51 protein-coding genes (2 of these 51 running past the window's edge) are annotated in these 57187 nt (G+C 71.7%); 33 read left to right on the forward strand and 18 right to left on the reverse strand.

What is annotated here, in order from left to right:
• Positions 1 to 628, reverse strand: partial view of an ABC transporter substrate-binding protein gene (locus tag OG927_RS19010; RefSeq protein ID WP_330320511.1) — the start only. Its footprint begins 641 nt before the window's first position; 628 of the gene's 1269 nt are visible here — the first part of the coding sequence; the start codon lies at positions 626 to 628; the stop codon falls past the left edge of the window.
• Between the two features lie 174 nt (positions 629 to 802).
• On the opposite strand from OG927_RS19010, the gene OG927_RS19015 reads away from it, so the two are divergent.
• Both OG927_RS19015 and purU read left to right on the forward strand, forming a co-directional pair.
• Positions 803 to 1249 carry an SCO4402 family protein gene (locus OG927_RS19015; RefSeq protein ID WP_056796911.1) on the forward strand — a complete coding sequence of 149 codons (447 nt, stop codon included), beginning with the start codon at positions 803 to 805 and terminating at the stop codon, positions 1247 to 1249.
• Between the two features lie 85 nt (positions 1250 to 1334).
• On the forward strand, positions 1335 to 2237 hold the full coding sequence (gene purU, locus OG927_RS19020) for a formyltetrahydrofolate deformylase (RefSeq protein WP_056796909.1): 903 nt from the start codon (positions 1335 to 1337) through the stop codon (positions 2235 to 2237).
• Positions 2238 to 2243: 6 nt separating this feature from the next.
• Here purU and OG927_RS19025 read toward each other — a convergent pair whose 3' ends face one another.
• Complete coding sequence (locus OG927_RS19025) at positions 2244 to 3464, reverse strand: zf-HC2 domain-containing protein (RefSeq protein WP_209469946.1); 1221 nt, start codon at positions 3462 to 3464, stop codon at positions 2244 to 2246.
• Positions 3461 to 4159: a sigma-70 family RNA polymerase sigma factor gene (locus OG927_RS19030; RefSeq protein WP_056796902.1), complete on the reverse strand. Its 699-nt coding sequence runs from the start codon at positions 4157 to 4159 to the stop codon at positions 3461 to 3463. The genes OG927_RS19025 and OG927_RS19030 overlap by 4 nt, the downstream gene beginning before the upstream one ends.
• A gap of 291 nt (positions 4160 to 4450) precedes the next feature.
• On the opposite strand from OG927_RS19030, the gene OG927_RS19035 reads away from it, so the two are divergent.
• From OG927_RS19035 to OG927_RS19045, 3 genes are all read left to right on the forward strand, one after another.
• Positions 4451 to 4825, forward strand: coding sequence for an STAS domain-containing protein (locus OG927_RS19035; RefSeq protein WP_056796899.1), 375 nt, complete (start codon positions 4451 to 4453; stop codon positions 4823 to 4825).
• 83 nt (positions 4826 to 4908) lie between these two features.
• Positions 4909 to 5439, forward strand: a complete 531-nt coding sequence (locus tag OG927_RS19040; protein ID WP_124281431.1) for an EF-hand domain-containing protein — start codon at positions 4909 to 4911, stop codon at positions 5437 to 5439.
• A 561-nt stretch (positions 5440 to 6000) separates the two neighbouring features.
• Entirely contained in the window at positions 6001 to 6480 is a 480-nt protein-coding gene (locus OG927_RS19045; protein WP_056796893.1) for an ATP-binding protein, read from the forward strand.
• A 108-nt stretch (positions 6481 to 6588) separates the two neighbouring features.
• Here OG927_RS19045 and OG927_RS19050 read toward each other — a convergent pair whose 3' ends face one another.
• Together OG927_RS19050 and OG927_RS19055 are read right to left on the reverse strand one after the other, a co-directional pair.
• Entirely contained in the window at positions 6589 to 7461 is an 873-nt protein-coding gene (locus OG927_RS19050; protein ID WP_056796890.1) for an oxygenase MpaB family protein, read from the reverse strand.
• Positions 7462 to 7476: 15 nt separating this feature from the next.
• Positions 7477 to 8496 carry a GlxA family transcriptional regulator gene (locus tag OG927_RS19055; protein WP_209469945.1) on the reverse strand — a complete coding sequence of 340 codons (1020 nt, stop codon included), beginning with the start codon at positions 8494 to 8496 and terminating at the stop codon, positions 7477 to 7479.
• A gap of 61 nt (positions 8497 to 8557) precedes the next feature.
• On the opposite strand from OG927_RS19055, the gene OG927_RS19060 reads away from it, so the two are divergent.
• The 3 genes from OG927_RS19060 (at position 8558) to OG927_RS19070 (ending at position 11343) form a co-directional block, all read left to right on the forward strand.
• Positions 8558 to 8974 (forward strand): ribosomal maturation YjgA family protein, encoded by a 417-nt coding sequence (locus OG927_RS19060; protein ID WP_330320512.1) that lies wholly within the window; start codon positions 8558 to 8560, stop codon positions 8972 to 8974.
• 66 nt (positions 8975 to 9040) lie between these two features.
• The gene (locus OG927_RS19065) at positions 9041 to 10387 is read left to right on the forward strand and encodes an MFS transporter (RefSeq protein ID WP_330320513.1); all 1347 of its coding nucleotides are present in this window, start codon (positions 9041 to 9043) and stop codon (positions 10385 to 10387) included.
• A 53-nt stretch (positions 10388 to 10440) separates the two neighbouring features.
• Positions 10441 to 11343, forward strand: a complete 903-nt coding sequence (locus OG927_RS19070) for a hypothetical protein (protein WP_330320514.1) — start codon at positions 10441 to 10443, stop codon at positions 11341 to 11343.
• 18 nt (positions 11344 to 11361) lie between these two features.
• Here the strand turns inward: OG927_RS19070 and OG927_RS19075 are convergent, their stop codons facing one another.
• The 5 genes from OG927_RS19075 to OG927_RS19095 all read right to left on the reverse strand — a co-directional run bounded on the left by OG927_RS19075 (position 11362) and on the right by OG927_RS19095 (position 15729).
• Positions 11362 to 12546: a flavin-containing monooxygenase gene (locus OG927_RS19075; RefSeq protein WP_056796881.1), complete on the reverse strand. Its 1185-nt coding sequence runs from the start codon at positions 12544 to 12546 to the stop codon at positions 11362 to 11364.
• A gap of 129 nt (positions 12547 to 12675) precedes the next feature.
• Positions 12676 to 13260: a PspA-associated protein PspAB gene (pspAB, locus tag OG927_RS19080; protein WP_056796878.1), complete on the reverse strand. Its 585-nt coding sequence runs from the start codon at positions 13258 to 13260 to the stop codon at positions 12676 to 12678.
• 9 nt (positions 13261 to 13269) lie between these two features.
• Entirely contained in the window at positions 13270 to 14181 is a 912-nt protein-coding gene (htpX, locus tag OG927_RS19085; RefSeq protein WP_056796875.1) for a zinc metalloprotease HtpX, read from the reverse strand.
• 76 nt (positions 14182 to 14257) lie between these two features.
• Positions 14258 to 14926 (reverse strand): pyridoxine/pyridoxamine 5'-phosphate oxidase, encoded by a 669-nt coding sequence (locus OG927_RS19090; RefSeq protein WP_056796872.1) that lies wholly within the window; start codon positions 14924 to 14926, stop codon positions 14258 to 14260.
• Between the two features lie 155 nt (positions 14927 to 15081).
• Positions 15082 to 15729, reverse strand: a complete 648-nt coding sequence (locus OG927_RS19095) for a TetR family transcriptional regulator (protein ID WP_056796868.1) — start codon at positions 15727 to 15729, stop codon at positions 15082 to 15084.
• 380 nt (positions 15730 to 16109) lie between these two features.
• On the opposite strand from OG927_RS19095, the gene OG927_RS19100 reads away from it, so the two are divergent.
• A complete protein-coding gene (locus OG927_RS19100) occupies positions 16110 to 16925 on the forward strand; it encodes a VOC family protein (protein WP_056796863.1) in 816 nt (271 codons plus the stop codon).
• Between the two features lie 214 nt (positions 16926 to 17139).
• Positions 17140 to 19494: an outer membrane protein assembly factor BamB family protein gene (locus tag OG927_RS19105; protein WP_056796860.1), complete on the forward strand. Its 2355-nt coding sequence runs from the start codon at positions 17140 to 17142 to the stop codon at positions 19492 to 19494.
• Between the two features lie 28 nt (positions 19495 to 19522).
• Here the strand turns inward: OG927_RS19105 and OG927_RS19110 are convergent, their stop codons facing one another.
• Positions 19523 to 20176, reverse strand: coding sequence for a hypothetical protein (locus OG927_RS19110; RefSeq protein WP_330320515.1), 654 nt, complete (start codon positions 20174 to 20176; stop codon positions 19523 to 19525).
• 218 nt (positions 20177 to 20394) lie between these two features.
• On the opposite strand from OG927_RS19110, the gene OG927_RS19115 reads away from it, so the two are divergent.
• Positions 20395 to 20925, forward strand: coding sequence for a hypothetical protein (locus OG927_RS19115; RefSeq protein WP_330320516.1), 531 nt, complete (start codon positions 20395 to 20397; stop codon positions 20923 to 20925).
• Positions 20926 to 21225: 300 nt separating this feature from the next.
• Here OG927_RS19115 and OG927_RS19120 read toward each other — a convergent pair whose 3' ends face one another.
• The 3 genes from OG927_RS19120 to OG927_RS19130 form a co-directional block, all read right to left on the reverse strand.
• Positions 21226 to 21390 (reverse strand): hypothetical protein, encoded by a 165-nt coding sequence (locus tag OG927_RS19120; protein ID WP_164494136.1) that lies wholly within the window; start codon positions 21388 to 21390, stop codon positions 21226 to 21228.
• A 196-nt stretch (positions 21391 to 21586) separates the two neighbouring features.
• Positions 21587 to 24553, reverse strand: a complete 2967-nt coding sequence (locus tag OG927_RS19125) for an AfsR/SARP family transcriptional regulator (RefSeq protein ID WP_330320517.1) — start codon at positions 24551 to 24553, stop codon at positions 21587 to 21589.
• Between the two features lie 403 nt (positions 24554 to 24956).
• Positions 24957 to 25160 carry a cold-shock protein gene (locus tag OG927_RS19130; protein WP_003967102.1) on the reverse strand — a complete coding sequence of 68 codons (204 nt, stop codon included), beginning with the start codon at positions 25158 to 25160 and terminating at the stop codon, positions 24957 to 24959.
• Positions 25161 to 25446: 286 nt separating this feature from the next.
• Here OG927_RS19130 and OG927_RS19135 point away from each other — a divergent pair, with 286 nt between their 5' ends.
• The 4 genes from OG927_RS19135 (at position 25447) to OG927_RS19150 (ending at position 30463) form a co-directional block, all read left to right on the forward strand.
• The gene (locus tag OG927_RS19135; protein WP_056796848.1) at positions 25447 to 26325 is read left to right on the forward strand and encodes a menaquinone biosynthetic enzyme MqnA/MqnD family protein; all 879 of its coding nucleotides are present in this window, start codon (positions 25447 to 25449) and stop codon (positions 26323 to 26325) included.
• 525 nt (positions 26326 to 26850) lie between these two features.
• Positions 26851 to 28545: a serine/threonine-protein kinase gene (locus OG927_RS19140; protein WP_056796846.1), complete on the forward strand. Its 1695-nt coding sequence runs from the start codon at positions 26851 to 26853 to the stop codon at positions 28543 to 28545.
• Between the two features lie 72 nt (positions 28546 to 28617).
• Positions 28618 to 29817 (forward strand): cyclic dehypoxanthinyl futalosine synthase, encoded by a 1200-nt coding sequence (gene mqnC, locus OG927_RS19145; protein ID WP_056796844.1) that lies wholly within the window; start codon positions 28618 to 28620, stop codon positions 29815 to 29817.
• A gap of 7 nt (positions 29818 to 29824) precedes the next feature.
• A complete protein-coding gene (locus OG927_RS19150; protein ID WP_330320518.1) occupies positions 29825 to 30463 on the forward strand; it encodes a hypothetical protein in 639 nt (212 codons plus the stop codon).
• Between the two features lie 14 nt (positions 30464 to 30477).
• Here OG927_RS19150 and OG927_RS19155 read toward each other — a convergent pair whose 3' ends face one another.
• Positions 30478 to 31416, reverse strand: a complete 939-nt coding sequence (locus tag OG927_RS19155) for a DUF3152 domain-containing protein (RefSeq protein ID WP_124281420.1) — start codon at positions 31414 to 31416, stop codon at positions 30478 to 30480.
• Between the two features lie 316 nt (positions 31417 to 31732).
• On the opposite strand from OG927_RS19155, the gene OG927_RS19160 reads away from it, so the two are divergent.
• A complete protein-coding gene (locus OG927_RS19160; RefSeq protein WP_056796837.1) occupies positions 31733 to 32425 on the forward strand; it encodes a demethylmenaquinone methyltransferase in 693 nt (230 codons plus the stop codon).
• Positions 32426 to 32437: 12 nt separating this feature from the next.
• Here the strand turns inward: OG927_RS19160 and OG927_RS19165 are convergent, their stop codons facing one another.
• The gene (locus OG927_RS19165; RefSeq protein ID WP_056797761.1) at positions 32438 to 32956 is read right to left on the reverse strand and encodes a GNAT family N-acetyltransferase; all 519 of its coding nucleotides are present in this window, start codon (positions 32954 to 32956) and stop codon (positions 32438 to 32440) included.
• A 97-nt stretch (positions 32957 to 33053) separates the two neighbouring features.
• Here OG927_RS19165 and OG927_RS19170 point away from each other — a divergent pair, with 97 nt between their 5' ends.
• Both OG927_RS19170 and mptB read left to right on the forward strand, forming a co-directional pair.
• Positions 33054 to 34337: a geranylgeranyl reductase family protein gene (locus tag OG927_RS19170; RefSeq protein WP_056796835.1), complete on the forward strand. Its 1284-nt coding sequence runs from the start codon at positions 33054 to 33056 to the stop codon at positions 34335 to 34337.
• Positions 34338 to 34392: 55 nt separating this feature from the next.
• Positions 34393 to 35931, forward strand: a complete 1539-nt coding sequence (gene mptB / locus OG927_RS19175; RefSeq protein ID WP_330320520.1) for a polyprenol phosphomannose-dependent alpha 1,6 mannosyltransferase MptB — start codon at positions 34393 to 34395, stop codon at positions 35929 to 35931.
• A gap of 93 nt (positions 35932 to 36024) precedes the next feature.
• Here the strand turns inward: mptB and OG927_RS19180 are convergent, their stop codons facing one another.
• Positions 36025 to 36858: a C40 family peptidase gene (locus tag OG927_RS19180; RefSeq protein ID WP_056796830.1), complete on the reverse strand. Its 834-nt coding sequence runs from the start codon at positions 36856 to 36858 to the stop codon at positions 36025 to 36027.
• Between the two features lie 1081 nt (positions 36859 to 37939).
• Here OG927_RS19180 and OG927_RS19185 point away from each other — a divergent pair.
• The 15 genes from OG927_RS19185 (at position 37940) to recQ (ending at position 56180) form a co-directional block, all read left to right on the forward strand.
• The gene (locus OG927_RS19185) at positions 37940 to 38299 is read left to right on the forward strand and encodes an NADH-quinone oxidoreductase subunit A (protein WP_003992243.1); all 360 of its coding nucleotides are present in this window, start codon (positions 37940 to 37942) and stop codon (positions 38297 to 38299) included.
• Between the two features lie 18 nt (positions 38300 to 38317).
• On the forward strand, positions 38318 to 38872 hold the full coding sequence (locus OG927_RS19190; protein ID WP_014154689.1) for a NuoB/complex I 20 kDa subunit family protein: 555 nt from the start codon (positions 38318 to 38320) through the stop codon (positions 38870 to 38872).
• A complete protein-coding gene (locus OG927_RS19195) occupies positions 38869 to 39585 on the forward strand; it encodes an NADH-quinone oxidoreductase subunit C (RefSeq protein WP_330320521.1) in 717 nt (238 codons plus the stop codon). Before OG927_RS19190 ends, OG927_RS19195 begins: the two co-directional genes overlap by 4 nt.
• Entirely contained in the window at positions 39585 to 40961 is a 1377-nt protein-coding gene (locus tag OG927_RS19200; RefSeq protein ID WP_330320522.1) for an NADH-quinone oxidoreductase subunit D, read from the forward strand. Before OG927_RS19195 ends, OG927_RS19200 begins: the two co-directional genes overlap by 1 nt.
• Before the next feature lie 29 nt (positions 40962 to 40990).
• Positions 40991 to 41806: an NADH-quinone oxidoreductase subunit NuoE gene (gene nuoE, locus OG927_RS19205; protein ID WP_056796823.1), complete on the forward strand. Its 816-nt coding sequence runs from the start codon at positions 40991 to 40993 to the stop codon at positions 41804 to 41806.
• The gene (nuoF, locus tag OG927_RS19210; RefSeq protein ID WP_056796820.1) at positions 41806 to 43170 is read left to right on the forward strand and encodes an NADH-quinone oxidoreductase subunit NuoF; all 1365 of its coding nucleotides are present in this window, start codon (positions 41806 to 41808) and stop codon (positions 43168 to 43170) included. The genes nuoE and nuoF overlap by 1 nt, the downstream gene beginning before the upstream one ends.
• Complete coding sequence (locus OG927_RS19215) at positions 43167 to 45674, forward strand: NADH-quinone oxidoreductase subunit G (RefSeq protein ID WP_056796818.1); 2508 nt, start codon at positions 43167 to 43169, stop codon at positions 45672 to 45674. Before nuoF ends, OG927_RS19215 begins: the two co-directional genes overlap by 4 nt.
• Positions 45671 to 47089 (forward strand): NADH-quinone oxidoreductase subunit NuoH, encoded by a 1419-nt coding sequence (nuoH, locus tag OG927_RS19220; RefSeq protein WP_056796815.1) that lies wholly within the window; start codon positions 45671 to 45673, stop codon positions 47087 to 47089. Before OG927_RS19215 ends, nuoH begins: the two co-directional genes overlap by 4 nt.
• Positions 47082 to 47687, forward strand: a complete 606-nt coding sequence (nuoI, locus tag OG927_RS19225; protein WP_209469933.1) for an NADH-quinone oxidoreductase subunit NuoI — start codon at positions 47082 to 47084, stop codon at positions 47685 to 47687. The genes nuoH and nuoI overlap by 8 nt, the downstream gene beginning before the upstream one ends.
• A complete protein-coding gene (locus OG927_RS19230; protein WP_056796807.1) occupies positions 47684 to 48565 on the forward strand; it encodes an NADH-quinone oxidoreductase subunit J in 882 nt (293 codons plus the stop codon). The genes nuoI and OG927_RS19230 overlap by 4 nt, the downstream gene beginning before the upstream one ends.
• Positions 48562 to 48861: an NADH-quinone oxidoreductase subunit NuoK gene (gene nuoK / locus OG927_RS19235; RefSeq protein WP_056796805.1), complete on the forward strand. Its 300-nt coding sequence runs from the start codon at positions 48562 to 48564 to the stop codon at positions 48859 to 48861. Before OG927_RS19230 ends, nuoK begins: the two co-directional genes overlap by 4 nt.
• 12 nt (positions 48862 to 48873) lie before the next feature.
• Positions 48874 to 50769, forward strand: a complete 1896-nt coding sequence (gene nuoL, locus OG927_RS19240; RefSeq protein WP_330320523.1) for an NADH-quinone oxidoreductase subunit L — start codon at positions 48874 to 48876, stop codon at positions 50767 to 50769.
• A gap of 4 nt (positions 50770 to 50773) precedes the next feature.
• Positions 50774 to 52345 (forward strand): NADH-quinone oxidoreductase subunit M, encoded by a 1572-nt coding sequence (locus OG927_RS19245; RefSeq protein WP_330320524.1) that lies wholly within the window; start codon positions 50774 to 50776, stop codon positions 52343 to 52345.
• Positions 52342 to 54006: an NADH-quinone oxidoreductase subunit NuoN gene (gene nuoN, locus OG927_RS19250; RefSeq protein WP_209469930.1), complete on the forward strand. Its 1665-nt coding sequence runs from the start codon at positions 52342 to 52344 to the stop codon at positions 54004 to 54006. The genes OG927_RS19245 and nuoN overlap by 4 nt, the downstream gene beginning before the upstream one ends.
• 134 nt (positions 54007 to 54140) lie before the next feature.
• The gene (gene recQ / locus OG927_RS19255) at positions 54141 to 56180 is read left to right on the forward strand and encodes a DNA helicase RecQ (protein WP_056797754.1); all 2040 of its coding nucleotides are present in this window, start codon (positions 54141 to 54143) and stop codon (positions 56178 to 56180) included.
• Between the two features lie 249 nt (positions 56181 to 56429).
• Here recQ and fahA read toward each other — a convergent pair whose 3' ends face one another.
• Positions 56430 to 57187: the 3' portion of a fumarylacetoacetase gene (fahA, locus tag OG927_RS19260; protein WP_056796792.1), read on the reverse strand. The gene runs 472 nt beyond the window's last position; the window shows 758 of its 1230 coding nt (coding positions 473–1230); its start codon lies off the right edge, out of view — the gene reads right to left on this strand; it ends in the stop codon at positions 56430 to 56432.

Here is a 57187-nt window from a genome sequence, read left to right on the forward strand (position 1 = left end):
CGATGTCGAAGGACGCCGGGCGGTCGGCCCGGGTGAGGCTCATGTTCACGAGGCCCGGCATGCCGTCGCCGACGAGCGAGTCCGGCCGCACGAGCGAGACCCGGTCGCAATCGGCCGCCAGCTGCTCGCCGTTCCCCGCGAGGAGGGCCGACTGGCCGCCGTTGACGGGATAGGACAGGTAGCTGGTGAACTCGTCGGCCGAGGCGCCGTAGCCGCCGATGTACGGGATCCCGGCGGCCTCCAGCGGCGCCAGGACGGCCCGCCCGTGCCTGCTGTACGAGCCGACGACCGCGACGACGTCCTCGGCGACCGCCTGCCGCGCGCACTTCGACGCCCCCATCGGGCTGTCGGCCTCGTTGCAGGTGAGCACACGCAGCTCGTGCCCGTCGATCCCGCCCCGGTCGTTGATCCAGCGGGCGTAGGTCCGCGCCATGGCCGGCATGCCCGCCATGTTCACGGCGGCCCCGGGCGTGTCCGGCGCCCAGGTCATCACGGTGACGGTGTCCCCGGAGCCTCCCGGGAGACCGGGTACGACACCACAGCCGGTGGTCAGCAGCGCGCCGGCCGCCACCGTGCTCGTGAGGAGTCTGCAGGGGCGGGGAGTGATGAGGCGTCGCCATCCGGTCATGGGCATGAACTTTTCCGCGTCACGGGTAACGCCGCAGTGTGCCGTGTTCAACGCTCGGTGACGTGAAGGTGAATTACGGGGGGCCGTGCGCACACCGGGACGAGGAACGTACGATCGACAACCGTGCAGCAAGGTTCGGAGAACTCTTCCCGTCGCGGCCGTCGCTCCTCCACCATGGGCGGCATGCCGCTCAACGACATGCCGTGGTGGCGCTGGCGCAGCAACGTGCGCTCGGCGCTGCACATGCTCTCCGACCCCGTCTTCCACCACGAGTGCTGGCTCCCCGGCCGCGCCGGCTACGGCGACGTCACCGACGCCGTGTACCGCCTGGTCGAGGACACCTGGCTGGACAACTGGTCCGCCGAGAAATACGTGGGGACGATCTTCCGCGACTCGGCCGAGGCGGCCCTCGTGGACGTGGCGGCGCTGCGCGTGCTGCGCATCATGCACCAGGTCGGCGCGGACGCCCCCGTCTCCGCCTATCTGGAGCACCACGGCTGGGCGGAGGCCGTGCAGGCGGCCCGCGAGGCCCATGTGATGCTCGCCACCAACGACGCCGAGGACCCGGACGTCCCGCCGCGCTCCCTCGACGTGCTCCGCATCATGACCGGATCCGCCTGACCCGGGGCACCGCGTCCGGACCGGCTCGCGGGGTCCGGCCCGATCCGGACGGAGGACGCCAGCCGACCTGTGGCACCCTACGGGGATGACCGCGCCGCAGCCTGCCGAATCCCTTACCGCCGCTGCCTCGGACGCCACCGCCGAGCAGTACGTCCTCACACTCTCGTGCCCCGACAAACAGGGCATCGTGCACGCCGTGTCGAGCTATCTCTTCACGACCGGCTGCAACATCGAGGACAGCCAGCAGTTCGGCGACCACGACACCGGGCTCTTCTTCATGCGCGTCCACTTCTCGGCGGACGTCACGGTGGACGTGGACAAGCTGCGCGCCGGCTTCGCCGCGATCGGGGACGCCTTCGGGATGGAGTGGCAGATACACCGCTCGTCCGACCGGATGCGCGTCGTCCTGATGGTCAGCAAGTTCGGCCACTGCCTGAACGACCTGCTCTTCCGGTCCGGCATCGGTGCGCTGCCGGTCGAGATCGTGGCCGTCGTCTCCAACCACACGGATTTCGCCGAGCTCGTCGCCTCGTACGGCATCCCCTTCCGGCACATCCCGGTGAACAGGGAGAACAAGGCGGAGGCGGAGGCACAGCTGCTGGAGCTGGTGCGCGGGGAGAACGTGGAGCTGGTCGTCCTGGCCCGCTACATGCAGGTGCTCTCGGACGATCTCTGCAAGCAGCTGAGCGGCCGGATCATCAACATCCACCACTCCTTCCTGCCGAGCTTCAAGGGCGCGAAGCCGTACCACCAGGCCCATGCGCGCGGCGTGAAGCTGATCGGTGCGACGGCGCACTACGTGACCGCCGACCTCGACGAGGGGCCGATCATCGAGCAGGAGGTGGAGCGGGTCGGGCACGGCGTCACGCCGGACCAGCTCGTCGCCGTGGGGCGGGACGTGGAGTGCCAGGCGCTGGCCCGCGCGGTCAAGTGGCACGCCGAGCGGCGCATCCTGCTCAACGGCCGCCGCACGGTGGTCTTCGCGTAGCCGGGATCACAGCCTGCTGAGGGAGGCCGCGGCGAACAGCACGTCGCTGATCGCCTCGCGGTCGCCCTCCTGCCCCGCGGCGGCCTCCACCGGCGGGACGTGCCCGGCGACCAGCCGGCAGAACTCCACACCGTCGAGCGCGACCTGCGCCACCGTGTGACCGGGCGAGCCGACCGCGGCGGGCGAGTCCAGCGCGATGTACCAGTCGCCGCCGCCCCGGCCCTCGACCTCCAGGTGCAGGGAACGGCCCGGGGACCCGGCCGTGACCAGGTGGCGGGCCGCACCCGCCAGCCCCGCACGCCGGCGCCCGGCCAGGGTGGCCGGCAGCAGCCGGACCGCGAGGTCGATCATCCGGTGGAGATGGGCTGCGGCGGGAGGCTCGTACGGATAGTCCACCGCGTCAGCGATGTCCCCGGCGTGTACCCAGCACTCGAAGGCCCGTTCCAGCAGGGAGTCCGTCAGGGGGAGGGCGAAGTCCCCGTACGGGACGGAGAGCTCCGAGACGCTCCGGCCGGCGAACGACACCGTGCGCACCAGGGTGTGGCTCTGGTCGCGCCACGGTTCCCGGACGGCCCGGGTGGGCGGCCGGTAAGCGGCCGACCAATACGTTTCGGTGCGCTCGGTCGGTGACAGGGGCTTGTCCCCGCAACCGAGCGGGTCGTCCAGGCCGAGAGCGGTGGAGACCAGGCCGTCGACGGCCGTCAGATGGCCGATCACCCCGGCGACCGTCGTCTTCCGGCCGGTCTGACGTTCGCCGTCGAACCACTTCAGCCGTACCGGCGCGTGCCACTCGGGGCTGCCGATGTCCCGGAGGAGCGCGTCGAGCCGGGCGGTCTCCGTGTCGTAGGGGGCGGCCCAGGACGGGACGGGGATCCGGGCCGGACGGCGGCTCAGACAGCTCTCCAGGACCCGGGCCCGGAGCATCGGGTCCAGATCCAGGCTGCCGTCGGTGTGCAGGAGCCCCACGGCGTCCCGCAGCCGCAGGGCCTCGTCGGCACAGGGGGCGCACGAGGTGAGGTGCTCCTCGACCGCCGCGGTCTCCTCGGCGGAGCAGGCTGCCAGGGCCCAGGCGCCGAGCAGCGAGGTGAGCACCTTGTGGGAGAGCTGCGGCACGACGGGCGGAGCGGGCAGGTACGCGCGGTCGTCGGCGGGGGCCCGCGGGGCCGGTATGCGCCGTTCGCCGTGGAGCCTGTCGTCGCGGCCGGAGCCGTCGGTGCCGCCGCTCATGGGGTGTGTCCGTATCCGGGAGGCGAGGAGCCCGCTTGCGGGTGGGTGTTCGCGGTGGCGAGCAGCTGGAGCCCGAGCCGCAGCCGGCGCCGGGCCTCCTCGCCGGTGACGCCGAGGTCGGCGGCGGTCTGCCGGTAGTCCCGGCGCTGGACGTACGCGAGCTCCAGCGCGGCGCGCAGCGGCGCGGGCATGGAGGCGACGATGTAGTCGGCGCGGGCGGCGACGGTGGCCCTGCGCACCAGGTGCTCCAGCTCCCGCTCACGGGCGTCCGCGCCGGAGCCGTCCGCCGGTGCCGCGAGGGCGTCCGGGCTGTCGGTACGGGGGCCGTCCGCCTCCTGCCGGTCCGCGCCGGAGCCGTCCGCGGGTGCTGCGAGGGCGTCCCGGTGGCCCGTACCGGCGCCGTCCGCGCCGTGCGTCCCGCGGAGCCGCTGCACGGACCGGCGGTGGGTGAGCCATGCCACCCAGGACCTCATCGAGCCCTGCTTGGGGTCGTACGCGCCCGGGTTCTCCCAGACGAAGTGGAAGACCTCGCGGGTCACCAGGTCGGCTGCGTCCTCGTCGTCGAGCATGCGGTGGGCCTGGCTGTGCACGAGGGGAGCGAACCGGTCGTAGAGCTCGCCGAGCGCCGCCGCCTCGCCGCGCGTCAGCCGCTGCTGCATCCGGCGGTCCCAGCGCGGTGGTGCGTCCTTCGCCATCCAGCCCCCAGCCCTGTGCCCCTCGTCACCCCGAATGTAGTGGGCGGGCTCCGGCGAGCACGCACCTTTGCGCCAAGTACGTCCCCCGAGTGGCGCTGAATGATAGGGAACACAGCGCGCTTTGCCGTTTCCTGGCCGGGTAAACCGGTCGCCGGTGATCATTTCTGGATGAATCCCGTGCGGGGGCGCTGAGCGCGCCGGAGTTTCACAAAGGCGCAACGTGGGCACCCGCGAGGAGGAACGGAAACTTCCGGATCCTCCGGATGCCACCGGAACGAAAGGCCCCGTCGCGTGACGCTGAAGGTGGACGAGACCGAGCAGGGCGCGTGGACCGTGCTGCGGATACGCGGTGAACTCGATCTGGTGACCTCACCCGTCGTACGTCAGTCCGTCCACGGGGCGGTGGCCGAGGGGCAGCACGACGTGGTCCTCGACCTCTCGGGCGTCCTCTTCTGCGACTCCAGCGGCGTCGGCGTCCTGATCGCCTCCCGGCGCCTCATGAAGTCCTGCGGCGGACGGCTGCGGCTGATCCTCCCGGCCCGTGGCGCGGTGGACGGCTCCCACGTCAACAAGGTGCTCGGCGCCCTGGGCGTACGCAGACTCTTCGAGGTCTACCCCGACGCCGATGCGGCCACCGACGAGGAAGCCCAGCCGCTCACCGCCTGAACACCTCGGGCCGGCACCCGGTTCCGATACGTGCGACGGGGGTTGGTGACACGTGACGCCCCGGGGCGTCGTACGCTCCCCGCATGGACAGCGCAGAGTACGAGCGCAAGATCGCGCACCGGTTCGCCGCCTTCGACCAGGACGGCAACGGCTACATCGATCGCGCCGATTTCAACGCCGCAGCGGCCCGTCTGCTCACCGAATTCGGCACGACGGCCCGCTGCGACAAGGGTCAGGCCCTCTACACGGGCGCCGAGGCCTTCTGGCAGGGCATGGCCGGGATCGCCGACGTGGACGGGGACCAGCGCGTCAATCGCGAGGAGTTCGTGGGCGGAGCCGTGAAGCGGCTGCGCGACAGCCCCGAGCGGTTCGCGGAGATCGCCAGGCCCTTCCTGCGCGCGGCGATCGCCGTGGCGGGCGGCGGGCACGCCGACGGGCCGGCCGCGGCCCCGGTCGCCGCGGTGGAGCGCGCCCTGCGCGTCCTGGGTGCCGAGGACGAGGTCGCGAGCATCGCGGCCCGGAGCCTGGACACCGACGGCGACGGCACCGTCGCCGAAGCGGACGCGGTCGACGCCTTCGCCGCGTACTTCACCGTGATCGAACCGGACGCGTAGCGCCGCCGCACAACACGCCCGACGGCGCGAGCAGTTCGCGCCGCCCCGCGGGCCGGCCGGGTGCCCTCCCGGACCGGCCCGTACCGCCGTCCGCAGGGCCGTCATGGCTGACCGGAGGCGTGCGGCCGGTGCGTGCGCGGGTGACGCAGCGCAGCCGGACGGCACCGGGGCACGGGGGTGTGCCGGGAGCGATCCGTCACCGGGCGGAGTCGGCCGGACCGCTCGGGTACGCTCCGTCGGGTGCGAGTGGTTCTGGAACCGGAGCATCCGGATGTGGCCCGTGCGGCCGTTCCGGACCGGGAGCCATGCCCCGCTCGTGGCCCACGGAGATGCGCCGGGCCTGCCGGGGAGCCCTTCCCCGAGGCGACGGGGCGATCCTGTTCGACTCTCCGCAGCACGCGTCGCACAGTATGGGCCACGCGTACTCCTTCGCGCTGGAATATGCCCGAAGCGCTTGTTGCGGTGACTGTACGTCAACCATGCTGTCCCGAAGGGGAGTCACGTTCCGTGACCCTGAGGAGGCGCTAGGCGATGTGTCCGCCGGTTCGGATGGTGTGAGCGGTGCAGGTGCTTCAGGTTCAGCTGGAGGTCGGGCCGGATCCCGCGGAAGTGGGGCGGGCCCGCAGATGGGCGCGGTCGCGGCTGATCGGGTCCGGGATGGAGGACGAGCCGCTCGCCGAGACGATCATCCTGCTCATCTCGGAGCTCGTCACCAACGCGGTGGTCCACACGGGCTGCCCCGCCGTGCTGCGGATGCTGTTCGGACCGACGGGGGCGACGGGCACGGTGCGGGTCGAGGTGACCGACACCAGCTGTCGTCCGCCCCAGCCGCGTCACGCGGAGGGCGAGGACACCAACGGCCGCGGGCTGGAGCTGGTGGACGGCCTGGCGGATCGCTGGGGCTGGCAGCCGGAAGGCGCCGGGAAGCGCATCTGGTGCGAGATCGACCGGGGCGGCCCCCCGCTGGTCCGGCTGATCAAGGAACAGCCGGACGGAGTGAAGGCCGGGTCCGGCCTCCGGCCGGCAGCCCCCCTGGTCTAGGGCCACCCGGTTCGGATCAGGCCGGGCTCGGATGCTCCGGCACCCGGCACCGCACCTCCCGGCTGACGGACGGCGGGGCCGGGCGGCGACGGCTCGTGGCGCCGGCGATCACGACGCCGGGCGTGGTGGCGCCATGGCCCAGCGGATCGCGGTGGTCAGCGCGCGCCCGGTCGGGGCCAGGCAGGCTTCGGCCGGGTGCGACAGGCGGGGCAGCTCCAGCGACGTACGGGCCCAGCGCGGGAGGGCGGCGACGGCGTTCGCGGCGAGCAGCGCGTAGGGCACACGGGCGACCAGGGGCAGCGGCGGGTGCAGCAGGATGAAGCGCGCCGCCTCGCGTGCTTCCTCCGTAGGGCGGAGTTCACCGCGGTAGGCCCCGAGACGGGCGACGAGTTCCTTCCGGTCGCGCGGCGGATCGATGACACCGAGTGCTTCCGCCACGCGTGCCGTGTCGGCGAGGTAACCGTCGCATCCGGTGGCGTCGAGCGGTGCGGCTCCGTAGCGCTGGTGGGCGAGCAGGAAACTCTCCACCTCGGCCACGTGCACCCAGCCCAGGAGGTGCGGGTCGGTGGCGTCGTAGGGCTCTCCGGACGGAGTCCTTCCGTGCACCAGGCCGTGTACGGCTCGCACCCGGTCGACGGCCTGCTGCGCCTGGTCGGCCGTTCCGTACGTGGTGACCGCGAGGAAGGTGCTGGTGCGCTGCAACCGTCCCCAGGGATCGCCGCGGTATCCGGAGTGGGCCGCCACGGCGGCCATCGCCAACGGGTGCAGGGACTGGAGCAGGAGTGCCCGGAGGCCGCCGATGAACATGGACGCGTCGCCGTGGACGGTGCGGATCGGCCGGTGCGGGCCGAACCAGCGCGGGCCCGGGGTGTCGTGGATGCGGGCGCGGTTCTCCGGCCCCGCGGGACCGGCGACGCGGGCGAAGACGGCGCTGCCGAGGCGTTCGCGCAGGTGAGGGGCTGCACGCATGGACGAGTCCATGGATCCAGTATGCGCTCATGGGCGCCCGGCACCTGCTGTCCCGCGCGCACCGTCGGCGGCCGTCGACCGGAACGTCCGCCGATAGGCCATCGGTGACACCCCCAGGGCCGCCTGCACACGCTGGCGCAGGGAGGTGGCCGTACCGAAGCCCGCGTCCCGTGCCACCTGGTCGATCGACAGGTCCGTGGACTCCAGCAGCTGCCGGGCCCGCTCCACCCGCTGCTGGGTGAGCCACTGCCCCGGGCTGATCCCGACCTCCTCGCGGAAGCGGCGGGTGAACGTGCGGATGCTCATCGCCTCCTGCTGGGCCAGGTCACGCAGCAGGATCGGCTGGTCCAGCCGGCCGAGCGCCCAGGCCCGCGCGGCCGTCGTGGTGGCGAGCTGTGCCTCCGGTACGGGCCGCTGGATGTACTGCGCCTGGCCCCCGTCGCGGTGCGGCGGTACGACGGTGCGGCGGGCGACGTCGTTGGCGACGGCGGTGCCGTGGTCGCGGCGCACGATGTGGAGGCAGAGGTCGATCCCGGCGGCCACCCCCGCGGACGTCAGCACGTCCCCGTCGTCGATGAACAGCACGTCCGGGTCGACGCGGACCTGGGGGAAGAGCCGCTGGAAGTGGTCGGCGGAGGACCAGTGGGTGGTGGCGGGGCGCCCGTCGAGATATCCGGCCGCGGCGAGGACGTACCCGCCCGTGCAGATGGACACCATCCGGGTCCCCGGCCTGATGTGCGCGAGCGCGGCGCCGAGCTCGTCGGTGAGCCTGCCCTCCGTGTGGACGGGGCCGAGCTCGTGCGAGGCGGGGATGACGACGGTGTCGGCGGTGGCGAGGGCCTCGGGCCCGTGCTCGACCAGGATGCTGAAGTCGGCGTCGGTGCGGACCGGGCCCGGCCGACGGGCGGAACAGGTCATTACCTCGTACAGCTTCCGGCCACCGCCGACCGGTCCGGAGCTCAGCGAACGGCCGAAGATCCTTTGCGGGATGCCCAGTTCGAAGGGGAGCAGCCCGTCGAGGGCGAGTACGACGACGCGGTGCGGCACGCGGATTCCTCTTCCTCTCGGGTTGGCTGCCACCGACTCTCAGCTGATACATGTCCCTGCTGTGAACGAAAAGTCGGCAGCCCGCACATTCATTCCCTCCGCGACCCGGACCCGGGCGGTGGCGGCGGCAGCCGCCCTCGTGACCGTGGCGGCCGGGCTGGGCGTCCGGTCGGTGGCGGGCGGGGACTTCGCCAAGTACGCCGGGTCCGCCCTCTACACGGTGCTGATCCACATGCTGGTCGTCCTGGTGGCCCCCCGGGTGCGCCCGGTGACGGCCGCCGTGGCCGCGCTGGCGTTCAGCTGGACGGTCGAGCTGGCCCAGCTGACGGGCGTACCCGAGGACCTGTCCCGGCAGAGCACGGTCGCGCGGCTCGTCCTGGGCTCGACGTTCAACGCCCCGGACCTCTTCTGGTACGCGGTGGGGGCCGGCCTGGCCTGGGCGGTCCACACGGCGGCCTCCGCGCGCACCCGCGACTGACCCGGTGGCCCGATCCCTGCGAAGGGTGTCTGTCCAGCCACTCGTGGAGGGACCGGGGCCACCAGGATGCTGGTCCGCGTGAACCCGACAAGCAGACCGGCGGCCGTCCCCGTCCCCGTCCCCGTCGACGCCGTCCCGCCCCGCCGGCCCTCCCGCCCGCGGATCCACCGGGCGTGGATCGTCGCGGCCGTCACCTTCGTGACGATCATCGGCGGTGCGGCCTTCAACTCCCTGCCCGGCCTCCTCATCGACCCCCTCCACACGGAGTTCGGCTGGTCCCGCGGGGAGATCGGCCTCGCCGTCTCCATCGACATGGCGCTGTACGGGCTCACCGCGCCGTTCGCCGCCGCGCTGATGGACCGCTTCGGCATCCGCCGGGTCGTGGTCGTGGCGCTGACGGCGGTGGCCGCCGGAGCGCTGGCGAGCGTCTGGATGACGGCGTCCTGGCAGCTGATGCTCTACTGGGGCCTGCTCGTCGGTCTGGGCACCGGCTCCATGGCACTGGCCTTCTCGGCGACCGTCACCAACCGCTGGTTCGTCGCCCGCCGCGGCCTGGTCACCGGCATCCTGACCGCGGCCGGGGCCTCCGGCCAGCTGGTCTTCCTCCCGCTGTGCGCCTGGATCGTCGACGAGCACGGCTGGCGCCCCGCCTCGGTGACGGTCGCCCTGGCCGCGCTCGTCGTCGTCCCGTTCGTCTGGCTCCTGATGCGCGACCATCCGGCCGACGTGGGCCTCGCCCCGTACGGCGGCACGTACGTGGAGAAGCCCGCGCCCGCGGTGGGCGCGGCGACCCGCACCGTGCGCGTCCTCCTCGACGCCGCGCGCACGGGGCCGTTCTGGCTGCTGGCCGGTTCGTTCGCGATCTGCGGTGCCTCCACCAACGGTCTGATCCGCATCCACTTCGTGCCCTCGGCGCACGACCACGGCATGGCGATCACCGCGGCGGCCTCGCTCCTGGCCGTCATCGGTGTCTTCGACATCATCGGCACGATCTTCAGCGGCTGGCTCACGGACCGCTTCGACGCCCGCAGGCTGCTCGCCGTGTACTACGCGCTGCGCGGCGTCTCGCTGCTGTTCCTGCCGATGCTGATGGCCCCGGCCGTGCACCCGCCCATGATCTTCTTCATCGTCTTCTACGGCCTGGACTGGGTCGCCACGGTCCCGCCGACGATGGCCCTGTGCCGTGAGCACTACGGCGAGGACAGCGCGATCGTCTTCGGCTGGGTCCTGGCCTCGCACCAGGTGGGCGCGGCGCTGGTGGCGTTCCTCGGTGGCGTGGCACGCGACGTGTCCGGTTCGTACGACGTGGTCTGGTACGCCTCGGGGGCGCTGTGCGCGACAGCGGCCCTGATGGCCCTGGTCATCCGCGGGCAGCCGACGGACCGGCCCGGGGCCCCGAAGGCCCCCGCCTGACCCGTGAACGGGACGGGCCCGCTACCGTTCGGTCCCACGGCAGGGGGGGGCGTATGCGCGGAGCGGGTACATCCGGGGCGGTCGGGCCCGACGGCACGGTGGCGATGCTGGTCTGTGCCGCACAGCTGGGAGCGCTGCTCGCGGGCTCCCTGGTGGTCGGCTTCGGCCGGAACGACGAGTACGAGAGGGCGCCCGGCGCACCGCTCGGGCTCCTGTGCGTGCTCGTGTTCGGTCCGCCGCTCCTGCTGTTCCTCGGGTCGGTGCACACCTTCCTGATGACGATGCCGGCCGATCTCGCGGCGCAGGCGGCAGCCCGCCGTGCGAACGGCGCGCTGTGGCAGTGGCGGGCCGCATCCGTCGTCGCGCTCGGCGCGCTGTACGCGGCGGCGCCCGCCGCGGCCGGTGCCCCGTACCTGCACTCCTGGGCCTGGATCGCGGGGAGCGGTGCCCTGCCGCTGCTGGGCGTCGCGTGGTTCCGCAGGGGGGAGCGGCGGCGGGGGCGGCCGTACCGGCGGGGCGAGGTGTGGTTCCGGGTGCTGCCCGCGGGGTTCCTGCTCACCGTGACCGCGATGGCGGCCTGCGGCCTCGCACTCGCCACCGGCGTCGTGGGGGCGTACGAGGCCCCGCGCCTGACGGAGGCGGAGATGCCCGGCGTCTGGGAGAGCGAGGACGGACGGGCCGAGATCCGTCTGGACGCGGGCGGAGGCGCGGTGTTCTCCCGAGTGCCGTACGGATCCTGGGACGAGGAGGGCCGCTGCGACGGCACGGGCACGTGGTCGTACGCCCCCGGGGACGGCGCGGTCAGGGGGACGGTCTCGTTCGTGGTCTTCCAAGACGGCTGTCCGCTCGACACGTGGACGGTGGGCGGAACCGCCGAACGTCCCGAGCTGTACGCCCTGTTCGGTGATCCGGACGGGGGAGACGTCCGGATCCTGGTCCGAGGGACGGCCCCCTGAGGCCCGTCGTGCCCGCCGTCAGCCCTTCAGCCGCCCGGCTATCCTCCGTGCGTCCAGGGCTATTTCCCGGAGCATGCCGCTGATCGGATTGGTGAACCCGGTGAAGTACAGCCCCGGTGCCTGCTCCGGGGTGCGGGAACCGTGCACCACGGGCCGGCCGCGCGAGTCGAGTACGCCGAGGTGGCCCACCAGGCCCTCCAGTGCGCGCCGGTAGCCGGTCGCCGCTATCACCGCGTCGGGGGTGATCCGGCTTCCGTCGGCCAGCACCACCGTGTCCTCCTCGAAGGACTCGACGGCTGCGACGGGGACCACCCGGCCGCGCTTCACCGCGTCGATCAGCCCGACGTCCTGAACCGGGATCGCGCCCTCCTTGACCCGTGAGTAGAGGCCCGTGTCCGGGCGGGGCAGGCCCTGCGCGGACAGATCGGGGACGGCGACGCGGGCCAGCAGGCTCCCGGCGCGGTCGACCAGCCGGACCGGCAGCCTGCGGACCAGGACGGCGGTCGCCTGCGCGGGCCAGCCCGCCGTCGAGCGGCGCACGAGGTGCGGCGTGGTGCGCACCGAGATCCGCACCCGGGAGGCACCGCCCTCGACCAGGTCCACGGCGATCTCGGCCCCCGTGTTGCCGATGCCGACCACGAGCACGTCCTTGCCGGCGTAGGGGGCCGGGGCGCGGTACTCCGCGGCGTGCACCAGGTCGCCCGTGAACCCGGCACGGCCGGACCACTCGGGGATCCGCGGGGTGTGGTTGAAGCCGGTGGCCACGACGACCGCGCGGCCCGTCAGCACCCGGCCCCCCGTCGCGCTCAGCTGCCAGCCGGACCCGTCGGCGGCGCGGTCGACGCGGGACACCTCGACGCCCGTCACCACTTCCAGCTCATGGTGTTCGGCGTACTTCTCCAGGTAGCGCACCATGTCGTCGCGCGACACCCAGCGCCCGAACCTGCGGGGCATCGCCAGCCCCGGCAGGGCCGACCAGCGCCGGATCGTGTGGAGGTGCAGCCGGTCGTAGTGGCGGCGCCAGGACGTCGCGACGCTGTCGGACTTCTCCAGCACCACCGCCCTCACTCCCTGCTCCCGCAGGGCCGCCGCGGCGGCGAGCCCGGCCGGACCACCGCCGATCACGTACACCGGCCGGTCGTCGGTGCGGTCGATGGAAGCGGGAACTGCGGGGCCACCGGGGGCGGATGTGCTGTCTGACATGCTTCGGAGCGTAATCCGGCATGCCGTTGATGGGTCTCGGTCAAGACCGGAATCGGTTGCGAATTGATCACGGATGCGTGGTTGCTGTGTGCCCGGGGGCTATTTTCGGCCGGTCCTGCGCACAACCGTTCACCAACCTGGTGCGCCCCAGACGGGGAACCACCGGGCCAGGTCCTTCTCCACCCGGAGGTCGTCACCCAGCACCGCCCGGGCCCTGAGCTCCAGTTGGTTGTCACGCCGCTCCTCGCCGCCCGGCACCGGGGCGAACGGATAGAAGGTGCCGCGCTTGTAGAGGTAGACCAGGGCCAGCGCCCGGCCCTCCGCGTCGCGGAAGCCGATGAGCGAGCACAGCAGGTGCGGGCCGAAGCCGCCGTCCTGGAGCAGGGTGTTGACCGCGTGCAGGTCGTTGACCAGCGCGGCGGTGTCGTCGGCCGGGTGCCGGGCGAGCAGCCAGGTGTAGCCGTACGCGTCCCGGTCGAACTCCACCGGGACCCCGCCCCGCCCCGTGTCGGCGTCGAGCAGCTCCCGTACGTCCTGCTGGATGCGGGCGAACGTGCCGCCCTCCACTCCCGCGAAGCACACCGAGCCCAGGCCGGTGGGCGCGAATCCGGTGCCCGCCTGGAGGGTCAGGGCCGCGGACGGGACGGCGAAGAGCTGGTCGAGGTCGGGGCGGACCGGCTTGCTGCGGCCGAGGATGCTGTCGAGCAGGCCCACGGGAGCTCCTTACGGGCGGGACAGGTCGGCGGAGATGCGCGCCAGCTGGTCCAGGCGCTGTTCGAGCGTCGGGTGGGAGGAGAGCAGCCTGCCCAGCGACTCCTTGGCCGCGAAGGCGGGCACGAAGTAGAAGGCGTTGTACGGCTCGGCCTTGCGCAGGTCCTCCGTCGGGATCCGGGCCATCTGGCCGCTCACCTTCGTCAGGGCGGAGGCGAGCGACGAGGGGCGGCCGGTGAGCAGCGCGGCCGTGCGGTCGGCCGACAGCTCGCGGTAGCGGGACAGCAGGCGGGTCAGCAGGAAGCTCAGGGCGTAGACGACAGCGCTGATCAACGGAATGAGCATGATGATGACGCCCGCCGGGTCGTTGCCCCGGCTGTTGCGGGCGAAGCCGCCCCACAGGGCGACGCGGGTGACGATGCCGGCCAGGACCCCGAGGAACGAGGCGATCGTCATGACGGCCACATCGCGGTGCGCGACGTGCGACATCTCGTGGGCCAGGACCCCCTCGAGCTCCTCGGGCTCCAGTCTGCGCAGCAGTCCGGTCGTGGCGCAGACCAGCGCGGTCCGCTCGCTGCGGCCGGTGGCGAACGCGTTCGGCACGTCGCTCCGCGCGACCGCCACCCGGGGCTTGGGCATGTCGGCCAGGGCGCAGATCCGGTCGATGGCGCCGTGCAGTCCGGGCGCCTCCTGCGGGGTGACCTCGCGCGCGCCCATGCCGTACGCGGCGATGCGGTCGCTGAACCAGAACTGCGCGACGAAGAGGCCGCCCGTGATCACCAGGACGACCGGCCAGGCACCGCGCAGGACGGCGAGCAGCACGCCCACCAGGACCACGTAGAGCAGCCCGATGAAGAACATGGTGCTCACCATGCGGGTGGTCAGACCGCGGTCCGGGGCGTAGCGGGAACGGGTTCGTGCCATGGGTGCCTCCAACGGCTCACCTGTCTCCCATAGTGCTCCTTTCCGGCTGATACCGGTCAGGTGCCCGGTGCGGTGGCTACGGCCAGAGCAGCTCGCGCGTCCAGGCGCCGCCGGCCTCCAGGCGGTAGCGCAGCCGTACGTGCCGTCGCTGTGCGTCGCCCTGGAAGAACTCGGCCTCGCGCGGCTCGACCACGTACCGCGTCCAGCTCTCCACCTCGGCGTCCGGTTCGGCCCGCGCGCGCTCCCAGGCGTCCTCGGAGGCCCGGACGAGGTCCTCGTGGGACGGCAGCACCTCGCTCTGCGAGCCGGTCAGCGCCGCGGCCAGGGCACCCGTCGACCGGGCGTGCAGATCGGCCAGGCTCTCCGCACGGCCCACCGGGGTGACCGTGCCCCGTACCCGGATCTGGCGGCCCTGGGAGGGCCAGTAGAAGTTGAGGGCCGCGTGCGGGCGGGCCGCGAGCTGGCGGCCCTTCTCGCTGGTGGCATGGGTGGCGAAGTGCCAGCCGCGTTCGTCCGCGTCGTGCAGCATCAGGGTCCGCACGTCGGGCCGGCCCTCGGCGTCCACGGTCGCCAGGGTCAGGGTGTGCGGCTCCGCCTGTCCGGCGGCCACCGCCTCGGCGAACCAGGCGTGGAAGAGGGTGAGGGGGTCCGCGGGTGCGGCGGACACGTCGAAGCGGGGGAGGGGGGTGTCCCAGACGCGCTGGGCGTGGAGCAGGTCGCGGAAGGCTTTCTGTGCATCGCTCATGCACCCATTCCACAGGGTCGCGGAGCCGTCCGCCCGGCGGGTGCGGGAACACCGACGGCGGACCACACGGGTGGTCCGCCGAGGGTGAGACAGGACGTGGGGAACCGCGGAGGGTCCGCGCGGCGCCCGGCGTGTGCGGGAGTCCTGGCCGGCGCCTACCTGGCCGGCTTCTTGCCGGTGATGCCGAGGTGGACCAACAGGGCGAGGTTCGGGCGGAGTTCGGCCTGCTTCACGCCCCAGGTGGTGAAGCCCTTCTGGTGGGAGGCGGCCCCGGACAGCATGACGACGAGGGAGCCGGCCACCGCTGCGGGGCTGACCTCCTTGTCGACCTTGCCCTTGGCCTGCAGCTCCTTGATCGAATCCGTCAGGGAGCCGGTGACCGAGCTGAGGACCTTCATGCGGATCTTGTAGAACCGCTTGTCGCCCTCGGCCGCGCCGAGGTCGACGACGCGGAGGATCGCGTCGTGGCGCCGCCAGAAGTCGAGGAATCCGTCGACGAGTTCTTCGGCGCTCTGCCGGCCCGCCTTGCCGACCCAGGAGCGTCCGGCGACCAGTTCGGTCAGCTCGGAGCCCTCCTTGGCCATTTCCTCGGCGAGTTCGAGGACGGCGCCCTCGACGTCGGGGAAATACTGGTAGAACGTCGCGGGTGAAGTCCCTGCCTTCCGGGCCACGTCGATGACTTTGACGTCCCGGTAGGGAGAGGCGCTGAGCATTTCGCTGAGGCAGTCGAGCAGCTTCTGCCGCGTCGCCTGGCCTCGCCGACCGGCCACGCGGCCGTCAACGGTGCGCACTTGTCCTGTCATGCCGTCAGCTTACCGAGGGCGGATCGGAGCGCGATCTGACCGACTGCAAATGGGGAACGTCCCAGTGGGGGCGGGGTGAGCAGCGCTTTTCCCGGCGGCACGCGCAGGGGCTTCACGACGGCTACCGGAAGGGGCCGTCGGTCGCACCGGATCCTCGCGGGGGCCCTGGCCGGCCCCGGCGGACGGTGCTCGATGCGATGATCTTATCAACAGCCTGTGGATAACTTCGGTGGACAACTCTCGTCCAGTGCGGCACCACCTCTTCACGATTCGGGCAAACGTTCCATTCCGGCGGCCTGGAGCGCTTCGGAGCGCGCGGCGCGGCGCCCGACGCTACGTTGACTGTGACGGGCGTCACCGCGAAGGAAGGATCCGGGGTCATGGCCGCATTCGCGCACTCCGCGCCGTGCTGGGTGGATGTGCAGCTCTCCGACCTCGAGGCGGGCAAGCGCTTCTACGGCGGGCTCTTCGGCTGGACCTTCCGGGCGGGGGACGGGATGCCGTTCGCCGACGCGTACAGCGACGGCAGGCTCGTCGCCGCACTCGCCGCCAAGCAGGACGGCCGCATGCCGACGACCTGGGGGGTCTACTTCTCCACCGACGACATCCGCGCCACCGTCGCCCTGATCCGCACGGCGGGCGGCCAGGTGATCACCGATCCGGTGCGGGCGGGCAGGGCGGGCGTCCTCGCCCAGGCGGCCGACCCCGGCGGTGCCGTCTTCGGCCTCTGGCAGGCGGGCGACCGCGCGGGCTTCGAGAAGCAGAACGAGCCGGGCGCCTTCTGCTGGACCGAGGTCTACACCCGGCAGCCGGAGCGGGTGGACGCCTTCTACGAGGAGGTCTTCGGCTTCCTGGGGACCGACCTGGACCTCGGCGGGGCGCCGGGCGGCGATCCGGGCGCCGCGGAGGCCGGGGCCGACTTCCGGATGTGGTCCCCCGCGGGGACCGAGCCGGGGCCCGACACCGCGATCGGCGGGCGCAGCGTCATCACGGACGCGTTCCCCGAGATGCTGCCCAGCTACTTCCTCAGTTACTTCGCCGTGGCCGACTGCGTCCGGGCGGCCGACACCGCCGTACGCCTCGGTGGCCGGATCTCGGCTCCGCCGTTCGACATCCCGTACGGGCGGATGGCCGTCCTCCAGGACGATCAGGGCGCCGCCTTCGCCGTGTTGCAGCCGACCGAGCTGCTCCCGTAGCCGACGGGACCGCTGCGGGGTGCCGTCCGGGTGCTGTCCTGAAAGGGATGGAGTGCCACAAGACACCCCGATCCGCACCCGGGTTCGCAACCGGGCCCCGAGCCAGCAACAATCGGGGTGCGCACCGCCAGTGGTGCCGAGTGGTGAGACGCTGCACAGGGCGGGATTTCGCGGGCTTCTGTTCTTGGGGCCCGTACGGGGAGGTGGCAGGCAAGTGGAGCAGCTGACGCAGCATGACCCGAGGCGGATCGGCCCGTTCGAGGTGCTGGGACGGCTCGGCGCCGGCGGCATGGGGCTGGTCTATCTCGCACGATCGGCGTCCGGTCGTCGGGTGGCGATCAAGACGGTCCGTACGGAACTGGCCGAGGACCAGCTGTTCCGGGTCCGCTTCACACGTGAGGTGGAGGCCGCCCGGGCCGTCAGCGGTTTCTACACCGCCGCCGTGGTGGACGCCGACCCCCGGGCGGCCGTCCCGTGGCTGGCGACGGCCTATGTCCCCGCACCCTCGCTCGAGGAGATAGTGAGTGAGTGCGGGCCGATGCCGACGCAGGCCGTGCGCTGGCTGGCCGCCGGCATCGCCGAGGCCCTGCAGTCGATCCACGGCGCCGGCCTCGTCCACCGCGACCTGAAGCCGTCCAACGTGCTCGTGGTCGAGGACGGACCGCGGGTGATCGACTTCGGTATCGCGTCCGGTGTCTCCAACACCCGGCTGACCATGACGAACGTCGCGGTGGGCACGCCCGCGTACATGTCCCCCGAGCAGGCCCGCGACTCGCGCAGCGTGACGGGGGCCAGCGACATCTTCTCGCTCGGTTCGACGCTGGTCTTCGCGGCGACGGGGCACGCGCCGTTCCACGGGGCGAATCCGGTCGAGACCGTGTTCATGCTGCTGCGGGAGGGGCCCGACACGGAAGGGCTCCCCGATGATCTGAGACCGCTGATCGAGTCCTGCATGCAGATGGACGCGACGCGGCGGCCCAGCCCGGCGGACCTGCAGGCCCAGCTGGCCCCGCACCTGTTCGCCTCCGGCAGCGACGACAGCGGTACGGCGTCGGCCTGGCTGCCGACCGTCGCGACCGCGATGATCGAGCAGCGGCGGGGCGGCGGGCGCGCGATCGCGGCCGCGCCCGCGCCGGTGGTCGTGCCGCCTCCCCCTTCGCAGCCGCCCCCGGGGGCCGGCCAGGGCGGGGCCTGGGGCGGCGACGCCCGGACCGCCCCCGCGCCCGACGGCGGTCCGGTACAGCTGCCCGGGGCGAAGAGGCCCATCGGCCCCGGCCCGCGCCCGGTGGACGTGCGGGGCGCGGCCGCCGCGCACGCCGACCCGGCCACCGGCTGGGTCCGCCCGCCCGCCGGGCTGAACGGCGCGGCCGGCCACCCGACGGCTCCGGTGCCCGCCCCCACGCCCTCACCCGACACCCCGCCCGCCGCGCCGGAGCGCTGGCGGCCGTGGCGCTTCCGCATGTCGAACGATGTGTGGGGCACGCCCGTCGTCGTCGGCGACCTGCTGTACGTGACGTCCTTCGAGGTCCACGCCCTGGACGTCGGCAACGGCCGGCGCCAGTTCAAGACCAGGGACGTCGCCTGGGCGATGGCCGTCGACGGCGGCAGGATCCACGCCTCGGACGGACCGTCCCTGTACGCCCTGGACGCGGCGACCGGGGCCGAGCGGTGGCGGCTGCAGACGGACGCGTGGGTGTACTCCCTGAAGGCCGACCGCGGCACCGTCCTGACCGGGACGCGGGGCGGCGGGGTCCAGGCGTGGGAGGCGTCCAGCGGCGAGAAGCTGTGGGAGGCCACGGGCCTCCAGACGGACTTCGAGACGCCGGAGGCCGGGCCCGTCCTCCACGACGGCACGGTGTACCTGTGGCAGGACGCCCGGCTGCGGGCCGTCGACGCCCGCACCGGCGTGGAGCGGTGGTCGTACCCGATCGGCGACGCGGCCTCCTGCGGCGGTGTGCCGGTGCGTGTGACCCCGGCGCCGGACGGCTTCGTCTACGTCGCCGCGGGGACCCGGGTGCTGGCCGTGGACACGGTCTCGGGCCGGGTGCGCTGGCACTTCGAGTCGCCCGCCGTCTTCCTGTCGCCGCCCGCCTTCGCGCCGGGGCCCGCGGTCACGGGCGGCGGGGTGTACCTCGCCGACTACCTCGGCACCGTGTACGCGCTGGACGCGTCCACCGGCAAGGACCGGTGGAGGATCGCGACGGAGTCCCGCCAGTCCATCGAGCCCGTACTGGTCGCGGCGGGCAACGTGCACGTCGGCAGCGGCAGCGCGCTGTACACGCTGGACGCGGTGACCGGCACGCCCAAGTGGCGGTTCGCGGCGGGCGGCGAGGTGGTGGGAGCACCGGTGGTCGCCGACGGCCGGGTGCACTTCGGCTCGGCGGACCACGTGCTGTACACGCTGGACGCGGCGGGTGGCCAGCTCCGCTGGAAGCTCGCCACGGGCGGCGAGATCACGGGCTCACCGGTGGCGCAGGCGGGCGTCGTGTACGCGTGCAGCAAGGACCGGTGCGTGTACGCACTGGACGCGCTGAAGGGGACGGGTACGGGGAACCGGGTACGGACCTGAGCGGCGCCCGCCCCGGCGGGGGACCGCCTCAGGGGTGCGGCGGGTGGTAGCGGTCGCGGTCCTCGTCCCGGGCCACCGGGTGGGGGGCCGTGTCCTCGTCGGACCGCGGGGCCCGGTGCTGCCCGGTGCCCGGGCCCGTGTACGGATCGGCCTCCGGCTCCGGCAGCGGCGACGTCTGCACCGACGGCCCCGGCTCCTGGGTCGGGGGCCAGGTGTCCGGACGGTTGTCCGAGGGGGCGGGGTAGGGATCGCGCGCATGCCGGTCCCGCACGCCGCGCCCGGACATCAGCAGCGCTCCCAGCAGGAGCAGTACCCCGCCGGCAGCCGCCTGGGCGACGCCCCACCCGAGCCCGGACCCGTCGCTGTCGACCGTCAGGCTTCCCGCCGCCTGGCCCTGCCGGACCATCCACAGCACGGTGAACCCGAGCACGATCAGTCCGGCCAGGGCCACCACCCAGCGCGAGCGCAGCACCACGCCCACCAGGGCCACCAGGGCGGCGAACAGGAACGGCAGCAGGATCGAGCCCAGCACCGCGGACGTCACGCCGCCGATGCCCCCGAAGAGGTCCTGGATCCGGTAGGCCCGCCCGAGGCGGTCGCCGTACCAGCTGTGGAAGGGGCTCTGGACGGCAGCCGCCGCGCCCAGGAGGGCGACGACGGAGCCGAGGACATTGCGGATCATGGTCGGCCTCCCGGGCCTGCGTGCCGCGCACGGAACTGCACCGGTCCCCGGACCGACGCTACGCCGCGCCGGTGGCCCCTGCCATCCGGAGACCATGACCAGACCGTGACAGGGCCATGACTGGATCGAGGGTCTGGGCGGGACAAGCTGTGCTGTGTGGTGGGGCGCGGCTGCGCTACCGCCGAAGAGGGCCGACAACAGCGAGGGGGGCTGCATCGATGGTGCGGCGACAGATGAGGTTCGCGGCGGTACTGGTCGTGGTGGTGCTCGCACTGACCGGGTTCTCGACGTCCAGCCACGGCGGCAAGAGCGGGAAGAGCCGCAGCGGCGGGTCCAGCGGCGGTGGAGGCTGCTCCAACTCGAAGAAGAGCAACGGCGATTACCACGACGACGACTACGACGACAGCTCGTCGAGCTCCTCGGGCGGCTCCACGTACGGGACGCCGACGCCCACCACCACCGCCTCGGACGCACCCGTCACCCGCGTCGTCCGCTGTGCCCAGCCGCGCAAGGGCAAGCGCAGGGCGGTGACCTCGTCGACGGTGGAGATCCGCTCGACCGCGACGGGCTCGCACACGTACGACGTGGACGTGACGTTCGTCGACGCGAAGGGCCGGACCGTCGACACGGGCGAGGCCACGGTCGAACTCGGCTACGACGAGGCGAAGACCCTGCCGGTCCGCATGGACAGCCCGCGCTCGGTCTCCCGCGTGAAGCGCTGCCTGGTGACGGCGGAGCTGCGCCACTGACACGTCCCGGCACGGCACCGCAGAGGTGCACCGTGGCCACGGGGAGCATGGGCGAGGGCCCGAGCCGGTCGGCTCGGGCCCTGCGGTGTGTGCGCGGCCCGGGTCGTGGCATCGTCGGCCGGGGCCTCAGCGGTCTGGTCGGGACCGAGGGCCTCCGCGAAGAGCGTCGTCCTCGTGCGGGCCGTCCCGTGCCCGACCGGTCGAACACCGTCGCGGGCGCCGACCGGGACGAGGACGTACGGCGGCCGCGACGGCGCCCCCTCCGTGCCGCCGCGGCCGCTCCCCCCGTCGTAGGTCCGACTAGCGCGGGTCGCCACCGGTCATGTGGCTGTCCTTCGTGGTGATGTCCGGCTCGCCGGTCATGTGGCTGTCCTGCGTGGTGATGTCGGGCTCGCCGGTCATGTGGCTGTCCGCCGGCTTGACGGCGCCCGTCTTCGGCACCGTGATCTTCTTGGCGTCGCTCATATCGTGAACTCCATTTTTCGGTACATGGATAGGCGGCGAAGCCCGTCCGGCTGTTCCCCCGTGGACTGCCGGACGGGCTGTTCAGAGCCGTTCACCTTAGTGCGCGGTCCGACCGTCGAATCGCCTGCCCCCCGACGCGACGCTTCGACAGGAACCAGAGTGCCGGGCGGTGATAAACGATTGATGAACGGATCCGTCAGCGGTTTCTCGACGACGTCACGGGAGACAGCAGCAGGCGGACGGCGTCGGCTTCGGGTGCCTTGAGGTGGTCGAGGGTCGCGAGCGCCTCGCGCCAGCACACCTGCGCGCGGTCCGCCTGTCCGATCCGCTCCAACGCCTGGCCCAGCACCGTCAGTACGTTGGCGCGTCGCCACTCGCCCCCTATGTGCAGGAGCACCGTCAACGCCTGTTCCGCGAGGGCGGCGGCCTGGGCGGAGCGGTCGGCGCTGAGGTGCACCTCGGCCAGTCTGAAGAGCGTCATGCCCTCCCACAGCCGTTGGCGGCTGTCCCGGAAGACGGCGAGCGCCTCGTGCAGCCGGTCCTGGGCCTCGTCCTGACGGCCGGCGCGAGCCAGCGCGAGCCCGAGGGCGTACCGGCCGTTGGCGAGCCGAAGAGTCAGTCCCAGCCTGTTGTAGAGGGCGACCCCTCGGTCGGCGAGCTCCACCGCGCTCTCGGTGTGCCCGATGGCGAGCTGCACGCGCGACAGGTTGCACAGGGCGCTCGCTTCACCCGGACGGTTTCCGTCGGCCCTGAACGCGGCTATGGCCTGCTGCAGCAGGCCTTCCGCCTCCTCCAGCCGGCTCCGGTATCCGGCGATGATCCCCAGTTCGTTCGGGGCGTTGCAGTGGGTCCAGACGTCCTGGGTGGCCGGGGCCAGCAGCATGGCGCGCCGCGCTTCGTCCTCGGCCTGTCCGAAGCGGCCGGCCGTGCTGTGCACCTGGGCGAGCGTGGTGCGTGCGCGGGCTTCGGAGCGCGGGTCCCCGGCTGCGACGGCGGCGTCCCGGACCGCCATGGCCGCTGCCTCGAACTGGCGGGAGTTGGCCCCGGACTCCGCGAGGTCCTTGGCGGCCAGCATCAGGTCGACGCTGCGGCGGATGGTGCCCCGGGCAGCGGACTGATGGGCGCACGACAGGAGCGAACCCGCGTTGGTGTACAGCCAGTCGAGGGCTGTCCGGTGGTCGGCGAAGGTGATGCCCGGGTACTCCGTGGGGTCGAGGTGCTCGACCGTCCGGTCCCCCGGCCGCTCCAGCGCGTACACCCCCGCCGCCGTCGCCAGATAGAAGTCCAGCAGGCGCGACAGGGCCGCCTCCCGCTCCGCCGGGGGCTGTTCGTCCCGCTCCGCGCAGGAACGCGCGTAGAGGCGCACCAGGTCGTGATAACGGTAGCGGCCGGGCGCGGCCGACTCCAGGAGGGACGTGTCGACCAGGGCCTCCAGCAGGTCCTCCGCCGTGTGGGTCTCCAGGTTCAGGAGGGCCGCCGCGGCCGCGAGGGAGATGTCGGGACCGTCCGCCAGGCCCAGGAGGCGGAAGGCACGGGCCTGGGCCGGCTCCAGCTGGCCGTAGCCGAGCTCGAAGGTGGCCTTCACCGCGAGGTCGCCCGCCTGGAGCTCGTCCAGCCGGCGGCGCTCGTCGGCGAGCTTCGCGGCCAGGACCGAGACCGTCCAGGTGCGGCGGGCGGCCAGCCGGGAGGCGGCGATGCGGATGGCCAGCGGCAGGAAGCCGCAGGCGGCCACCACGTCCAGGGCCGCCTCGCGCTCGGAGTTGACGCGTTCCGCGCCGACGATCCGGGTGAAGAGCTGGAGGGCCTCCTCCGGAGACATGACGTCCAGGTCCACCAGGTGCGCGCCTGCCAGGTCGACCATGCGGACCCTGCTGGTCACCAGGGCCGCACAGCCCGGCGTACCGGGGAGCAGCGGGCGGATCTGGGCCGCGTCGTGGGCGTTGTCCAGGAGGACCAGGATGCGGCGGCCGTCCAGGGTGGAGCGGTAGAGCGCGGCCCGCTCGTCGAGCGAGTCCGGGATCGCGGAGTCAGGTGTGCCGAGGGCCCGCAGGAACGAGCCGAGGACGGTCTCCGGTTCGGCCGCCCTGGCTCCCGCGCCCTGGAGATCCACGTACAGCTGGCCGTCCGGGAAGTGCGGGCGGGCCTGATGGGCGACGTGCACGGCCAGGGTCGTCTTGCCGACGCCGCCGATGCCGGCCAGTGCGGAGACCGCCATGACGGACCCCTCGGAGGTCACCAGCCGGGCGCCCAGCTCGCGCACGAAGGAGGCCCGGCCCGTGAAGTCCGGCACCGTGGCGGGGAGCTGGGCGGGGCGGACCGGGGTGGCTGCCGGGGCCGGCTCGTCGACGGGGCGCGCCAGGTCCTCGTCGGCCCGCAGGATCCGCTGCTGGAGCTGGGCCAGCTCGGGGCGCGGGTCGACGCCCAGCTCCTCGGCGAGCAGCCGGCGGGTGTCCGCGTACACCGCGAGCGCCTCGGCCTGCCGGCCGCTGCGGTACAGAGCGACCATCAGCAGTTCGCGCAGCCGTTCGCGCAGGGGGTGCGCCGCGGTGAGCGCGGTCAGCTCGGACACCGCCTCGGCGTGGCAGCCGACCTCCAGGTCGAGGTCGAGCCGGGTCTCCGTGAGCTGGAGGCGCCACTCCTCCAGGCTGCTGCGCTGGTTGTCCGCGTACGGGCCGGGTACGGAGGCGAGCGCCTGCCCGTCCCACAGCCCGAGGAGCTTGTTGATCAGGGTGCGGGCCCGGGACCGGTCCCCGCGGCTGCGGGACTTCTCCGCCTCGGCGGCGAGGTCCTGGGCGTGGGTGAGGTCGAGGGCGTCGCGGTGGATGCGGACGGCGTAGCCGCCGGACTCGCTGACCAGGGTGTCCTGGCCGAGTGTCTTGCGGAGCCGGGACGCGTACGTCCGGACCGTCGCCAGGGCCTGGGACGGAGGGTCGTCCCCCCAGAGGGCGTCGATGAGTTCGGCCGCGGTGGCCGTGCGGCCGTCGCGCAGGAGCAGGGCGGCCAGCAGGGCCCGTTGCTGCGGCGACCCCGAAGGGAGCACCTGGTTGCCGCGCCGGGCGCGCACGGGGCCGAGCACCTCGAAGCGGAGTTCGCCCCCGGCCGCCTCCTCCCGTGGTGCGCGCTGGTCCGGCACACGCACGCCGGGCCCCTTGTCGCGGTCCATTGCTGCCCCCTGTCCTGCTTGCCCCGCCGGTGCTGCTGATCCCGCTCTGCGCCCTACCTGGTATCGCGCTCAACAGTCTGCCTTGTCGAAGGCGGACTCGTCAGCACTGGGTGTTGCTCCGTACCGGCCCTCGGCAACGATTCGGGGGCGAGGGCCCGTACGGACGATGACGCCGTGTCAGATCGTGACCGGCTGCTGGAGCTCCGTCACCCGGTCCTCCTTGTCCGGCGGGCACGTGGGGCCGGTCTCCCGTTGCTCCGGCATCCGGTCCCACGGTGCTCCGCCCCGTCCCGGCGATCCGGCTCCTCCGGGAAAGGCAGGAGCCCCGTTCCCCCCGCCGGGGCGGGGGGAACGGGGCTCCTTGGGTACTGCATAGCCGGCCGCGATCGGCCGACCCGGGCAACTAGGCCGGGGTGACGTTCTCAGCCTGCGGACCCTTGGGCCCCTGAGTGACGTCGAAGTTCACGACCTGGTTCTCCTCGAGGGAGCGGAACCCGGACGCGTTGATCGCGGAATAGTGGACGAAGACATCCGGGCCGCCGCCGTCCTGGGCGATGAAGCCGAAGCCCTTTTCAGCGTTGAACCACTTGACGGTTCCGGTAGCCATAAGCCCTCCTTGGGCCAAAGGGTTGCCCTGCTCCAGAACCTGCAAACAAGTCTGAAAACTACAAAAGCCTGCGGGTTACATGCTCCGCAGGCTCTGTACTGCAAGGGAAACCAAACTGCAACTTGCGGGCGAGCCTAGCACGCAGTCCGCGAGGAGCGGTAGAGGCAAAGATCACTTCACTCGGATGTTTGTTTGACCCGCCGGAGCGCCGGCGGACGGGCCCCCCGGGGAGCCGTCCGGGCGCCCCGATGGTGCCCGCCGGAGAGGGCGGGTCTAGCCTCGCGATGTGGACAATTCAACCGTCTCTCCCGTAGAAGGCGACGACCGTCGCAGCAGGCCGCGCGTCGGCCACATCCAGTTCCTGAACTGCCTGCCCCTCTACTGGGGTCTGGCACGCACCGGAACCCTGCTCGACCTGGAGCTCTCGAAGGACACCCCGGAGAGACTCAGCGAGCAGCTGGTCAGGGGCGATCTCGACATCGGTCCCGTCACCCTCGTCGAGTACCTGCGCAACGCCGACGACCTGGTCGCACTCCCCGACATCGCGGTCGGCTGCGACGGGCCCGTCATGTCGTGCGTGATCGTGTCCCAGCTGCCGCTCGACCAGCTCGACGGGGCCCGGGTGGCACTGGGCTCCACCTCCCGCACCTCTGTGCGGCTGGCCCAGCTGCTGCTGTCCGAGCGCTACGGCGTCACGCCCGACTACTTCACCTGCCCGCCCGATCTCGGGCTGATGATGCAGGAGGCCGACGCCGCGGTGCTGATCGGCGACGCCGCGCTGCGTGCCAATCTGCACGACGCCCCCAGGCTGGGCCTGCAGGTCCATGACCTGGGCCAGATGTGGAAGGAGTGGACGGGACTGCCGTTCGTCTTCGCGGTCTGGGCGGTCCGCAAGGACTACCTGGCCGCGCACCCCCTCTACGTGGAGAAGGTCCACGAGGCGTTCCTGGCCTCGCGCGACGTCTCGCTGGAGGAGGTCACCAAGGTCGCGGAGCAGGCGGCGCGCTGGGAGGCCTTCGACGCCGAGGTGCTGGAACGCTACTTCACCACCCTCGACTTCCGCTTCGGCCCGGACCAGCTGGCCGGTGTGCGCGAGTTCGCCCGCAGGACCGGCCCGACGACCGGCTTCCCGGCCGATGTGCGGGTCGAGCTGCTCGGCGGCTGACGGCGGCCGGCGGCGCCCGGTGCCGTTCGCGGTCGACGGCGGCGGCGGTCGACGGCGTTCGCCGGTCGATAACGTTCGGCGGTCGATGGCGTTCCGCGCCGGCGGGACGGAACGGGAATGGTGCGGGAGTAGATGAATCCCGTACCATTCCGGTTCCCTCTCCCGGCTTCCCGCGCCTTCCCGCTCCCATTCCGGGGCGGGCCTTTGTCGCCCGGTGGCCGACGGCTCCGGCATTCCCCCGCCGGCACGCGTTCTTGTGAAAGGGGGCGAATGGCCGCGCGCCCGTCCCCCGCATCCGGGCCACGAATAGCGGATGGTGCCCGGAACGCCTCCGGTTTGCGTTCGGTATCGCTACGGTGAACGCGGACGAACACCGGTGAGCGATGTATTTGCGCCTTTCGCAGTGGCGAAAACCGCGCTTCGTGCCCTAAGGGGCGAAATCGGCAGAAGGCTTCTCGTGACCCTGGGACCCGGGCACCCTAGGCTGCGGTCGGAGGCACCTGGGTTCACACGGGGAGACACCATATGCAGCCGCTGGAAGCGGGCGAACCGCACGCGATCGGCTCCTACCGGCTGCTCGGCAGGCTCGGCGCCGGCGGAATGGGCCGGGTCTATCTGGGGCGCAGCACGGGCGGCCGTACCGTCGCGGTCAAGGTCGTCCACCCCCACTTCGCCCTCGACGAGCAGTTCCGTGCCCGGTTCCGGCGCGAGGTGGACGCCGCACGACGGCTCGGCGCGCAGTGGACGGCCCCGGTCCTGGACGCCGACCCGGACGCGCCCATCCCCTGGGTGGCGACGGGGTACGTGGCCGGACCACCGCTCTCCGACGCGGTCACCCGGCACGGCCCGCTGCCCGAGCACGCGGTCCGGACCCTGGGCGCGGGCCTGGGCGAGGCCCTCGACGCGGTGCACGCGCACGGCCTCATCCACCGTGACGTGAAACCGTCCAACGTCCTGCTCGCCCTCGACGGCCCCCGGCTGATCGACTTCGGGATCGCCCGGGCCCTCGGCGCCACCGTCTCCCTCACCTCCACCGGCGTCTCGGTCGGCTCACCCGGATACATGGCGCCGGAGCAGATCCGTGGCCTGGACATCTCCGGCGCCGCCGACGTGTTCTCCCTGGGAGCGGTCCTCGCGTACGCCGCGACCGGCAGCGCCCCCTTCGTGGGCGACTCCTCCGCCGTACTCCTCTACAAGGTGGTGCACGAGGCACCCGAACTGGGGGAGCTGGAGGGCGACCTGCGCGAGCTGGTGGCCGGGTGTCTCGCCAAGGACCCGGCCGACCGGCCCGCCCCGGCTGAGCTGGCGCGCAGGCTCGCTCCGGGCGGGGCCGCCGCGCTGGTCGCGGCGGGATGGCTGCCCGGCTCCCTGGTGCGCGAGGTCAGCCGGTCCGCCGTGGCCCTGCTGGACCTGGAGCCGCAGGAGGCCCCGGTGCAGTCGGGCCCGGTGCCGTTCAGCAGCGCGTCACTGGGGAGCGCGGCGCTCGGTACGTTCGGCCCGCCCCTGCCGCCCCCGCCGTCCGTCCCCCCGTCCGCCGGGCCGCTCACCGGGGGCGGCGGCGCGGAGCACGGGTCCGGCGCCCGAGTCGCCGTCACCATGAACGCCGACGCGCGGCCCGGTGAGCGGCGCGGCAGGCGGGTGAGCTGCACCGTCGCGCTCGCCGTCGCCGGAGCGCTCGCCGCGGTCACCCTGGGCGCCGGGACGATCGGCGACCTCTTCCGGAGCGGCGACGCGGACGACCGGCACAGCAGCGACGGGGCCGCGCAGCCCCCGTCGGCCACCCGCGGCGCGAGCCCGCCGGGGACGGCCCGCCCGGAGGAGTCGTCCCCGGCGGACGGCGGACCGGTGAGCGCCCTGCCGAAGGCGTTCGCCGGCACCTGGAAGGGCCCCGCCACCGAGCGCAGCGGACTGCCGCACGGCACCGTCACCGCCGTGTTCACCGAAGCGAGGAAGGGCCAGGACGTGGTGCGGCTGACGTACACGCTGGAGGTGCTCGGAACGAGCGTCGTCTGCAAGAGCGTCGGCAGGCTCGTCTCCGGTACCCCCACCGCGCTCAAGGTCCGCGAGCGCGCCGACCCGGCCAACGCCGACACCACCCTGTGCACGGACAGCGAGTCCGACCTGGACTTCACCCTGACCTCCGCCAGCACCGTCCTCTACCGCTCCCACGAGGAGGCCGCGGGCACACCGAAGGGTGTGCTGACCCGGTCCGGCGGCTGACCCCGGCAGGGGCTGGCGTAGGCTGGATCGGTCCGTGGATCCGTAGAAAAACCGCCGAAAGGTGACAGCCCGGTGACCGAGAAGGCCGACCTCCAGCCCGTCCTCGACCGCGCCGCCGAAGGCGGGCGGATCTCCCCCCAGGAGGCTCTCGACCTGTACCGGTCGGCACCGCTGCACGCGCTGGGCGCTGCCGCGGACGCCGTGCGCCGTCGCCGTTACGCCGGTACGGAGCACATCGCGACGTACATCATCGAGCGCAACATCAACTACACCAACGTGTGCGTCACGGCCTGCAAGTTCTGCGCCTTCTACGCGGCGCCCAAGGACACGGCCAAGGGCTGGTCCCGCGACCTCGACGACATCCTGCGCCGCTGCGCGGAGACCGTCGAACTCGGCGGCACCCAGATCATGTTCCAGGGCGGTCACCACCCGGACTACGGCGTCGAGTACTACGAGGAGCACTTCTCCGCCATCAAGAAGGCGTTCCCGCAGCTGGTCATCCACTCGCTGGGCGCCTCCGAGATCGAGCACATGGCCCGCATCTCCAAGGTCTCGGCCGAGGAGGCCATCCAGCGGATCCACGTCGCCGGTCTCGACTCCTTCGCCGGTGCCGGCGCCGAGCTGCTGCCCGCCAGGCCGCGCACCGCGATCGCCCCGCTCAAGGAGTCCGGCGAGCGCTGGCTGGAGATCATGGAGATCGCCCACGGCCTCGGTGTCGAGTCGACCTCCACCATGCTGATGGGCACCGGCGAGACCAACGCCGAGCGCATCGAGCACCTGCGCATGATCCGCGACGTACAGGACCGCACGGGCGGCTTCCGTGCCTTCATCCCGTACACCTACCAGCCGGAGAACAACAAGCTGAAGGGACAGACGCAGGCCACGCTCTTCGAGTACCTGCGGATGATCGCCATCTCCCGGCTGTTCCTCGACAACGTCGCCCACATCCAGGGCTCCTGGCTGACCACGGGCAAGGAGGTCGGGCAGCTGTCCCTGCACTACGGGGCGGACGACCTCGGCTCGATCATGCTGGAGGAGAACGTCGTCTCCTCGGCCGGTGCCAGGCACCGCTCGAACCGTCTGGAGATCATCGACCTGATCCGCAAGGCGGGCCGGGTGCCCGCCCAGCGCGCCACGACGTACGAGCACCTCGTCGTCCACGACGACCCGGCGAACGACCCGGTCGACGAGCGCGTCGTCTCGCACATCTCCTCCACGGCGATCGCGGGCGGCACGGCGCACCCGGAGCTGAAGCTCCTCGACGCCAACTAGTCGGCCCGTGCTGACGATCCATGCCGCCGACGCGGTCCTCGGTGCCCCGGAAGGCTGGGACTCCGTGGCCGTGGACGGCGGCTTCGTCGTCGCGGTGGGCCCGTACGCCGACGTGACCGCGGCCCGCCCGCGGGCCCGGGTGCGGCGCTGGTCCGGGGCGATCGCCCCGGGGCTGGCGAACGTCACGGCGGCGGCCCTGCTGGAGACCGTCTACCACCCGGACCCGCGCGAGGCGGACGAGCTGGGCACCGGGCCGCTGGCCGGCGACGCGGTCGCCGCACTGGCGCCGGACGACGCCCGGTGGGGCGCGAGCGCCCGGCGCGGGCTGCAGCGGATGCTGCGGCACGGTACGACCGCCGTCGCCGGGACGTTCACCCGGCCCTCGGTGCGGCTGGCGGTGTCCCGGTCGGGCCTGCGGATCCATCCGCCCGCTGCCGGCCCGGTCCTGCCGCCCCGCCTCGACCCGCTGGCCGGGGTCCGGGATCCGGCCGCGCTGCGGGCGTGCACCGGGGGACCGCCGGCGGCCGGGGACCCGGCGGATCTGGCGGTGTTCGGCGTACGGGACGCAGCGGAGCTGGTGGAGGCGGGCGCGGCCTGCTGCGTCGCGACGGTCCTGGGCGGGCGGCTGGTCTTCCGCGTGAGCTGAGCGGGCGCCGTGCGTCAGGGGACCGAGGGGCCGCCCAGGTACTTTCCGCCGGAGGTGTAGGGCCAGGCGTTCGACACGCAGCCCTTCAAGCCCTTGATCTGCTGCATCATCGCCGGAGCCGGGCGGCCGGGTCCCGGGCAGGTCTCGTGGCCGTGCCCCAGCCAGTGGCCGACCTCGTGATTGACGATCAGCGCCCGGTAGTCGGCGAGGGGGCCGTCGAACTGCGGTGAACCGAGCTGCCAGCGGCGCAGGTTGACCAGGACGTGCTTGCCGCCACGGCAGTTCAGCTCACCGCGGGTCTTCAGGCCGTAGGCGCCGCACAGCCGGTCGGTCGTCGCCGGAGTGCCGACGCGGATCACCAGCCCGGCCGAGTCGTCGTCGACCTGGCGGAAGGCCCGGGTTCCGCCCCGGCCCCAGCCGCGGGGGTCGGCGAGGACATCGGCGATGTCCTCGGCCGCCCGGTCGGGATCGACTCCGCTGTCGTCCTCGACCTCGACGCGGTAGGCGTGGCCCTTGGCCGCGGGGGTGACGCCCTCACGGGCGACGGTGAAGGTGCCCGGGCCGGACACGGGCACCGACGGTTCTTCCGACGTCTCCGGACTCGGCGGGGCCTCGGCGGGGGCAGGGGCCTCGGGTGCCGCCGTGGGAGCGGGCGGGGCCGGCGAAGGGGAGGCGTCACGGTCGGCGGCGGCCGCCGGACCGGCGTCCCGCTGCCACGGCGGGTCGAAGGAGAGGAACACCGCGGCGACCGCGCCGGCGAACGTCAGTAAGAGGAGCATGGAGCGTCGCTGCCGGCGTCTGCGGCGGACGCGGGACTGCTGCCGGACCTGATGGCGGCTCTGCCGCCGTGACGGCGGGCGCCCGGGGGAGCCGGGCGGGGCGGGAGCTGCCGTGCCCGCCGGGCGGCGAGACGTGGCAGCGGTCCGTATGCGGCGTGCGGGGTCGGTGTGCATGGTCCCGTCAGTATCTGTGATCTTGTGATGAGCGGTCCTCGGCCGCCCCGGACGGGCAGCTGCTTCGTGTGGACCGGGAGCTCGTCCGCGACCGTGCCGCGTCCGCGACGCCCCCGCCGCCGTCCCGCAGGACTTCGGGGAGCCACCGCGCGTACACCGCGGTACGGCGACCGTCCCGGCCGCGCGCGACGGGCCGTCAGCCCCCTCTCCGGTTCCTCGGCGCTCCTACCCCTACTGAGTGCTGCCGGGCCGGAATGGTTGAGGCCGGCGTCAAGCCGCCGGGAGGAGCCGGGGGCGGGGCTGCTTGAATGGGAGGGTGACCCGAGCATCCCTGGACAAGCAGCCGCACGAAGTCGCCTCGATGTTCGACGACGTGGCGGCGAACTACGACCTCACCAACGATGTGATCTCCCTCGGGCAGGCCCGGCTCTGGCGCAAGGAGGTCGCGAAGGCCGTGGACGCCCGGCCGGCCCAGAAGATCCTCGACCTGGCCGCCGGGACCGCCACCTCCTCGCAGCCGTTCGCGCAGGCCGGCGCCTACGTGGTGCCCTGCGACTTCTCGATCGGGATGCTCCGGGTCGGCAAGGAGCGCCACCCGTGGATGCCGTTCACCGCGGGCGACGGCACGAGACTCCCGTTCAAGGACGAGACCTTCGACGCGGTCACGATCTCCTTCGGGCTGCGCAACATCCAGGACACCGACCAGGCGCTGCGTGAGCTGTACCGGGTGACGAAGCCCGGCGGCAGGGTCGTCATCTGCGAGTTCTCGCAGCCGACCTGGGAGCCCTTCCGCCGGGTCTACACCGAGTACCTGATGCGGGCGCTGCCGCCGGTCGCCCGGACGGTGTGCAGCAACCCGGACGCGTACGTCTACCTCGCCGAGTCGATCCGGGCCTGGCCCGACCAGGCCGGTCTCGCCGCCCGTCTGCAGAAGGCCGGCTGGTCGAAGGTGGCCTGGCGCAACCTCACGGGCGGCGTCGTCGCCCTGCACCGGGGTGTGCGCGACTGAGGGGCCGCCGGCTCACAGCTCCAGCCGGAAGCAGTACGCCGCCTGCTCGGAGACCGGGATCGTGTACGTCTCGGCCTGCCGCATGCCGAGCCGCCGGGCGACCGCCAGCGAGCGCTCGTTGCGCGCGTTGATCATCGCCACGATCTCCCGCACTCCGGTGTCCCGCACCCGCTCCAGCGTGGTGCGGGCAGCCGCGGTCGCGTAACCGCGGCCCCAGGCGGCCCGGCCCAGCCGCCAGCCGATCTCGGTCTCGCCCACCGGGCCGAACGACGTGTGCGGCCACGGCTGGGCCCCCGTGAAGCCGAGGACCTCCCCGGCGTCGTCCAGCACCGTCCACAGGCAGTGGCCGTGCTCCGCGTCGTGTCTGCGCTGGCGCGCGGTCAGCTCCTCGTACACGGAGAACTCCGCCCGCGGTCCGCCGAGGAACTCCATCACCTCCGGATCGTCGAAGACCCGGTGCCAGGCCAGGGCGTCCTCGTCGGTCGGGACGCGCAGATGAACGGACGGGGTCGGGTACGGCACGGTCGGCATCGGGGAGCCCTTCGGGAGGTTGATCAGCAGCCACCCATAGACTGCACGCGACATGTGCCGCGCGGCACGCGAATTCGAGTCTTCGGGAGATCCGACCGTGACCGAGCCCCTCTCCGAACACAGCGCGGACGTGATCGTCGTCGGGGCGGGCCCAGCCGGCTCCACGACCGCGTACTACCTCGCCAAGGCCGGACTCGACGTACTCCTCCTGGAGAAGACGGCCTTCCCGCGGGAGAAGGTCTGCGGTGACGGCCTCACCCCGCGCGCCACCAAGCAGCTCGTCTCCATGGGCATCGACATCTCCGAAGAGGCCGGCTGGCTGCGCAACAAGGGCCTGCGCATCATCGGCGGCGGCGTCCGCCTCCAGCTGGACTGGCCGGATCTCGCCTCGTACCCGGACTACGGACTGGTCCGCAAGCGCGACGACTTCGACGAGCAGCTGGCCCGCCAGGCGCAGAAGGCCGGCGCGCGGCTCCACGAGCGCTGCAACGTCGGCGAGCCGATCAAGGACGAGCGCACCGGCCGCATCACCGGCGTCCACGCCAAGCTCGGCGAGGAGAAGACCCCGGTCACCTTCCACGCCCCGCTCGTGGTCGCCGCCGACGGCAACTCCACGCGGCTCTCCCTCAACATGGGCCTGCACCGCCGCGAGGACCGCCCCATGGGCGTCGCGGTCCGTACGTACTTCACGTCACCCCGCCACGACGACGACTACCTCGAGTCCTGGCTGGAGCTGTGGGACCGCCGCGGCGCCGAGGACCGGCTGCTGCCCGGCTACGGCTGGATCTTCGGCATGGGCGACGGCACGTCCAACGTCGGCCTCGGCATCCTCAACTCCTCCTCCGCCTTCAAGGAGCTCGACTGGCGCGAGGTGCTCAAGGCCTGGTGCGCCTCCATGCCGGAGGACTGGGGCTACACCCCGGAGAACATGACGACGCCGATCCGCGGCGCCGCCCTCCCGATGGCCTTCAACCGCCAGCCGCACTACACCAAGGGCCTGCTGCTCGTCGGTGACGCGGGCGGCCTCGTCAACCCGTTCAACGGCGAGGGCATCGCGTACGCCATGGAGTCGGGCCAGCTCGCCGCGGACGTCATCGTCCAGGCGCACGCCCGCGCGACCCCGGCCCAGCGCGAACTGGCCCTGCACAACTACCCGAAGATCCTCAAGGACACCTACGGCGGCTACTACACGCTGGGCCGGGCGTTCGTGAAGATGATCGGCAACCCGAAGGTCATGAAGATCGCGACCCAGCGCGGCCTGACCCATCCCGTCCTGATGAAGTTCACGCTGAAGATGCTCGCCAACCTCACCGACCCGACGGGCGGCGACGCGATGGACCGCATCATCAACGGGCTCTCGAAGGTGGCCCCGAAGGCCTGAGCGGCCCCCCCGGGGCCCGGCGGCGGTCCGCGCCCGCTGCGGTAGGTTGCGGACCATGCGGACCACGGGGACATGGAGCGTCGGCGCTTGCCGCCGGCTGGGCGCGGCTGGTTCGGCGGCGGCAGCGGCGGGCGGCTGGGCCGTCGGCACGCTGCCCGCCCGTGACCCGTGGGGCCTGTGGGTCCCGCACGGGCCCGTGGTGACCGCGGCGGGTTACGCACTGGCGTACGGCGGTCTGACCCTGCTCGTCGTCTCCTGGTGGCTGTACGGCAGGGCGGGCGCCTCCGTCCGCCACTCCCTCGTCACCCTCGTCTGGTGGGCGGCCCCGTTCGTCCTGGCGCCGCCGCTCTACAGCGCCGACGTCTACAGCTACATCGCCCAGGGCGCGATGGTCTCCGAGGGCCACGACGTCTACGGCACGGGACCCTCGGTCCTGGACCCCGCAGGGCCCGGCGGGGACGCCGCGGCGAGTGTCGGCGGCCACTGGACCGAGACCCCCGCACCGTACGGCCCGTTCTTCCTCGTGCTCGCGCGGGGCGTGGCCTGGGCCACGGGCGGCACGATCGTGCCCGCCGTGCTGGGCCTGCGGATCGTCGCCCTGGGTGCGCTGGCCCTGATCGCGTGGGCGCTGCTGCACCTCGCCCGCGAGCACGGCCGCAGCGCGGGCGCCGCACTCTGGCTGGGGGCGCTCAACCCGCTGCTGCTCATGCACGTGGTCGGCGGCGTCCACAACGACGGGCTGATGACGGGCCTCATGCTGGCGGGTGCGGTGCTCGCGCTGCGCGGCAGATGGATCACCGGCGCGGCGCTGATCGGGCTCGCGATGATGGTCAAGTCCCCCGCGGCGGTCGCCCTGCTGTTCGTCGGCGTGGTGGTGGGCCGGGCCGCGACCGGCCCGCTCGTACGGAGGGTGGCGAAGGGGCTGCTCGGGCCCGGGCTGGTCGCCGGGGCGGTCGCCGTCCTCGCCACGCTCCTCGGCGGCACCGGGTTCGGCTGGCTGGGGACCCAGAGCGTCGCGGGGCGCATACACACCGCCCTGTCGGTCAGCAGCGACCTCGGACTGGGACTCGGCGAACTGCTGCGGCTGCTCCTCGGCACCGACCCCGATCCGGTCAAGTCGGCCGTGCAGAACCTGGGTCTGCTGGTCGCCCTCGTGCTGATCGCCGTCCTCGCCCGACGCTCCTGGACCGGCCGCACGGAACCGGTCCACGCCCTGGGCCTGGCGCTGCTGGTGCTGGTGGCCCTCTCACCGATGGTGCAGCCGTGGTACCTGCTGTGGGGGACGGCGGTGGTCGCGGCCACCGCGGGTGAGGGCCGCGTCCGGAACGTGGTGGCGGTGCTGTCGGCGGCGCTCGTGTACGAGACGCAGCCCTCGGGGTCGACGCCCCCGTACGGCTTCGTGCTGGCCGGCCTCGCGTGCGTGGCCGGATTCCTGCTGCTGCGCCGCGAGGCGGCGGCCCGGGCAGCGGCCGTGGTGCCGGGACCGCGCCGGCCGGAGAACGCGGGCGGCGGCGCGGAGGAAGTGGGCGCGGACGCGGCGGAAGTGGGCGCGGGCTCGGAGGCCGGCGCCTCGACCGGGGCACGCGGGGTGTGAAGGGGACGCGAGGAAGCGCACGAAAGGACCGTCACTCCCGAGCGGGGGAGTGACGGCCCTCGGCCGTGCCGAAGCGTCCGGCGTGCTTGTGAATCAGAGAACGCGGACCGCGCCCGACGGCGGGTCGTAGTCCAGGGACTTCTGCACCACACCGGTGCTGGAGTTCTGGGCACCGACGAACTGGCCGCCGCCCACGTAGATCCCGACGTGGTACGCGCTGCCCGCACCGCCCCAGTACAGGATGTCGCCCGGCTGCAGGCTGTCGAGCGAGACCTGGGTGCCGAACGTCGACTGGCTCTGCGAGACGCGCGGCAGGTCGACGCCCACCGTGCGGAACGCGGCCTGGACCAGCCCGGAGCAGTCCCACGAGTTGGGGCCGGTGCCACCGGAGACGTAGGCGTCCCCGATCTGCGCCTGCGCGAACGCGACCACGGACGCCGCGGAGCCCGTGGCGTTCGAGGAGTACGACGGAGACGAGGCGGACGTGGTGGAGCCCGACGAGCCCGAGGAGGCGCTCAGGGTGGTGCGCTCGGCCGTGCGGGAGGCACGCTCGGCGGCGGCCTCCGCCTTCGCCTTCGCGGCCGCCTCGGCCTTCCTCTCGGCCTCGGCCTTGCGGACCGCCTCGGCCTTGGCCTTCTTGGCGGTCTTCGCGGCGACGGCCGCCGCGGCGTCCTCGTGCGCCTGCGTCTCCAGGTCGAGGGCGACCTGCTGCGTCGCCTGGGCGGACGCTGCGACGGTCGTGGAGAGCCCGGCCGTGATGGTGGGCATCTCGAGGGTCTGGGTGACCGGCTCGGCCTGGGCCGGTCCGGCGGCGCCGGCGACCGCGATGGTGCTGAGGACGCCACCGGCAACTCCTGCCCGCAGTGCCGTCTTCGAGGCACTCTGGCGCGGCTTCCGGTGGCTGGGTATGTGAGCGGTGTGGGACATGGGTACTAGCGCTATCAGGGCCTTAGGGGGCCCCGTCAAGAAACGTGTGTTGCGACACAGTTACGTTCGGAACCTGTGAATCCGCTTATTTGCGGCCCTTATTGACGCCGTAACGGGCAAAACGGTCACACGTGATCAAGGTCGTGATCACGGCGTTTCAGCAATACGCCCGAATTGCCCGTCACTTACCATCCGTTCACACGGATGGCCAAGCCCGCTTTACTTGGAGCACATGTGCAGTGACGCAGGTCACAGCATGGCTCCCCCGCGAGCGGCAACCGCGCACCCGCGTCCCGAAGGGGAGCCGGGAGCGATTGGCTTGTTGTGGCCGCATGACCTCCTGGTGGGTCAGGTCCGTTCGGCCGGCGCCCTGTCGGTGCTCCTCCGGAGGTCCGGCCCGTACGCGTGCGGCGTCGGGTCCGGGGTGACCGGAGGGCGCGTCGGCCGTCGGGTCCGGGGTCGGCCGGAGGGGGTCCGGCGATCCGGCCGGAGGGGCGCGGCGGACCGCGGGGCGACGCCGGGGGGTCCGCCGGCGTCCCGGCCCGGGGCCGACCGTCGATCAGGTCCGGGGCGGGGCGGCTCCGTTGTCCGCGCCCCGGACCCCCGAGTGCTCGCCCGGCGGCGCGGTCCGCGGTCCGTCCCCACGCGCGCCCGGAAGTTCGTGAATGCGCGCACATTGTCCACATCGGTACCCGGAACCCCCTCGTCCGGGTGGGTTCATGTGCGGCCGATGCCTATATCACCCACATACCGTCCATCACCAATTTGCTTGTATCGGCTGTCCATTGGTAGTGCCACACGCTCTTGACCAGCACCGACGCCACCAGATGTCACGTCTCGTAACCACTCGGCCGCTTCGCGTACGAAGATCACCGCTCATCCGGCTTCATGATCGTTCGTCAGGTGGTGGAGATCACAAAGGTGGTGACGCACCCCGTGTCGCAGATCACAGGACGGCAGGCATAGGATGCGGGGCAGTCGGGCTTGTGAACTGCCTCACATGTGCACGATCTTGATGAGGTGGCGAGCCGGTCGCCCGATGCGGTCCAACGGTCAAGGACGACTGGAAGGAGCGAGGAGCGTGAATGCCTACGCGCCCATCCTCGTGCTCGGCGCCCTCGGGGCGGGGTTTGCGATCTTCTCCGTGGTCATGGCCACGCTTATCGGCCCCAAGCGGTACAACCGGGCAAAACTCGAAGCGTACGAGTGCGGTATCGAACCCACCCCGACTCCAGCCGGAGGCGGCCGTTTTCCCATCAAGTACTACCTGACGGCGATGCTGTTCATCGTCTTCGACATCGAGATCGTCTTCCTCTATCCCTGGGCGGTCACCTTCGACGCCCTGGGGATCTTCGGGCTCGTGGAGATGCTGCTCTTCGTGCTCACCGTCTTCGTCGCCTACGCGTATGTGTGGCGCCGGGGCGGCCTGGAATGGGACTGAGGGGCTGAGGGGCACACCATGGGACTCGAAGAGAAGCTGCCAAGCGGCTTTGTTCTGACCACTGTCGAGCAGGCCGCCGGCTGGGTACGGAAGTCGTCCGTCTTCCCCGCCACCTTCGGCCTCGCCTGCTGCGCCATCGAGATGATGACGACCGGGGCCGGGCGTTACGACCTGGCCCGGTTCGGGATGGAGGTCTTCCGCGGTTCGCCGCGGCAGGCGGATCTGATGATCGTGGCGGGGCGGGTCAGCCAGAAGATGGCGCCCGTCCTGAGGCAGGTCTACGACCAGATGCCGAGCCCCAAGTGGGTCATCTCCATGGGGGTTTGTGCGTCATCCGGCGGAATGTTCAATAATTACGCCATTGTGCAGGGTGTTGATCATATTGTTCCGGTCGATATCTATTTGCCGGGGTGCCCGCCGCGCCCCGAGATGCTGATCGACGCCATCCTCAAGCTCCACCAGAAGATCCAGGGCTCCAAGCTCGGGGTCAACGCGGAGGAGGCCGCCCGCGAGGCGGAGGAGGCGGCACTCAAGGCACTGCCCCTGATCGAGATGAAGGGGCTGCTCCGGTGAGCGACGACCAGAACACGAACAGCGGCCAGGTGCCCGCCCCGCGCGACGACACCGGTGAGGTCATCGGCGTACGCAAGGGAATGTTCGGCGCCGACAACGGCGGCGACACCTCCGGATACGGCGGACTCGTCCGCACCGTCACCCTGCCGGGTGCCTCGTCCCGCCCCTACGGCGGCTGGTTCGACGAGGTGGCCGACGAGCTGGAAGGGGCCCTGGAGGAACAGGACCTGCTCCCCTCCAACGCCATCGAGAAGACGGTCGTCGACCGGAACGAGATCACCTTCCACATCGCCCGCGAGCACCTGCTCCAAGTCGCGCGCACCCTGCGCGACGACCCGGCCCTGCGCTTCGAGCTCTGTACGGGCGTCAGCGGTGTGCACTTCCTGGGGGACAAGGGCCGCGAACTGCACGCGGTCTACCACCTGCGGTCGCTCACCCACGGACGGCTGATCCGCCTGGAGGTGTCCGCCCCCGACAGCAATCCGCACGTCCCGTCCCTCGTCGAGGTCTACCCGACCAACGACTGGCACGAGCGCGAGACCTACGACTTCTTCGGGCTGGTCTTCGACGGGCACCCCGCCCTGACCCGGATCATGATGCCGGACGACTGGCAGGGCTTCCCGCAGCGCAAGGACTACCCGCTCGGCGGCATCGCCGTCGAGTACAAGGGCGCCCAGATCCCGGCTCCGGACCAGCGGAGGTCGTACAGCTGATGACTACTCCCCGATCACACCCGTCTCCCGGCCACCACCCCTCGTCGGGTCCCGCCGCGGCACCCCTGTCGGACTCCCGCGACACGACCGAGGGGACCGTATATACAGTCACCGGCGGCGACTGGGACGAGGTCGTCGAATCCGCCGCCGCGTCGGACGACGAACGCATCATCGTCAACATGGGCCCGCAGCACCCGTCCACGCACGGTGTGCTGAGGCTGATCCTGGAAATCGACGGCGAGACCGTCACGGAGGCCCGCTGCGGTATCGGCTACCTCCACACCGGCATCGAGAAGAACCTCGAATTCCGGAACTGGACCCAGGGCACCACCTTCGTCACGCGCATGGACTACCTGACCCCGTTCTACAACGAGGCGGCGTACTGCCTCGGGGTCGAGAAGCTCCTCGGCATCGAGGAGCAGATCCCCGACCGGGCGACCGTCCTGCGCGTGCTCCTGATGGAGCTCAACCGGATCTCCTCGCACCTGGTGTGCGTCGCCACCGGCGGTATGGAGCTCGGCGCGACGACGATCATGATCTACGGCTTCCGCGATCGTGAACTCGTTCTCGATCTCTTCGAGCTGATCACCGGCCTCCGGATGAACCACGCGTTCATCCGGCCCGGCGGACTCGCCCAGGACCTGCCCCCCGGCGCGGTCGACCGGATCCGCGAGTTCGTGAAGACCATGAAGAAGAACCTGCCGGAGTACGACAAGCTCGCCACCGGCAACCCCATCTTCAAGGCCCGCATGCAGGACGTCGGTTACCTCGACCTGGCCGGCTGCATGGCGCTCGGCGCCACCGGCCCGGTCCTGCGGTCCGCCGGACTCCCGCACGACCTGCGCAAGACCAACCCGTACTGCGGCTACGAGAACTACGAGTTCGACGTGCCCACCGCGGACAGCTGCGACTCCTACGGCCGCTTCCTCATCCGCCTGGAGGAGATGCGCCAGTCGCTCAGGATCGTCGAGCAGTGCCTGGACCGGCTGGAGCCGGGCCCGGTCATGGTCGCCGACAAGAAGATCGCCTGGCCCGCGCAGCTGGCGCTCGGCCCCGACGGCCTCGGCAACTCGCTCGACCACATCAAGAAGATCATGGGCACCTCCATGGAGGCCCTGATCCACCACTTCAAGCTGGTGACCGAGGGCTTCCGGGTCCCCGCCGGACAGACGTACACCGCCATCGAGTCCCCCAAGGGCGAGCTGGGCGTGCACGTCGTCTCGGACGGTGGCACCCGCCCGTACCGGGTCCACTTCCGTGACCCGTCGTTCACCAACCTCCAGGCCATGGCGGCGATGTGCGAGGGCGGCCAGGTCGCCGACGTCATCGTCGCCGTCGCGTCCATCGACCCCGTGATGGGAGGCGTCGACCGGTGACCGCGCCCAAGCAGGAAGTCAGTCTGGGGATGCCGCAGCTCCCCGCCCCCGCCTACCCGGCCGACGTACGCGTCCGGCTCGAAGCGGACGCGAAGGAGGTGATCGCCCGCTATCCCGACAGCCGTTCCGCGCTGCTGCCGCTCCTGCACCTCGTGCAGTCGGAGGAGGGACACGTCTCCCGCACGGGCATGGCCTTCTGCGCCGAGCTCCTCGGTCTCACCACCGCCGAGGTCACCGCGGTCGCCACCTTCTACACGATGTACCGGCGCCGGCCGAGCGGCGACTACCAGGTCGGGGTCTGCACCAACACCCTGTGCGCGGTCATGGGCGGCGACGCCATCTTCGACCGGCTCAAGGACCACCTCGGTGTCGGCAACGACGAGACGACCGAGGACGGCAAGGTCACCCTCGAGCACATCGAGTGCAACGCGGCCTGTGACTTCGCGCCCGTCGTGATGGTCAACTGGGAGTTCTTCGACAACCAGACGCCGGAGAGCGCGACCCGTCTCGTCGACGACCTGATCGCCGGCCGGACCGTCGAGCCCACCCGCGGCGCGCCCCTGTGCACGTACAAGGAGACGGCCCGCATCCTGGCCGGCTTCCCCGACGAGCGCCCCGGCGCCGTCGAGGCGACCGGCGGAGCGGGCGCCGCCTCACTGATCGGGCTGAAGCTCGCCAAGGGCGAGGCCGCCCCGCAGGCCCGCGTGGTCTCACCTCGCGGCGAGGCCCCGGGCGACCGTCCGCAGAAGGGCGCCGAGCACCTCAGCTCGCACGACGCGCCGCAGCAGACCTCGGCCTCCGATCCGGATCACCCGGCCGGGCCCGCCGCCGAGGAGGGGGAGTGATGACCTTGGCAGCCGAGATCGACCAGAACGGGACCAGCCCGGAGAAGCTCCTGACTCCCGTCCTCTCCGCCTTCTGGGACGAGCCGGAGTCCTGGACCCTGGACACCTACCGCCGCCACGACGGTTACGAGGGGCTGCGCAAGGCGCTGGCCATGTCGCCGGACGACCTCATCGCGTACGTCAAGGACTCCGGTCTGCGCGGACGCGGCGGTGCCGGCTTCCCCACCGGGATGAAGTGGCAGTTCATCCCGCAGGGCGACGGCAAGCCGCACTACCTGGTGGTCAACGCCGACGAGTCGGAGCCGGGAACCTGCAAGGACATCCCGCTCCTCTTCGCGAACCCGCACAGCCTCATCGAGGGCATCGTGATCGCCTGCTACGCGATCCGCTCGTCGCACGCCTTCATCTACCTGCGCGGCGAGGTGGTACCCGTCCTGCGGCGGCTGCACGAGGCCGTGCGTGAGGCGTACGAGGCCGGGTACCTGGGGAAGGACGCCCTGGGCCCGGGACTCGACCTGGAACTCACGGTCCACGCCGGTGCGGGCGCGTACATCTGCGGCGAGGAGACCGCCCTGCTCGACTCGCTCGAAGGACGGCGCGGCCAGCCCCGGCTGCGTCCGCCCTTCCCCGCGGTCGCCGGTCTGTACGCCTGCCCCACCGTGGTGAACAACGTCGAGTCCATCGCCTCGGTTCCCGCGATCCTCAACCGGGGCAAGGACTGGTTCAAGTCCATGGGCAGCGAGAAGTCCCCGGGCTTCACGCTGTACTCGCTCAGCGGACACGTCACCGGCCCCGGCCAGTACGAGGCCCCGCTCGGCATCACGCTGCGCCAGCTGCTCGACATGAGCGGCGGCATGCGCGCGGGCCACCGCCTCAAGTTCTGGACCCCCGGCGGCTCCTCCACCCCGATGTTCACCGACGAGCACCTCGACGTCCCGCTGGACTACGAGGGCGTCGGCGCCGCCGGATCCATGCTGGGCACCAAAGCGCTGCAGTGCTTCGACGAGACCACCTGCGTCGTACGGGCCGTCACCCGCTGGACCGAGTTCTACGCCCACGAGTCCTGCGGCAAGTGCACACCGTGCCGTGAGGGCACCTACTGGCTCGTCCAGCTGCTCCGCGACATCGAGGCCGGCAAGGGCGAGATGGCCGACCTCGACAAGCTCAACGACATCGCCGACAACATCAACGGCAAGTCCTTCTGCGCCCTCGGTGACGGTGCCGCCTCGCCGATCTTCTCCTCGCTGAAGTACTTCCGCGAGGAGTACGAGCAGCACATCACCGGCAAGGGCTGCCCCTTCGATCCCGCCAAGTCGACCGTCTGGGCCGACGACAAGAACGCTCACCGGGGGGTGAACGCATGACAGTCACCACGAGTGCGCCCTCCGGGGGCGGCGAGGCGGCCATCCCGCCCGAGGACCTGGTCACGCTGACGATCGACGGCATCGAGATCAGTGTCCCCAAGGGCACCCTGGTCATCCGCGCCGCCGAGCTCCTCGGCATCGAGATCCCGCGCTTCTGCGACCACCCGCTCCTCGACCCGGCCGGCGCCTGCCGGCAGTGCATCGTCGAGGTCGAGGGCCAGCGCAAGCCGATGGCGTCCTGCACCATCACGTGCACCGACGGCATGGTCGTGAAGTCGCAGATCACCTCACCGGTCGCGGAGAAGGCCCAGAAGGGGGTGATGGAGCTCCTGCTCATCAACCACCCGCTGGACTGCCCGGTCTGCGACAAGGGCGGCGAGTGCCCCCTGCAGAACCAGGCGATGTCGCACGGCGGCGCCGACTCCCGCTTCGACGGGAAGAAGCGCACCTTCGAGAAGCCCGTCCCCATCTCCACCCAGGTGCTGCTGGACCGCGAGCGGTGCGTGCTCTGCGCACGCTGCACCCGGTTCTCCAACCAGGTGGCCGGCGACCCGATGATCGAACTGATCGAGCGCGGCGCCCTCCAGCAGGTCGGTACGGGGCAGGGCGACCCCTTCGAGTCGTACTTCTCCGGGAACACCATCCAGATCTGCCCGGTCGGCGCGCTCACCTCGGCGGCGTACCGCTTCCGCTCACGGCCCTTCGACCTGGTGTCGACGCCGTCGGTGTGCGAGCACTGCGCGGGCGGCTGCGCGACCCGGACCGACCACCGGCGCGGCAAGGTCATGCGGCGGCTCGCCTCCAACGACCCCGAGGTCAACGAGGAGTGGCTCTGCGACAAGGGGCGCTTCGGGTTCCGCTACGCCCAGCAGCGCGACCGGCTCACCACTCCGCTCGTGCGCAACGCGGACGGTGTCCTCGAAGCGGCGAGCTGGCCCGAGGCGCTGGCCGCCGCGGCGGCCGGCCTCTCCGCCGCCCGCGGCAGGGCCGCCGTCCTCACCGGCGGCCGGCTGACCGTCGAGGACGCCTACGCGTACAGCAAGTTCGCGCGGATCGCCCTCGGCACCAACGACATCGACTTCCGCGCCCGGATCCACAGCGGTGAGGAGGCCGACTTCCTGGCCGCGCGGGTGGCCGGGCGCGGACGCGACCTGGACGGCGGCGGGGTCACGTACACCTCGCTGGAGAAGGCCCCGGCGGTCCTGCTGGCCGGTTTCGAGTCGGAAGAGGAGGCGCCCGGCGTCTTCCTGCGGCTGCGCAAGGCCCACCGCAAGCACGGGCAGCGGACGTTCGCTCTCGCCTCGCACACCACCCGGGGCCTGGAGAAGGCGGGCGGCACCCTGCTCCCCGCCGCGCCCGGCACCGAGACCGAGTGGCTGGACGCGCTCGCGGGCGGGGTCGGCCTGGACGGTGAGGGAGCCGTGGCAGCCGAGGCGCTGCGCGGTGAGGGCGCCCTGATCGTCGTGGGCGAGCGGCTCGCCGGAGTGCCCGGTGCGCTGACCGCCGTCGTACGGACCGCCGCCGCGACCGGAGCCACGCTCGTGTGGATCCCGCGGCGGGCCGGTGAGCGCGGTGCCCTGGAGGCCGGAGCGCTCCCGTCAGTGCTGCCCGGCGGCCGTCCGGCGACCGATCCGCGGGCCAGGGAGGAGGTGGCGTCCGTCTGGGGCGTCGCCGAACTGCCCTCCCGCTTCGGCCGCGACACCGGCCAGATCGTGGAGGCCGCAGCCACCGGCGAGCTGGCCGCGCTGCTGGTCGCGGGCGTCGACCCCGAGGACCTGCCGGACCCGGCCCGCGCCGTGGAGGCGCTGGAGGCGGTCGGCTTCCTGGTCTCGCTGGAGCTGCGCCCCGGCGCGGTCACCGAGCGCGCCGACGTGGTCCTGCCCGTCGCCGCCGTCGCGGAGAAGCCCGGCACCTTCCTCAACTGGGAGGGCCGGGCGCGCATGTTCGAGGCCGCGCTCAAGCCCGAGCAGTTGCCGCGCACGCTCTGCCCGACCGACGCGCGGGTGCTGCACATGCTGGCCGACGCACTGGACGTGCACCTCGCCCTGCCGGACCTGCGTGCGGCGCGCCGCGAGCTGGACCGGCTCGGCGGCTGGCAGGGCACCCACGCCGAGGACCCGCGGGCGACGTCCCGGCCGGTGCCCCGGGCCGGCGACGGCGAGGCGGTCCTCGCGGGCCACCGGATGCTGCTCGACCGGGGCCGGCTGCAGGAGGGCGACGAGGCCCTGGCCGGTACCCGGCACGCGGCCGTCGCCCGGCTGTCCGCCACCACGGCGGCCGAGACCGGTGTGAAGGACGGCGACCTGCTGGCCGTCACCGGCCCGGCCGGCACCACGGAACTCCCGCTGGTGGTCACCGACATGCCGGACCGTGTGGTGTGGGTGCCGCTCAACTCCGTCGGCCGGGGCGTCCCGGCCGACACGGGTGCGGTCCCCGGTGCGCTGGTCCGGATCGGTCCCGCCGCCCCGGGTTCCCACGACGCCGCATCGGAGGTACGGGCGTGACTGGCCTCGTCCCACTCGCGACGGCACCGCACAGTGCCGTCCTCGCCGCCGAGGATCTCTCGATGTTCGGCACGGACCCCTGGTGGCTCGTCGTCGTCAAGGCGGTGTTCTGCTTCGCGTTCCTGATGGTGACCGTGCTCTTCTCCATCGTGTGGGAGCGCAAGGTCGTCGCCTGGATGCAGTTGCGCATCGGCCCGAACCGGCACGGTCCCTGGGGCATGCTCCAGTCGCTCGCCGACGGCATCAAGCTGATGCTCAAGGAAGACGTCGTCGTCAAGCGGGCCGACAAGGTCGTCTACATCCTGGCGCCGATCATCGCCGCGGCCCCCGCGTTCATGGCGATCGCGGTGATCCCGTTCGGCCCGTCCGGCAACGAGGTGTCGATCTTCGGGCAGCGCACGACGATGCAGCTGACCGACCTGCCGATCGCGATGCTGTACATCCTCGCGATCGCCTCCGTCGGCATCTACGGCATCGTGCTGGCCGGCTGGTCCTCCGGATCGACGTACCCGCTGCTCGGCGGTCTGCGCTCGTGCGCCCAGATGATCAGCTACGAGATCGCCATGGGCGCCGCGTTCGCCTCGGTGTTCCTCTACTCCGGCTCGATGTCGACCTCGAAGATCGTGGAGGCGCAGGAGGACCGCTGGTTCATCATCCTGCTGCCGGTCTCCTTCATCATCTACGTCGTCACGATGGTCGGGGAGACCAACCGGGCCCCGTTCGACATGCCGGAGTCCGAGGGTGACCTGGTCGGCGGCTTCAACACCGAGTACTCCTCGATCAAGTTCGCGATGTTCATGCTCGCCGAGTACGTCAACATGGTCACCGTCTCCGCGGTCTCCGTGACCCTCTTCCTGGGCGGCTGGCGGGCTCCGTACCCGATCAGCACCTTCTGGGAGGGCGCGAACCACGGCTGGTGGCCGATGCTCTGGTTCGTCATCAAGGTCCAGCTGCTGCTGTTCTTCTTCATCTGGCTGCGCGGCACCCTGCCCAGGGTCCGCTACGACCAGCTGATGAAGCTGGGCTGGAAGGTCCTGATCCCGGTCTCCGTGGTCTGGCTGATGCTGGTCGCCACGGTCAGGGCGCTGCGCAACGAGGGGTACGACTTCTCGAAGATCGTGCTGTACGTCGCCGGGGCCGTCATCGCGATCCTGCTGATCTCCTTCGTCGCCGACATCTTCCGGGACCGGAAGGCCAAGGCCGTCGAGGCCGAGGCCGGACCCGAGCCGGCGTTCGACCCGATGGCGGGCGGATTCCCGGTGCCGCCGCTGCCCGGCCAGACCCTGCCCCCGGTGCCGCGCCGAAGGCCACGACGCGAGCGCGAGCTCGTTGTCAGTGGCGGGCCGGATACTCAGGGTGACGAAACCGCGAGTGGCGGACGTACGAGTGACGGAAAGGAGGCTGACGGTGTCTGAGTCCTCAGAGCACCCGGAGTCCTCAGGGGAGAAGTTCCTGAATCCGGTGGCCGGCTTCGGCGTGACCTTCAAGGCCATGTTCAAGAAGCGGCTGACCGAGCAGTACCCGGAGACGCAGAAGGTGACGGCGCCGCGCTTCCACGGCCGGCACCAGCTCAACCGTCATCCGGACGGACTGGAGAAGTGCGTCGGCTGCGAGCTGTGCGCCTGGGCGTGTCCGGCGGACGCCATCTACGTGGAGGGCGCGGACAACACCGACGAGGAGCGCTACTCCCCGGGGGAGCGCTACGGCCGCGTCTACCAGATCAACTACGCGCGCTGCATCCTGTGCGGGCTCTGCATCGAGGCGTGCCCCACCCGGGCACTGACCATGACGAACGAGTTCGAGCTCGCCAACACCACCCGCGAGAGCCTGATCTACACCAAGGACGAGCTGCTCGCGGGGCTGGAGGAAGGAATGGTCGACAGCCCGCACGCGATCTTCCCCGGCATGGACGAACAGGACTACTACCGGGGCCTGGTGACCGAGGCCGCGTCCGGTACGGAGCGCCAGACGGCCGTCTCCAAGGGCGAATCGGACAAGGGGGCGGACGCATGACCTCCGGCCTGGCCGCAGCGGCCACCCTCACCTCGACCGGCGAGGCCGTCCAGTTCTGGCTGCTCGGCACCGTCGCCGTCGTCGGCGCGCTCGCCACCGTCCTGATGAAGAAGGCGGTGCACAGCGCGCTGTCGCTGGCCGGCACCATGATCGTGCTGGCCGTCTTCTACCTCGCCAACGGCGCCTACTTCCTGGGCATCGTCCAGGTCGTCGTCTACACCGGCGCGATCATGATGCTGTTCCTCTTCGTGGTCATGCTCGTCGGCGTCACGGCGGCGGACTCGCTCAAGGAGACCCTCAAGGGCCAGCGCTGGCTGGCCGCCGCCTGCGGCCTCGGCTTCGGCATCCTCCTGATCGCCGGTATCGGCCAGGCGTCGCTGAGCAGCTTCAACGGCCTGGGTGCGGCGAACGCCCGGCACGGCGGGAACGTCGAGGGCCTCGCCAACCTCATCTTCACCAAGTACGTCTTCGCGTTCGAGATCACGGGTGCCCTGCTGATCACGGCGACCGTGGGCGCGATGCTGCTCACGCACCGCGAGCGCACCGAACGCGCCAAGAGCCAGCGGGAGATGTCGCAGGAGCGGGTGCGCAGCAGCCACCTGCCACCGCTGCCCGCCCCCGGCGTCTACGCACGGCACAACGCCGTGGACATCGCCGGACTGCTGCCGGACGGGACCCCGTCCGAGCTCACCGTCATGCAGACGCTGCGGCGGCGCGGCCAGATCCGCGACGTGTCGGACGAGTCGCTGGCCGACCTCAAGGCGCTGGAACAGCGCTCCGGGGAGCGGCTGGGCCGTGACCGCGCGGACGACGGCCTCGCGAAGAACGACAGCGCGGGCAAGGACCTCGCAGAAGATGGGGAGGAGGTCGCCAAGTGAATCCGGTCAACTACCTGTACCTCGCGGCCCTTTTGTTCACGATCGGTGCCTCCGGCGTGCTGATCAGGCGGAACGCGATCGTGGTGTTCATGTGCATCGAGCTGATGCTCAACGCCTGCAACCTCACGCTCGTCGCGTTCTCCCGGATGCACGGAAACCTCGACGGCCAGATCATCGCCTTCTTCACGATGGTCGTCGCCGCCGCGGAGGTCGTCGTCGGGCTCGCGATCATCGTGTCGCTGTTCCGTTCCCGCCACTCGGCCTCGGTCGACGACGCCAGCCTGATGAAGCTGTAAGGGGTCGGAATCGTGGAAAACCTGATTGCGCTGCTGGTCGCGGCGCCTCTGCTCGGAGCGGCGGTCCTGCTGTGCGGTGGCCGCCGGCTCGACCGGGCCGGCCACTGGATCGGCACCCTGTTCGCCGCCGCGTCCTTCGTCGTCGGTGTCGTGCTGTTCATCGACATGCTGGGCAGGGGCGCCGACGACCGCACCCTGCACCAGAAGTTGTTCAGCTGGATTCCCGTCGAGGGGTTCCAGGCCGACGTGGCCTTCCAGCTCGACCAGCTGTCGATGACGTTCGTCCTGCTGATCACGGGTGTGGGCACACTGATCCACATCTACTCGATCGGCTACATGGAGCACGACGAGCGCCGTCGCCGCTTCTTCGGCTATCTGAATCTGTTCCTCGCGGCGATGCTCATCCTGGTCATCGCGGACAACTACCTGCTGCTGTACGTCGGGTGGGAGGGCGTCGGTCTGGCGTCGTACCTGCTCATCGGCTTCTGGCAGCACAAGCCCAGCGCGGCGACCGCCGCCAAGAAGGCCTTCCTGGTCAACCGGGTCGGCGACATGGGCCTGTCCATCGCGATCATGCTGATGTTCACCACGTTCGGCACCTTCGCCTTCGGCCCCGTGTTCGAAGCGACCGGGGACACCAGCGAGGGCAAGCTCACGGCGATCGGTCTGATGCTGCTCCTCGCGGCCTGCGGCAAGTCGGCCCAGGTGCCGCTGCAGTCCTGGCTGGGTGACGCGATGGAGGGCCCGACCCCGGTCTCGGCCCTCATCCACGCCGCCACCATGGTGACCGCGGGCGTGTACCTCATCGTCCGTTCCGGCGCGATCTTCAACGCGGCGCCGGACGCCCAGCTGGTCGTCGTCATCGTCGGTGCCGTCACCCTCCTCTTCGGTGCGATCGTCGGTTGCGCGAAGGACGACATCAAGAAGGCCCTCGCCGGGTCGACGATGTCGCAGATCGGCTACATGATCCTGGCCGCGGGCCTCGGTCCCATCGGCTACGTCTTCGCGATCATGCACCTGGTGACCCACGGCTTCTTCAAGGCCGGGCTCTTCCTCGGCGCCGGTTCGGTCATGCACGGCATGAACGACGAGGTCGACATGCGGAAGTACGGCGGCCTGCGGAAGTTCATGCCGGTCACCTTCGTCACCTTCGGCCTCGGCTACCTGGCGATCATCGGATTCCCGGGCCTGTCCGGCTTCTTCTCCAAGGACATGATCATCGAGGCGGCCTTCGCCAAGGGCGGCACCGAGGGCTGGATCCTCGGCTGCGTCACCCTGCTGGGCGCCGCGATCACCGCGTTCTACATGACGCGCGTGATGCTGCTGACGTTCTTCGGAGAGAAGCGCTGGCAGCCGGACGCGGAGGGCCACGAGCCGCATCCGCACGAGTCACCGAAGTCGATGACGATCCCGATGATCGTGCTGGCCTTCGGGTCGGTCTTCGCGGGAGGCTTCTTCTCCATCGGCGACCGTTTCATGCACTGGCTCGAGCCCGTCACCGGACACGACCACGGACACGCACCGGTCAGCGCGACCACCGTCACCGCCGCCACCATGGTGGTGCTCGTCATCGGTGTCGCCATCGCCTGGACCATGTACGGGCGCAAGCCCGTACCCGTCGTCGCCCCGCGCGGCTCGCTGCTCACCAGGGCGGCCCGCCGGGATCTCCTCCAGGACGACTTCAACCACGTGGTCCTGGTCCGCGGCGGCGAGCACCTCACGCGCTCCCTGGTCTACGTCGACCACACGCTGGTCGACGGCGTCGTCAACGGCACGGCCGCCTCGATGGGCGGGCTCTCCGGCCGGCTGCGCAAGCTGCAGAACGGCTATGCCCGCTCCTACGCGGTCTCGATGTTCGGCGGTGCGGCGGTCCTCATCGCCGCAACCCTGCTGATGAGGGCGGTCTGATCCCATGTCCTTTCCCCTCCTGACAGCGACGGCGGCGCTCCCGGCGATCGGCGCGATCGTCACCGCCGCCGTCCCCGCCGCACAGCGCGCCGCGGCCAAATGGCTCGCGCTGTTCTTCTCGCTGGGCACCCTCGTCCTGGCCGGCATCGTGTTCGTCCGCTTCGAACCCGGCGGCGACCGCTACCAGCTGACCGAATCGCACGCCTGGATCGCGGACTTCGGCGTCCGGTACGAGCTGGGGGTCGACGGCATCGGGGTGGCGCTCCTCGCGCTCACCGCGCTGCTGATCCCCTTCGTCATCCTGGCCGGCTGGCACGACGCCGACCCCCTGGAGACGAAATCCTCCCGGTGGCGGCCCACCCAGGGCTTCTTCGCGCTGATCCTGATGGTCGAGGCGATGGTGATCCTCTCCTTCGAGGCCACCGACGTCTTCCTCTTCTACATCCTCTTCGAAGCCATGCTCATCCCGATGTACTTCCTCATCGGAGGCTTCGGGGACCGGGCGCACGCGGGCACCGACGAGAACGCGGCGGCCCAGCGCAGCTACGCGGCCGTGAAGTTCCTCCTCTACAACCTCGCCGGCGGGCTCATCATGCTGGCCGCCGTCATCGGGCTCTACGTGGTCGCGGGCAGCTTCTCGCTCTCCGAGATCGCGGAGGCCCGGGCCAACGGCTCGCTGGAGATGGCGAGCAGCACCGAGCGGTGGCTGTTCCTGGGATTCTTCTTCGCCTTCGCCGTGAAGGCCCCGCTGTGGCCACTGCACACCTGGCTGCCCAACGCCATGGGCGAGGCGACCACCCCGGTGGCCGTCCTGATCACCGCGGTCGTCGACAAGGTCGGCACCTTCGCGATGCTCCGCTTCTGCCTCCAGCTGTTCCCGGAGGCCAGCAAGTGGGCCACACCGGTGATCCTGGTCCTGGCGCTCATCTCCATCATCTACGGGGCGCTGCTCGCGGTCGGCCAGCGCGACATCAAGCGGCTCATCGCCTACGCGTCGATCTCGCACTTCGGCTTCATCGTGCTCGGCATCTTCGCGATGACGAGTCAGGGCCAGTCCGGCGCCACGCTCTACATGGTCAACCACGGGCTGTCGACGGCCGCGCTGATGCTGGTCGCCGGATTCCTGATCACCCGGCGCGGCTCGCGCCTCATCGCCGACTACGGCGGGGTGCAGAAGGTGGCGCCGGTGCTGGCGGGCACGTTCCTGGTCGGCGGCCTGGCGACGCTCTCGCTGCCCGGCCTCGCGCCGTTCGTGAGTGAGTTCCTCGTCCTGGTCGGCGCGTTCAGCGCGTATCCGGTGGTCGGCGTCATCGCCACCCTGGGCATCGTGCTCGCCGCCCTCTACGTCCTCGTCCTCTACCAGCGGACGATGACGGGACCGGTCGGGGAGAAGATCGGGGGCATGCCCGACCTCAGGGTCCGTGAGCTGGCGGTGGCCCTCCCGCTGATCGCCGTGCTGATCTTCCTGGGCGTCTTCCCGAAGCCGCTCACCGAGGTCGTCAACCCGGCGGTGCAGCACACCATGCAGGACGTACAGAAGAAGGACCCCCAGCCCGAGGTGGAGGCCGCCAAGTGAGCGCAACAGCTGTCCACAGCCTGTGGACAAGGGCGGGCGAGGTGACGACGGCCGCGCCGGGCGACAAGTTCACCGCCCCGACCATCGAGTACGCCCAACTGGCTCCCGTCCTGATCGTGGTCGGTGTCGCCGTCCTGGGCATCCTGGTGGAGGCCTTCGTCCCGCGCCGGGCCCGGTACACCACGCAGGTGTTCCTGACGGTCGTCGCCCTCGCCGCCGCGTTCGCCGCGGTCGTGGGGCTCGCGGCCGGCGGGTACGCCGGCGAGAAGGCGCAGATCGCCGCGATGGGCGCCGTCGCCGTCGACGGACCCACCCTGTTCCTGCAGGGCACCATCCTGCTCGTCTCGATGGTCTCCGTGTTCACCTTCGCCGAACGGCGCCTCGACCCGGCCGCGCACGGCAACCGCGTGGACTCCTTCGCCGCGCAGGCCGGTGCGGTCCCCGGCAGCGACAGCGAGAAGGCGGCGGTCAAGGCCGGGTTCACCACGACCGAGGTCTTCCCGCTGGTCCTCTTCTCCGTGGCGGGCATGCTGGTCTTCCCGGCCGCCAACGACCTGCTGACCCTCTTCATCGCGCTCGAGGTCTTCTCCCTCCCGCTCTACCTCCTGTGCGCCGTCGCCCGCCGCAAGCGGCTGATGTCGCAGGAGGCCGCGGTGAAGTACTTCCTGCTCGGCGCCTTCTCCTCGGCGTTCCTGCTCTTCGGCATCGCACTGCTCTACGGCTACGCCGGCACCGTCTCGTACGCAGGCATCGCGAACGTCGTCGACGGCACCGTCCAGGAGATCGACCCCGCGCTCGCCTCCACCATGGGCAACGACGCGCTGCTGCTCATCGGCGCCGCGATGATCCTCATGGGGCTGCTCTTCAAGGTCGGCGCGGTCCCGTTCCACATGTGGACCCCGGACGTCTACCAGGGCGCGCCCACCCCGGTGACGGGCTTCATGGCCGCGGCCACGAAGGTCGCCGCGTTCGGCGCACTGCTGCGCCTGCTGTACGTGGTGCTGCCCGGCCTCACCTGGGATCTGCGTCCGGTCATGTGGGGCGTCGCGATCGTCACGATGCTGGGCGGGGCGATCGTCGCGATCACCCAGACCGACATCAAGCGGCTGCTGGCCTACTCCTCGATCGCGCACGCGGGCTTCATCCTCGCCGGTGTCATCGCGGCCAGCCCGGAGGGCGTCTCGTCCGTCCTCTTCTACCTGGGCGTGTACTCCTTCGTGACGGTCGGCGCATTCGCCGTCGTCACCCTGGTGCGCGACGCGGGCGGTGAGGCGACGCACCTGTCGAAGTGGGCCGGGCTCGGCCGGCGCTCCCCGCTGACGGCGGCCGTCTTCGCCGTGTTCCTGCTGTCCTTCGCCGGCATCCCGCTCACCTCGGGCTTCTCCGGCAAGTTCGCCGTCTTCAAGGCGGCGGCGGACGGCGGCGCGGGCGGACTGGTGGTGGTCGGTGTGATCTCGTCGGCCATCGCCGCGTTCTTCTACCTGCGGGTCATCGTCCTCATGTTCTTCAGCGAGCCGAAGGCGGACGGCCCCACGGTCGCCGTCCCGTCCCCGCTGACGATGACCACGATCGCGGTCGGTGTCGCGGTCACCCTGGTGCTGGGCCTGGCCCCGCAGTACTTCCTGGACCTGGCGAGCCAGGCGGGAGTGTTCGTGCGGTAACGCACAGCAGCACCACGACGACGCCGGACGGGCCCTGGAAGTCAAGCCCGTCCGGCGTTGTCGTACACGGCGCCTATGGTTGCTGTGGACGGTTGGACAGCGACACGGACGGTACGGACGGGCGGACGGGAACGATGAGTGTGACGACCGAGAGCGCCGCGCAGCAGACGCTGCACAGGGTGTTCGGGTACGAGGCGTTCCGCGGCGAGCAGGGCGCGGTGATCGAGCACGTGGTCGCCGGCGGTGACGCCGTGGTGCTCATGCCCACCGGCGGCGGCAAGTCCCTCTGCTACCAGATCCCCGCCCTGGTCAGGCCCGGCACCGGCATCGTGATCTCGCCGCTGATCGCCCTCATGCAGGACCAGGTGGACGCCCTGCGGGCGCTCGGTGTCCGCGCGGGTTTCATGAACTCCACGCAGGACTTCGACGAGCGCCGCTCGATGGAGGCCCAGTTCCTGGCGGGCGAGCTCGATCTGCTGTACCTGGCCCCCGAGCGGCTGCGCCTGGACTCCACCCTCTCCCTGCTGGCCCGCGGCGAGATCGCCGTCTTCGCCATCGACGAGGCGCACTGCGTCGCCCAGTGGGGCCACGACTTCCGCCCCGACTACCTGGCCCTGTCCGTCCTGGGGGAGCGCTGGCCCGATGTGCCGCGCATCGCGCTGACGGCCACCGCCACCGAAGCCACGCACGGGGAGATCACCCAGCGCCTGGGCATGTCCGAGGCGAAGCACTTCGTCGCCGGTTTCGACCGGCCCAACATCCAGTACCGCATCGTGGGCAAGTCCGACCCGAAGAAGCAGCTCCTCACCTTCCTCGAGGAGGAGCACGCGGGCGACGCCGGCATCGTCTACTGCCTGTCGCGCAATTCGACGGAGAAGACCGCCGAGTACCTCTGCCGCAACGGCATCGAGGCCGTCCCGTACCACGCGGGCCTGGACGCCGCGACGCGCGCCCGGCACCAGTCGCGCTTCCTGCGCGAGGAGGGCCTGGTCGTCGTCGCGACCATCGCCTTCGGCATGGGCATCGACAAGCCCGACGTACGCTTCGTCGCCCACCTCGACCTGCCGAAGTCCGTCGAGGGCTACTACCAGGAGACGGGCCGCGCGGGCCGTGACGGGGCACCGTCCACGGCCTGGATGGCGTACGGGCTCCAGGACGTCGTCCAGCAGCGCAAGCTGATCCAGGGCGGTGAGGGCGACGAGGCCTTCCGGCGCCGGGCCGCCTCGCACCTCGACTCGATGCTGGCGCTCTGCGAGACCGTCCAGTGCCGCCGCGCCCAGCTCCTGAAGTACTTCGGGCAGGAGCCCGGCGAGCAGACCTGCGGCAACTGCGACACCTGCCTCACCCCGCCCGAGACGTGGGACGGCACGGTGGTGGCGCAGAAGCTGCTGTCCACCGTGGTCCGGCTGAAGAGGGAACGCGGGCAGAAGTTCGGTGCCGGGCAGATCATCGACATCCTGCTGGGCCGCAAAACCGCGAAGATCATCCAGTTCGACCACGACCAGCTCTCGGTGTTCGGCATCGGCGAGGAGCTGGCCGAGGCGGAGTGGCGCGGCGTGGTGCGCCAGCTGCTGGCCCAGGGGCTGCTCGCGGTCGAGGGGGAGTACGGCACGCTGGTGCTGACCGAGGAGAGCGGTTCCGTGCTCGGCCGGGAGCGCGAGGTCATGCTGCGCAAGGAGCCGAAGAGGCCGACCTCCCGGTCCGGCGGCTCGGGAGAGCGCAAGGCCAAGTCGGCTGCGGCGGCGGCAGACCTCCCTGCGGAGGCCGTGCCGGTCTTCGAGGCACTGCGCGCCTGGCGCGGCGCCCAGGCCAAGGAGCTGGGAGTCCCGGCGTACGTGATCTTCCACGACGCGACGCTGCGCGAGATCGCCGCCCTGCGCCCCGGTTCCCTCGCGGAGCTGGGCGGGATCAGCGGCCTGGGCGAGAAGAAGCTGGCGACGTACGGCGACGGCGTGCTGGAGGTGCTGGCCGGGCTGGGAGACGCGACGCCGGGCCCGGACGGCGCGGACCCCGCCCCCGCCGTGCCGGAACCCGCTGCCCGGCCGGCCGTGGTCCCGCCGGGGCCGGAAGCCGCGCGCGCCGCCGAGCCGACGCGACCGGTGCGGGCCGCACGGGCGGAGCAGGACGCGGATGCGCACTTCGGCTGGGACGAGGAACCGCCCGAGTTCGAGTGAGCGCGCGTGAGCGCGCGACGGGCGGCGACGGGTCCGCTCCGGCGGCGCGGGGCGGTGGCGGATCCAGCGGATTCACCACGTGCACCCGGACGTCCTCCCCGGTGATCCGCTCCTGAAGCTCCAGCTCCGGCGCGGCCAGGACGGCTCCGGCCATCGCCTACTCCAGGCACCGGACCCGGCACAGGGGCCTGCCCCGTACGGGGTCCAGGGCGGGCAGCGGCAGCTCTTCGGGGAGCGTCGGCCGGTCGTTCACCGCGCGGGCACGATCCGTCCGGTGACCTCCCCGAGCTCCACCCGCGTCCCGTGCGGTCCGGGCGCCCACGCGGACAGCGTCACGGTGTCGCCGTCCTCCAGGAACGTCCGCTTGCCCTCGGGCAGGTCCAGCGGATCGCGGCCGTTCCAGGTGAGCTCGAGCAGGGAGCCGCGCTCGCCCGGCTCCGCGCCGCTGACGGTGCCGGAGCCGTACAGGTCGCCCGTGCGCAGCGAGGCGCCGTTCACCGTCATCTGCGCCAGCTGCTGGGCCGCCGTCCAGTACATGGAGGAGAACGGCGGTTCGGAGACCACCTGCCCGTTGATCGCGACCGAGATCCGGATGTCGAAGCCGCCGGGCTCCTCCTCGTCCGCGTCGTCCAGGTAGGGGAGCAGCCCGACGTCCCGGGCGGGCGGCGCCGTGCGGGCCGCGTCCAGGGCCTCCAGCGGGGTCACCCACGCCGACACGGAGGTCGCGAAGGACTTGCCGAGGAACGGGCCGAGCGGCACGTACTCCCAGGCCTGGATGTCCCGCGCCGACCAGTCGTTGAGCAGGCTCAGCCCGAACACGTGCTCGCGGAAGTCCCCGAGCGCGACCGGGGAGCCCTGCCGCGAAGGGACGCCGACGACGAAGCCGACCTCGGCCTCGATGTCCAGCTTCACCGAGGGGCCGAAGACGGGGACCGGGTCGGTGGGCGCCTTCCGCTGCCCGGACGGGCGCACCACCTCCGTGCCGGACACCACGACCGTGCCCGCAC

This window comes from Streptomyces clavifer (assembly GCF_036345975.1).
GTDB classification, from domain to species: domain Bacteria; phylum Actinomycetota; class Actinomycetes; order Streptomycetales; family Streptomycetaceae; genus Streptomyces; species Streptomyces clavifer.

Excerpts from the sequence above, each read along its gene's own strand:
- OG927_RS19245 (WP_330320524.1), top strand. The coding sequence starts at position 50,774 with ATGTCCTTTCCCCTCCTGACAGCGACGGCGGCGCTCCCGGCGATCGGC.
- OG927_RS19215 (WP_056796818.1), top strand. The coding sequence starts at position 43,167 with ATGACAGTCACCACGAGTGCGCCCTCCGGGGGCGGCGAGGCGGCCATC.
- OG927_RS19130 (WP_003967102.1), bottom strand. The coding sequence starts at position 25,160 with ATGGCTACCGGAACCGTCAAGTGGTTCAACGCTGAAAAGGGCTTCGGC.
- OG927_RS19100 (WP_056796863.1), top strand. The coding sequence starts at position 16,110 with ATGGCCGCATTCGCGCACTCCGCGCCGTGCTGGGTGGATGTGCAGCTC.
- recQ (WP_056797754.1), top strand. The coding sequence starts at position 54,141 with ATGAGTGTGACGACCGAGAGCGCCGCGCAGCAGACGCTGCACAGGGTG.
- OG927_RS19165 (WP_056797761.1), bottom strand. The coding sequence starts at position 32,956 with ATGCCGACCGTGCCGTACCCGACCCCGTCCGTTCATCTGCGCGTCCCG.
- OG927_RS19030 (WP_056796902.1), bottom strand. The coding sequence starts at position 4,159 with ATGGCGAAGGACGCACCACCGCGCTGGGACCGCCGGATGCAGCAGCGG.
- OG927_RS19180 (WP_056796830.1), bottom strand. The coding sequence starts at position 36,858 with ATGTCCCACACCGCTCACATACCCAGCCACCGGAAGCCGCGCCAGAGT.
- OG927_RS19090 (WP_056796872.1), bottom strand. The coding sequence starts at position 14,926 with ATGAGCGATGCACAGAAAGCCTTCCGCGACCTGCTCCACGCCCAGCGC.
- mptB (WP_330320520.1), top strand. The coding sequence starts at position 34,393 with ATGCGGACCACGGGGACATGGAGCGTCGGCGCTTGCCGCCGGCTGGGC.
- OG927_RS19190 (WP_014154689.1), top strand. The coding sequence starts at position 38,318 with ATGGGACTCGAAGAGAAGCTGCCAAGCGGCTTTGTTCTGACCACTGTC.
- OG927_RS19115 (WP_330320516.1), top strand. The coding sequence starts at position 20,395 with ATGGTGCGGCGACAGATGAGGTTCGCGGCGGTACTGGTCGTGGTGGTG.
- OG927_RS19070 (WP_330320514.1), top strand. The coding sequence starts at position 10,441 with ATGCGCGGAGCGGGTACATCCGGGGCGGTCGGGCCCGACGGCACGGTG.
- OG927_RS19110 (WP_330320515.1), bottom strand. The coding sequence starts at position 20,176 with ATGATCCGCAATGTCCTCGGCTCCGTCGTCGCCCTCCTGGGCGCGGCG.
- OG927_RS19015 (WP_056796911.1), top strand. The coding sequence starts at position 803 with ATGGGCGGCATGCCGCTCAACGACATGCCGTGGTGGCGCTGGCGCAGC.
- OG927_RS19050 (WP_056796890.1), bottom strand. The coding sequence starts at position 7,461 with ATGGACTCGTCCATGCGTGCAGCCCCTCACCTGCGCGAACGCCTCGGC.
- OG927_RS19125 (WP_330320517.1), bottom strand. The coding sequence starts at position 24,553 with ATGGACCGCGACAAGGGGCCCGGCGTGCGTGTGCCGGACCAGCGCGCA.
- OG927_RS19120 (WP_164494136.1), bottom strand. The coding sequence starts at position 21,390 with ATGAGCGACGCCAAGAAGATCACGGTGCCGAAGACGGGCGCCGTCAAG.
- OG927_RS19025 (WP_209469946.1), bottom strand. The coding sequence starts at position 3,464 with ATGAGCGGCGGCACCGACGGCTCCGGCCGCGACGACAGGCTCCACGGC.
- OG927_RS19040 (WP_124281431.1), top strand. The coding sequence starts at position 4,909 with ATGGACAGCGCAGAGTACGAGCGCAAGATCGCGCACCGGTTCGCCGCC.
- OG927_RS19155 (WP_124281420.1), bottom strand. The coding sequence starts at position 31,416 with ATGCACACCGACCCCGCACGCCGCATACGGACCGCTGCCACGTCTCGC.
- OG927_RS19065 (WP_330320513.1), top strand. The coding sequence starts at position 9,041 with ATGCTGGTCCGCGTGAACCCGACAAGCAGACCGGCGGCCGTCCCCGTC.
- purU (WP_056796909.1), top strand. The coding sequence starts at position 1,335 with ATGACCGCGCCGCAGCCTGCCGAATCCCTTACCGCCGCTGCCTCGGAC.
- htpX (WP_056796875.1), bottom strand. The coding sequence starts at position 14,181 with ATGGCACGAACCCGTTCCCGCTACGCCCCGGACCGCGGTCTGACCACC.
- OG927_RS19230 (WP_056796807.1), top strand. The coding sequence starts at position 47,684 with ATGACCTCCGGCCTGGCCGCAGCGGCCACCCTCACCTCGACCGGCGAG.
- OG927_RS19200 (WP_330320522.1), top strand. The coding sequence starts at position 39,585 with ATGACTACTCCCCGATCACACCCGTCTCCCGGCCACCACCCCTCGTCG.
- OG927_RS19095 (WP_056796868.1), bottom strand. The coding sequence starts at position 15,729 with ATGACAGGACAAGTGCGCACCGTTGACGGCCGCGTGGCCGGTCGGCGA.
- nuoF (WP_056796820.1), top strand. The coding sequence starts at position 41,806 with ATGACCTTGGCAGCCGAGATCGACCAGAACGGGACCAGCCCGGAGAAG.
- OG927_RS19140 (WP_056796846.1), top strand. The coding sequence starts at position 26,851 with ATGCAGCCGCTGGAAGCGGGCGAACCGCACGCGATCGGCTCCTACCGG.
- OG927_RS19075 (WP_056796881.1), bottom strand. The coding sequence starts at position 12,546 with ATGTCAGACAGCACATCCGCCCCCGGTGGCCCCGCAGTTCCCGCTTCC.
- nuoE (WP_056796823.1), top strand. The coding sequence starts at position 40,991 with ATGCCGCAGCTCCCCGCCCCCGCCTACCCGGCCGACGTACGCGTCCGG.